Below are 57,671 nucleotides of genomic sequence, written 5' to 3'. Positions count from 1 at the left end.
ACACGAGCAGGGGGTCCGGTGCGCACAAGGCGGCAAAAGCGGGAACGTCGCCATATTTGACGGCCCCTGGCAACATCCGGGGATCCGCAACATCTGTGATTGTATGAAACGAGAACTGTTGCAAGTCCGCCGCTGTCCGGCCCACGGTTTCCCTCGCCATGGCCTTGGCCAGTAGGGCTACCAAACCGCAACTCTCCCACCCCACCAGATGGACCACGGTTCCTTTATGAAGTTGGTGGCACCAGGCTATGACCGTGAGAGCATCGTGCACCTGCTGAGCTAGGAAAGTGCGATTGTAGCCGTAGGTATAGCCGGCATAGTCCTTGTTGACCTGGAAGGGTTTGGGCAGAGCATTGTCTCCGCTTCCGAGGAGGTCAGGAGCCAGCACTGTGCAGTCAGCCGCTAGAAGTAGGCGGAGGGCGGGGTGCAATTGGCCATCCACTACCAGGCTCGCCTTACCTTGGGGGTGGAGCCACACAATGCAACGGTTCTCCCCTCCTTTAGACGGGCTACACAGAGCGACCGGCAAGGCGTCTCGCTCTTGATCCCGGCCGATTAGATGCAATTGCACCGCCTGGTCTACTATCGTGACTGTTCGGGGTAGCTCCAGCCCGGGGACGTTGCGCGGAACGACTTGCTGTGGCAGTTGGCTATGGATCATGACACGCAAGGCCGTCCCGACGATCCGACGAAACGTCCGCAAACGTTGGGAATCGCTGGGAAGCCACTGGGACCTGCGCTTTTCGCTCTGCTGCGTGAGGTACTCCCTCAAGCTTTTGGCATCCCGTTCGTCTTTAGGACGGGGATGATCGGCATCGAAAACAGACAGTTCCTTGGGAGGAACAGGTTCAAAAGGCGGTTCTTCGATGTGGGCGTCCCGGCCTTGCAGATGTTTAAGGAACCAGGCATACATCATCTGCCGGGCATGCACGTTGTACTGGTGGCCGTACTCCAGCCAAGCGCGTGCTTGGACCTTGTCTTCGGCAGCGTACAGAGCGTAGAGTTGTTGCAGTTGGGGATAACCCCGTTTGAGGAACTCGCGCGTCCAGTCGTTAGCCGCACTGAAGGCCATGGGCTTGGGCGCAAAAAGAGCAGCGATTTCGACATTTCCTGTGCCGACTCGCAGATGAGAGGCATTTTCACATACACATCCGCCTTGCATACTGGTAGAAACCATTACAGCGGGAAAGGCCGCACGTAGGCGGTCATCGATGGCGGCTAAGATGAAGGTTTGCGTGCCTCCGCCGGATGCCCCTGTCATTCCCAAACGTTGAGGGTCGACATCAGGAAGACTGGCGAGAAAATCTAACGCCCGAATGCTATTCCAGGTTTGCAACCCCATGAAGGATTGCAGGCGTAATTCTGCCTCGGCATCGCGGAAGCCTTGAGTGTGGGCAATCGCGGTGCTGTCCGCATAGCCGACCATGTCGTAATGGAAAACGACAAAACCGAGTCGAGCCAGTGTGGCCGGCAGTGCTTGCATGAAGAAGCGGCCACGTTCCAGGTCTGGCTCCCCGCCAGAGGCTACACTCGCGCGGCCTGCCTTCTCTCCAGCATCGTGAAAGCGGCCATTGGCCCAGTGCCCATGGGCAAAGAGCACGCCAGGGTACCGAACCTCTCCCTTGTTCCCTGCCACTCCTTCTCCCTTGGGCTGCGGGCGATACAAGTTCCCACAGACGTAATGGCCGGGCCAGGAAGCGAAATAAACCTTTTCGATGGTGTAACCTTTGCGGACAATCCGGCCGTGGATCACCGGATGCAGAGGCGGCTTTTCCGGCATCGGCCACAATCCCAGTGCCACGAGCAATTGCTCCCGGAGTTGACGCCGGCGGGTTTCCCAACTTTCACGATCCCGCGGGACGAAAAAGGGAAACTCATCGTTGAGCGTCTTGAGGGGGCCATGGCGATAATCCGGAGAGCGAATCATGCCCTGGAATAGCCGGAGGAGGTCTGCCGCTTGAGCATCTTTTGGTACCTGTTCCGATGCCGGCACTCGTGACGGAGGAAGCAGTACCGGTGTCACAACCGCTGCTAGCATTTGGCGTCGGGATAGAGATGCCGTCATGAGGAGCCTCCGATTGTTTGGTCCGGCGGGTGGAATCCTTGGAATACGCTAGCCGGTCTGTGTGTTACGGCAGTACCTGCTGGGCTGATGGCAGGGTATCAGGCACCCATATCTTCCGGCTAAACGGCGGTGTTAGCGAGCCTAAGGCAGAATCGCCATATTGTCAACAGTCTAGGCCAGCGATCCGGGCGAGTACGGGGGGCCGATGTCGATCCGGGGATCAGTTCAGGAAACGGCATCCTAGCGCGGCAAGCCTTAACACTTATCACCACCCGCCGGTGGACGGTAGGTGGCATAGGAGGATTCGGTCTCCCACAGTGTGACTTCGACGACGGGCAGTCCGAAAGCGCGGGCTTGTTCATAAATCAGGCGGGCGATGTTCTCCGCGGTGGGGTTGCATTCCAAAGTGATAAAAGGTTCCCCCAGCCGTCGCAATTCCGGAATGATCGGATCGTCCCGGTGCAGGAGCATCTTATGATCGAGGGTTTCGTCGATCCACCGTCCGAGCATCTGTTTGATGTCAGTGAAATCCACGACCATGCCCCGGGCATCGAGATCGCGGGTTTCCAAGGTAATAACCGCTTTGCCATTGTGGCCATGTAGATGGCGGCACTTGCCGGCATAATGGAGCAGCCGGTGGCCATAGCAAAAATGGATTTCACGGCTGACGCGAAACATGACCACACTCTCCATCCGGGGGCAAGAGAACCGGCTGGTCATAGTCTGTGGGATCCGGCAGCCTTGCGGCGCGGAAGGCAACAGCTCGTTCGTAGCACTTGCTACAGCGACCGCAGTGACGCCCATTCGCCACCGGCTGAATGCATGAAAAGGTCAGATGCAAGGGGAGTTCCTGTCCCAGGCGGATCACCTCGGGCTTGTGCCAATGGGCATAGGGCCGCACAATCGTGAAGCGGTCGCGGACGGCTTGACCCACCACAGCCGCCATGGCAGCAAAAAAGGCCGGGGTGGCGTCCGGGAAAGGATTGGCGGCCAGCGGAGCCAAAGCCAACAGGGACACGTGGTGCAGATGGCACCAAAGCAAGGCCTTGGATAGCAGTAACACATTGCGGCCCGGAAGGTACACGTCCTCATCGGGCGTCCCTGCCGCCGGGACTCCTTGACCGCTACGACTCCAATGATCGCCATAAAGATCGCCCACCGGCTGGTCCAGAATCACAAGCGGCTGAATAGTTTGCAGGGACTCTATGGCTTGCAAGTAGCGGCGGAGATGGGCCAATTCGGCCTCTTCCCAAATCAGTCCCGTGCGAATGTACAAAGGATAGACGCGCGGGAAGCGCCGGGCGGCATCCGCCAGCATGACCGCACTGTCGATCCCACCGCTGATCAGGAGGGCGATGGGCTGACGGCAGGCTTCCGGGGGCGGCCAATCGGCGGGACCAGCCGGGCCGGGCACAATTCGGATATCGCTCACAACCGCATTGTAGTCACCGCTTCGCAGAGAAGGCCAGAATGCCTCTCATCCACGGGCGTCGCCTAACAGGTTGTTATCCGCTGCTGTGGGCTGCCAGTCCGCAGGTGGCGGCGCCGTCGCCCGCCGGGACCGCCGGCTCCCCCCGGCGGAATACCCCCAGGAGGCATCCCTCCTCCCGGCATACCAGGCGGCATGAAGCCACCGCTCCCTTCCCCGGTGAATGTGCTCACAAGCGAACCGATGCCATTCTGCAAAAGTTTCACTTCCATCGCCGAGCGTACAATAAACACTCCGGAACTAGCCCGGAAGGAAAGATTATCTTTGAGCACATTCGGTGCTGTGTTGCCGCCCCCTGACTTGTTGGCCAAGGCCTTCCACCAGCGCGGCGGGCTTTGCTCATCGTCTCGCACCCAGCCTAGATTCCGCCATTTATCCCGTAATTGGACGGCCTTTTCGCTGTCGTTATACCAAACCAGCCATTCCCCCCGCACATCTCGCGAACCGACGCTGGCTTTGATCCCGTAACCTTTTGCTCCGCTGAGTATCTCAGCGATCTCCCGCTTGAGGTCGTCTTCGTCATTGGTTCCGCCGATGGCGGCGCCATCCCGTTTCGGCGGCGGTTGCATCCGGGCAATGACACCGCTGTCGTAGAGCACAAAGCGCCAGACTGTGCCTCTCACCGTTTGCTGAGCCAGTGGACCACCCCGTCTAAACGCTGTATTTGCCTCACTCCCTTTGTGTCCTTGGATCATGGCCCGAAAAACGTCTTCACCCATGTCGCCGCGGGTGAACACAACGAGCCGATTGGTCGGGGCAAACACTCGAATTCCCGGATAGCGCAGACCGGGATCTTGGATCGTGTAATAATCGACTCCTTCGGCAGTGTACTTCTGGGCTCCGGGCATCTTGGCCAGTAGTCCGACATCGAATTCCGCTTTCGTCCGGAGCACCGTCGCCTCCAATGTTCGGCCCCCTTGCTTGCCGTAGCCTTGGACCACATAGTCCACGACGTCGGTTGCCTTTTGTCCCGTCACCTTCGCAAAGGCCTCCATCGCCTTGCGGAAGCCGTAATTCGTCATAACCTGTTCGCAGGCCTCATAGAACTTGGGATAACGGCTCAGGTGCCCGACATTGATGCCGCTGATTTCATCGCAAGCCGCCGGAAGATAAGCGATCATTTCTTGGGCGACACTCTTGCGGCTGAAAAACCAGTAAAGCAAGCCGGCCAGGACGAGAACGAATACCAAACCGCCCCCGACTGCCCCCCAGAGCAAGGCAGGGTTGGTTTTACGCTTTTTCAGTTTGATCTTACGCGGCTTGTCCTTCTTTTTGGGTCGGGTTGCCGTAGCAGCGCCCGACGCTGCTCCATCGCGGGAGCTACGCCCACGGCCTGTTCCGTCCTCCTCCGCCGAACGAACCCTTCTTTCACCCGACCAAGTGAAACTCCCGCCACAACGTGGGCATCCAATTTCCATGCCCGCTTCCGGCGGCTCACTCAATCGCAATCGAGCCTGGCAATCGGGACAGACGACTTGTACTGCCATGTCTGGTAACCTCGATCAGTGCGGATTACAAGATGGATTCGGATAACCTGAAAGTAGTCTAATAGATGCTATCACTTCTCACAGCGTCAGCCGACTCAAAACTCAACTATCGCGCACAGCCGGCTTCTGGACGGACTGATCGTCTCGCAAAGGCATCAACTCCCCTCCTCCTTTGGGTAGGATCGGACTCAACCTGACGGTCCTGCCACGTCCCGACTTCCCCGCAGCGAGCCGGCAAATCCTAGTTTCCCTTGACACCCACAACGGCAACTGCCAATGTGAAAGCAAAGGGGATCGTCTGCCACGGGGTCTTTAATGGGATCCGCCCATCACTGGGATCTATATTCGGCGACCCCATCTATAAGCCGTAGTATCGGGAGTCCCACTTCAGACTCCATTATAACCGGAGACGACTATGCGCGGGATTGCCGTCATCTGTGGTGTTCTTAGCGGATTGACTTTTTTAGCTTTCCATCCCGATGGCCGGACGCAGCCCAAAACACCCCCCGCCTCTGCCCAAATGGTCCCATCTACTCTCCGAGCTTTCATCGTCCAAGACGGGCGATTCCCCCCGCAAACCGTAGACGGCAAAATGCAACGGGATCCGCGTGATCGATCGGGGAAAATTCATTGCTACGTTTGTGAATACGGCTTGTCTCCGGTATTCATCCTCTTCCTACGAGCGGATCCCAAACAGATCACCGCGGACACCCCGGTGGGCAAGCTGATCCGTGATCTCGATGCTGTCATGCCTAAGTACCGCGCTGATAAATTGAATGGTCTGATTCTCTTCCTGCGGACTGAAGCGGGGGAGAAAGCGGTCAAATTCACGGACGACAGTGGCACGGAAATCGCTGTGACGGCGGATAAGGAATACCCGGATGACGAAAACCGCGATCGCTACGTGCAAGAAATCAAGGATTGGATTCAGGCGATGAAAATCGCCAACATTCCCGTGGGTTTAGCTCCCCTCACTTCCAAAAACCTCACAGCTTGGGGCGTCCAGGACAAGGATGCCGCCACAGTGGTAGTTTATCGACGCTTGAAACACCTAGCCCCCCCGTGGCACTTCCCCACCTTGGGAGACCTCAACGAGGAACAGGCGAAATCTATCCTCCAAACTGTTCTATCTGCAACTCGATACTAACTTCTATCTGCAACCGGGTGTAACCAGATTTTCTGGGGGTGGGGGCTGAACCCGCGAGGTGTTTCCCCAGACTAGCAGAGCTGCCCGGCAGGGAACTCCCAGAGAATTTGGTTGCACCCTCTGCAATCCGATACAAATACGGCAGTCTCTATCTCTAAAAATTTTTTCTCCTTGCTCCAATCAGCGGCCTGCCCAGAGGTGAACTCTGCATTTCCACGGAATTCCCCGCGCTTCCTTCGGCGGAAGTCTGCACATTATCCAGGTCCAGAGTTTGGGTGGTTTTTTCCGTGTTCGTGACGATCGGCTAGACCGGCCAATACCAAAAACTACCACTCCTCCAGCCGTGATAAGGTCTATTCCACCACGACTGGAAGCCGAAAGCACCTTTTTCGCGGGAGTGTCAGTATCTCCCTGTGATGAAAGGGAATGTGGCGGAATCCGACCGAAGCCTTAGTCGTCATCACGGGGTTTCATGCGCAGGAAGATCATCACGCCGATGAGAACGACCAATGCGATAACCATACCGATCATGACTTCGGTTCGGCTGAGGAAGTCCATCATGGCGGAGGTTCCTTTCTGGAAAAAGGGTTAGATGGGGACAACACCATTGACTCTGCGAGTCGGCTGTTACCGGAACTGGCTTTGGGCTCTAGTGGGGATGGCGTACAGTGAAAAACTCCAGTGACGGCCTGCGTGAATCATCCCCCATATGTCACAGGAAGTCCTCACTTCCTGTTGTCGGAACATCCAGCCCCAGTTGCTAGTTACCGGTCACCGAGTGCTATTTGTTGTACCCGATGTCTCCGAAACATTCAAGATGGCAGTGAAATTTCTCATCCCTTTGCTCAGTAAGGGGTTGCTAGCTGGGGTGTGACTGAGGTAGGGTTCTGGTCAAGGTAGTGCGAGCATTGGAAGACTGATCACGTTCAGCGAGGCGGGAGTGTTTCCTTGGCTTGGCTCGGGTCAAATAGAGAGTCTTCCATTTTGCCTGGTTCTTCCCCCACGATGAGGTTTTTTGTTGATTACAGCCGCTAAAATCCTGAGCGGTTATGAGGGGCACTTCATCGGAAATACCCAAGTATTGATTGCCAGCCGAGTCGGGGCCGGAATACACTAGACTATTCGATGTGTTGGTGTTCCGTCCGGAGTTGCGAGACAGAACGTCGCGACGGCAGGGTTTTTCTGAGGAGGCGATCTCCGTGGATGCCTATGGTTGGCAGCGTGTACGTGAGGGCCATTTGCTGTACACCGATGAAGTGGGTCGGGATGCCTGCGGGATTGGCGGAGTGGCTGCCAAAGATGGTAAGCCGAGCCACGAGGTGGTCCGCAAGGCCCTGACGGCATTGGCCTGCATGGAGCACCGGGGCGGTGTCTGCGGAGACACGGGAGATGGAGCAGGTCTAACTGCTGTCATTCCGCAAGCGTTTTTCAAGGAGGAAGCCCGTCGGCTTCGCTTGGATGGCGCGCGTTATCTCAAGCCGGAAGATCTCTTAGCTGTCGGCGTGATCTTTCTGATGGAAAGCGACCCGGTTCGCCAGGATCGCGTCCGGCAGTTGATCCGCGAATGCATCCCGGCTGAGAGCTTTCCGCTTTTAGGCGTTCGGCCCGTTCCCACGTGTGACGATGTGCTCTCGGCACGTGCCCGCTCGACGCGGCCGGCGAGCATTGAGCAATGGCTGTATCGGGTCAACGTCCCCCACGAGGCCGAGGCTGAGCGCCGGCTCTATCGCGCCCGTTTGGCTTTGCGTGCCCGCTTGGCCGAGGAGGGGCTTCAGGTCTACATCCCTTCCTTTTCCACCCGCCTGATCAGTTACAAAGGACTACTTCGAAGCCCCCAATTGGCCGAGTACTACCCGGACCTAACCCAACCGAACTTTGAAACTGGTATTGCCATCTTCCACCGGCGTTACAGCACCAATACGTTCCCGAATTGGACGCTGGCTCAACCTTTTCGCATGACCTGTCACAACGGGGAAATCAACACAATCCGCACCAATCGCAATGCTGTTTCTGCCTTCGCCCGCAGTTTACAACCTCCCATTCCAGGGGGGGAGTTGCTCTCGCCGAAAATGAGCGACTCCGCCAGTCTCGACGAATGGCTGGAATACCTGGTATTGGAGCAAAACTGGAGCTTGCTACGGGCGCTCCGCGTGTCTATTCCGCCCGTTTGGGACACAGAGGCTGACGTTTGGGGACCAGATGCTTTTGATCTGTTCACCTACTATCGGCGAACCTTGGGTTCCCTGGCGGCTTGGGACGGACCCGCAGGAATCATCGGCACCGATGGCCGTATCCTGGTCGGCCTTGTGGATCGGATGGGACTGCGACCTGTCCGCTGGTGTTCCGATCGCCGCGGCTGGTTGTACATCGGGAGCGAATCGGGGGTGTTCGGCCTCGATCCCACCACCATCGTCGCCAGTGGCCAATTGCAGCCAGGACAGATGATTGCCCTGGATACTACCAGCGGAGAACGCCTAGATAGCCACCAAATCCTTGCGCGGGTCGTCGCCGAGGCGAAAGCCGAGTTGGGCGATCTGCACGAACTCAACCGCCGCCAGATTATCATTCCGGAAGGCTTTGACTACACCCGGCAAACGGAGGACCTGATTGAGGCCGCCTTGGCTGACCGCAACTGGACGTTAGATCATCTGCTGCAAGCGGCGGGTTGGGACTTCGATCGGGCCGTCTTCGTCAAAGAAATGGCCAAGCTCAAAAAGGAGCCGCTCAGCTCTATGGGCCATGACCGCGTGTTGACTATCTTCAGCCAGCACCATCCGACCTTGTTCAAGTATTTACAGCAAACTTTTGCGGAAGTGACCAATCCCCCGATCGACCCATATCGCGAAGGCGGAGCCATGTCGCTGACGACCTACATTGGACGTGCTCCCCGTTGCGGCGGTCAGGGGGCTAATGGCGACGAACTCCCTATCCGCCAGATGGAGTTGTCTTCGCCGGTGATCTCCGACGCCATCATCGAAGAAATCCGGCAGAACGAGGTGCTGGGGTTCAAGTTGTTGGATGCCACCTTCCCCTTGTCCGGCGGCGTCGAAGCCCTCCGCGCCAGTCTGATCGCGTTACAAAGCTCCGCTGAGAAGGCCATCCATGACGGCTACCACGTGCTTTGCATCTCCGACAAGGAAGCCTGCAAACGCGGCATCTACCCCATTCCTTCTTTGCTGGCCCTGGGAGCTGTCCATCAATACCTCTGCCGCCAAGGATTGCGGCAGCGCTGTAGCCTGATCGTCCAAGCAGGTGACATTCAGGAAGGGCATGACGTTTGCTGCTTGGTCGCTTTCGGAGCCGATGCGGTCCATCCATATCTCATGCTCCGGTTGGTCAAGGATGGCTTGATCTTTAAGGACCCCGATTCCAAGAACGAGCTGCGTCTTGAGCCGCGCGAGGCTTTGGAGAACCTCTTCATTGCTCTGGAAGACACCATCAAGAAGGTGATCTCGAAGATGGGGATCACCACCATCGAAGGGTATCGCGGGGCACAGCTATTTGAAGCAGTGGGCTTTGGTCCCGAACTGATGGAGTTCCTGGGGGATTTTCCCAGCCGATTGGGCGGAATCGGCTTGGCCGAACTGGTGGAAGATGCCCAATGGCGGGTGCAACAAGCCGAAAAGATGACGGTGCTTGGTCGCAACCGGGACTATCACGCCTTCAATGCCAAAGTGCGCATGGCTTTGCGCGACGCCGTCAAGGAAGCCCATCCGGAACCGGACGCTGGGGGTGGCGAAATGGCCTATACTGCCCCTCCGGCAGAGTGCGACCCCCAAGTTTTTCACCGGATCGAAAGCAAATATGCCAAGTTCACCGAGTTGATCAATACACGGGTTCCCACCGTCTTGCGCGACCTGTTCACGGTAGCTCAGGCGCCCCGCCCCCTGCCGCTGGAAGAGGTCCAGTCAGCACAGGATATCATCCGCCGCCATTTCCGCGGTGCTGCCATGAGCCACGGTGCCCTCACCGGTGCTTCCCACATGACGATTGCCGCTGCCCTCAACGAACTAGGCACCTTCAGCAATAGCGGCGAAGGGGGAGAGGCTCGCTGGCGCAATGATATTCCGGAGCGAGCATGGGGACCGTTCTGGGAGAAGGTCCGCGAACAACGCTTGGCGCATCCCGAAATCTACTGTCTCGGTGGCGATATTCGCAGGAGCCGCTTCCGTAGCCGAATCCGTCAGGTGGCGAGCGGCCGTTTCGGTGTCGATGCGGAATACCTCGTCAATGCCGAAGAAATTCAGATCAAAATGGCTCAGGGGGCCAAGCCGGGAGAAGGCGGGCAGTTGATGGGCAAGAAAGTGACCACGGAAATTGCCGAAATCCGCTTCGCCAAGCCCGGCACGGACCTGATCAGTCCGCCACCCCATCATGATATCTACTCCATCGAAGACTTGGCTCAGCTCATTTACGATTTGAAGGCCGTCAAGCCGGGAGTCTTAGTCTCGGTGAAGCTAGTGGCCGTGGAGAATATCGGCACCATCGCCGTGGGCGTGGCCAAGGCCGGTGCGGACATCATCGAAATTGACGGCATCGACGGCGGCACCGGAGCGGCGATGGTCTCCAGCAAGGAACACGCTGGGTTGCCCAGCGAAATGGGGCTGGCCGAGGCCCATCAGGCTCTGGTGGTCAATGGCTTGCGCCGTACGGTCCGCCTGCGAGTCGGTGGCGGTATCAAAAACGGCTACGACATCATCAAATACGCCCTCTTCGGCGCTGACGAGTTCAGCTTCGGCCAGGCTTTAATGGTCTCCGTAGGGTGCATCGTCTGTAAAAGTTGCCACATTCCGAATTGCCCCACCGGCATCACAGGCAGTCCGGAGATTTTCAAAGGTCATCCGGAACATACGAAAGCCTACCTGCTGGCCGTGGCCCAAGAAGTGCGCCAGATTCTCGCAGCGATGGGCTTCCGGCAACTGTCGGATATCACCGGCCGGTGCGAACTGCTTGTGCCCCGCACCGACCTGAAAACGCGCCATCCCCGTGCCGCCTTGCTCGATTTGTCCCGCTTCCTACAACCGGACATGGCTTTGTGCCGGTTAGAAGAGAAGTATCCCCAGAACCCGCCACCTGCCAGCGGAGTCAAGGAGATCGATCTGGGGTTGAATCGGAAGATTCTCGATGCCGCTTATGATGCCATCGATACGGCCCAGAACGCCGATCTGGTTTTCCGCATTCGCAATTCCGACCGCAGTGTGGGGGCAACAGTGGCAGGTCTAATCGCCCAGCTCTACGGGCGGGAAGGAATGCCGAATCATCGCAAAATCCGCGTGCGCTTTGAGGGGGAAGCCGGACAAAGTTTCGGCGCCTGGTGCGTCAATGGTCTGGATTTGGAGCTGCGAGGCTTTGCCCAGGATGGCGTGGCCAAGGGAATTTCCGGTGGGACGGTGGTAGTGACCCTAGATTATTCTGCCAGCGACTATGGGGGCGAAATCCAGAGCGTGGCCGGGAACAACGTCGGCTATGGTGCCACGGGCGGCACCATCTTCATCGGCGGCCGGGCGGGCCATCGCTTGGGTATCCGCAACAGCGGAGCGACCATCGTGGCCGAAGCCGCTGGCAAATATGCCTGCGAATACATGACCCGCGGGCGGGTTCTCATTCTCGGACCGGTCGAAAACGAGATCGGCTCCGGGATGACCGGCGGCGAACTGTTCATTTACGATCCCAAAAACGAGGTGCCGGCCAAGCTCCACGGCAAGAGCGTGACAGTCATCGATTGCTCCCACGTGGATTACGAATGGATGCACCCCTTGCTGCACCAATACTTTGCCCGCACAGGTAGCCGCCAGGCGGAGTACATCCTCAAGAACTGGGCGGAAATTCGCCGCGGACGCCGCATCCGTAAAGTCCTGCCCCTGGCCGTGGCCCGTGCTATGGAAGACCTCAAAACGGCGGGCACCAATGCCGGCTAATGAGGACGTCCGGCATCCCGCTGTGCTCATGCTCACCGGTCAGGTATTTGGCATGCCTGTTGTCGGTTCCCACCCCCCACTACGCCCCTAGCCCGCAACCACAGCAAGGGGCTATTCCAATCCCCGCTCACCTTCACCCTGCATCAACTGTCAGCGTTGACGCAAGCGTTGCAGCTCCAGGGAAGGCCGTGGGTCCATCGGGCGGAGTTGGGCCGCCGTCTGCAACTCCTTTTCCGCCTCTGCAAATTGCCCGCACCGGACAAGGGCCTGCCCCAAGGCCAAATGCAGCTCGAAGTTGTCCGGTTCGATGGCCAACCCTTGGCGTAAAGGTGCGATAGCCTCTTGGGCCTGTCCCAGTTGCAGGAGGGCCAAACCGCGGAACAGGCAGGCATGGCCGTGATCTGGTCTCAGCTCGATCGCCAGGCGTGCCGCTTCGGCGCAGCTTCCTGAAACCATTCGCGCAGTTGGGGATGGCCGGGGTTGTGGGATTGGACGATTTCCGCATGGGCATACAGAACCAACGCATAGGTGTATTGCACGCGGGCATCGCGGGCATCCAATTCCCGAGCTTCCTGGAGCAATTTCAGGGCTTCGCTATGCTGATGCAAGCGGGCCAGATTGACGGCGGCACCCAGGAGAGCATCCACCGTCTTCTGATCTTGCAAAGCTTTGAGGTACAATTGGGCGGCTTCAAAGAAACGTCCATCTCTTTCCAAAACCCCTGCACGCCGTTGCAGGCCGCGCCGCCCCACTTGTAGACTGACCACGTGATCCAGGTAAGGGTCAGGCCAGGGCGGGTCAGGGTCTGCTGTGGAAGCGATCGATTCATACTGGCGTGCGGCGGTCAGGTCGCCCTTCATCCGCGCGAGTGCCGCCAAATGGGTATGGGCCTGTTTGCGGCAGCAAGGGTATTCACGTATAGCTTGCAGATGGGACCATGCCTCCTCGGTGTGGCCCAAGGCTATAGCGGCCAGGGCCAGACCGAAGCGGGCGCGTGGTTCCCCCGGCGGGGGTGACAGATATTTGCGGAACAGCTCCGCTGCCTGTTCGGACTCGCCGCGCTCCAGAAGAGCCTCCGCCAGTGTCATCTCGCAAACCAGTTGGTATTGTGGCTGATTGCGGCTCGCCTCAACCGCTTGCCGAAGCAAATCCACTGCCTCCTGCGGCCGCCGCTTCAGGGCGATGAGTGCCCGCGCGTAACACCACCGGGGATCGTTCGGATCGAGGCGGCTTGCCACCGCAAAACATTCCTCCGCCTCCCGATCGAACAGATGGGCCAACAGGATCGTGCCATAGTCTCCCCAAGCCGAGGCTTGCCGGCGCTGCTGTAACAACTTCTGATGATACTCCTGAATCACCCGGCGGACTTCGCTTTCCTCACTATCGACCACAGGCGGTTCCGGCAGCGGTGGTGGCCAGAAGAACCAAACGGTCCAAATGATCCCGACTCCCAAGGCGATTGCACCACTGGCCAACAGCCAGTACAGGCTTCGCTTACGCTTACCGGTATTTCCGCTTGCAGAGGGAGTAGGGGCCGGCGGTGCTGGCAGGGCCGAGGGTGATTCTGGTGCCAGCGGCGCAGAAGCCTCGGAAAAGTGCCGCGCTTTCATGGCTGCTTCCCAGGACTCGGAGAAGGGCCGGGACTGGACGAGACCGCCATTCCTTCTCCCCGGCGTAAACAGACCCGACGATCCACACCTCCAATCGTGAATCGTTCCACTTCCCCCTGTCCATCCGGCCAGCGGACTTCGACGGCATCCACCGCGGTTACCGTTCCTAGCCCGATATGGAGATAAGGTGAACTGCTGCTCAAATAACTTTCTGCCGGCTGAACAGTACGAACCCATTCTCGCCCGCCCGCACGGACACGTACCTCAGCACCGTATGCTTCACGTTTGAGCTTGGGATCGACCACTTGCAGCGCCAGCCAATGTCCGCGCTGCGGGCACACATTACGGAAAATGCGGGCACGGCTACCGATGGCATTGACAATCAAATCGACGCCTCCATCCCCGTCCAAGTCGGCAGCGACCAGGCCGCGACCCACATTCCAATAGCCGCAAAATGCCGGGTTCTCCTCGGAAATGTCCCGAAACTTGCCCTTCCCGTCATTGGCGAACAACTGATTGCGTTCCGCGTAAGTTTCCCAGAAACCCAGGCGGGCATCCTGAGCCGGGCCGCCGCGATGAACCCGGCCGTTGACCTGGGCGATATCCGGGCTGCCATCGTTGTTGAAGTCCGCCATCAGGGTGCCAAATCCCGTGCCACGCCACTGACTTTGCATAAGACCCGCCGCGGCTGTTTGATCGCGGAACAATCCCCGTGGTCCCTGCCGCCAAAGCGTGTGGGTTTCGCTGCCCAAATGGGTCACATAAATGTCGAACAAACCATTGTTGTCCGTATCGCCAATGGCCACTCCCATGCCTGCATAGGCCTTTCCCATGACCGTCAGGGCTACACCCCGCGAGGCGGCTTCATCCCGGAAGGTGCCATCCCGCTGATTCATCCATAAGCGGTTTGGCGCGCCGTCATTGGCCACAAAAATATCCGGCCAGCCATCCCCATCGAAATCAGCCACCGTGACTCCCAAGCCGGGACCTGCGAGCCGCCCCAAACCCGACGTCAGGCTCACATCCTCATACCGCGGCACCCCTCCGGCCAGACCCCGATGACGGAAGAGCTTGCTACACACGGGTGGAAACGCATTGGGACCACAAAAATCCAGTTTTCCTTCGGGTGAGCGGCATTCCACCTTCGGATCGTAGTCTAGATAATTCACCACCACTATATCCAGCCAGCCGTCCCGATCGTAGTCGAGAAAAGCGCAAGAGGCCCCCCAAAGGGGGTTGAGCAGGCCACTGGCGGAGGTCACATCTTCAAATCGCCCCTGACCACGATTGAGAAACAAACGGACACTCCCATAGAAAGTCAGCAGCACATCCGGCAATCCATCGTTGTTGACATCTCCAATCGCTACCCCATGACAGTGACCGGCGACATCGAGGCCGGAACCCGCGGTGATATCCTCGAACTTTCCCGCTTGCACCTGGCGGTAAAGGCGATTGACGGATGAGGATTGCGGGCCGCCGAATTGCAGCCAGTACAAATCGAGCAGACCGTCCCCATCACAGTCGAGAACGGCTAGCCCCGATCCCATCGATTGTGGCATGAAATACGTGCCGGTCGGCCCGGCATCGTGGACAAAGTCCACGCCCCAGGATTCGGTGACATCCGCAAACCACTCCTCGGCTGCGGGCTGGGAATCCGCCGGCGTGGATTCCCCTCCTCCATTGCCGCTGCACCCCGTGCCGAGAAGCCATCCCCATCCCCCTACCAGGAGCAAGCCCAAAAGATAGCGCCGCTCAAGCGTGGGGCACTTCATCCTCTTGGCTCCTCATCTACGGGATGGTTTGCTTCCATCATATAGCCTCATGGGCGGGATATGCTAGCTTTGGGAGTCGATACTAGATAGAGGAACAGAAAAGCACCGAAGGGGTACCCTTCGGTGCCATTCGTATGAGTCCGTAGCAGCTTGGTCGCTCTCAGCCAACAGGTGGTTGATCAGGGAGAGACCTGAGATCAACGACCATCCGGCTTGGCACTGTTTTTTGTGGGTTTACCGTGATATGTCGCGTGAGGCAACTCTGCAACTTTCCTCTCCCAAATATCACTCGTTCAGAGTCGCTGGGTTGTTGCTGTTCCATTGCAAAGCAACTTGGAAGTTGACCGAGCCGCTGAATGCATAGTTCACCATGCGGACACTGCCATCCACCATGAGGAACGGGCAACCTCCGGCAAACGGCGAACCCCAGCGATTATCTTGAGTGATGCTAACATTGTCCTTGAGGATTTCCAGGCCACCACGTCCCGTTCCGCCATAGCCCCCGGAATAAATAACTTGTTCCCAGTTGCTACCATGGGTCCGGCGATATTCATTGGGGTTCAAGTACCCCTGACCAACATAGATGACGTTGCTAGTACCGCGAGCAGAGGTGATTTGGCTCATGGTAAGCCGGAAGGTAGCGGACGTCGAAGGATTGGTAGTGTCGGCGTTCGAGTATGGACCACCGAAAGAGTTCCAATTGATCTTGTAATCCGTGAATGGACCATTGAAGCCGGGGCTATTAGCACCTGTTGTGGAGAAGCCGCCGCGGCCACGGGCAGGGCAGAGGTAGGTCTTCACCGGGACACCTCCAGGAGGAGATAGAGGTGTGAGCCCCGCACCACCAGCCTGGTTGAACATGGCCTCCTGTTCCACAAAGGGGAGCAGGTGGTAGGCCCAGCACCAGTCCGCCGGCCGGGTGGTATTCATCCCATTGTGAGGAATGCGTCCGCGGGCATCGTGGTAGTTGTGCATGGCCAGGCCGATCTGCTTGAGGTTGTTCTGGGCGCTAGCGCGGGCCGCCGCTTCCCGCACCTTCTGAATAGCGGGTAAGAGCAGGCCCACGAGGATGGCAATGATGGCGATCACCACCAACAACTCGATGAGGGTGAACGCCTCCCGTACGGAAGTCCGTCGCTTCATGGTAACACCTCACTGGTTGGAACACGGAAAGTAGCAAGGCCAATAACCCTACGACATGATCTGGCCTCACTTGCTACTTCAGAGTATCCGACGATCATGAGAAGATCAAGCGAAAAAATCCCGAAAGGGGAAATTTTTGGGAACTTTGTGGGGAGCCAAATCCTTTCAAGGCAGGATATTGGGGGGCAACCGCGAGGCAAGCCCCGCCGGTTCTCCATGTCGGGTCGGATTATGCCAGACTTTCCCGGCTTCGTTTGGCAAGCACTTCGACCAAGCGTTCGACGGCCTCCAGACATTCGGGGTCGGTGATCTGCCGCAACGCCTGGACGATCCGGCGACGTTGTTCTAGCAAGGTGATGGCGGTATCTACATCGAGGCGTTCGAGATAGCCGCCGGGTTCCTGAGCGAGAAGTAATTCTTCGACTTCCGCCAGGGTGAAGGCTGCGGCGCGCTGGGGGTGCTCATCGATCCACTGAATCAGTTCGGGGAGTGTAGTGCGTTCGCGGAGCAAGCGGAGAGCTTCAGATGTGGGGGGAAGCTGGCCGTGCATGCGCGCAAGCAGGCACTCCAGGGGCAAGTCCCGCAGCTCACTGACGGTTAAGCCCAAAGCTTCCGCACACTGGCTAATGGTGGCGTTGCGGAGTTGACGCTTGAGTTGCCCGCGGAGAATATGGCGGACCGTGTGGCGGTTGAGCCGGGCAATGCGGGCAAAATCCTCCTGATTCCAACCTTTCTCTTCCACCAGGCGGGCAATTTTACGGGCCAATTCGGGTCCTTCCTGGGCAGCAGACATCCGTGGTACTCTCTGGGGACGATCAATTCATCGCAAGGCGGGACCACTGTCACCATAAGCCGGACTGACGGCGGGGAGAAGGGGATTTATCCAGGAAATGCCAGCGGCGCCGTTTCTCACTATTCAGGAAAAGGAAAAAGCTGCCCGTCCAGCCCAATCGAAAGAAAACCGACCGGCGAGTGCCGGTCGGAAAAGGGGCGGGAGGACGGGAGAGCATCTACTCAGGGCCAGCGATCAGTAGGGGGTACCGCCATTGGAAGAATTGATCGGAGGCGGGACGGGGATGGCAATGCCCGGCGGGTGGGAGTTGCTCGCTGGTGGTGCGGCGACTTTCTCTTTGGGTTTAGGCATTTCCTTCGGCGGGGTGGAACCGGAAGGCGGTTTTTGATCGCCCGCGGGGGCGCAACCGCTAGGGCAGGGCTGGCAGCAGTCTTTGTGCTTGCGGGCAGCCAGGCGAGCGCGAATGCGGTCCAGCAGGCTGACCCGTTGGGCACAGGGATCGCAGCAGGGGGTAGCAGCGGGGGCTGGCGCCGTTGGGGCCGGTTGAGCCTGAGGAGCGGGGGCCGAGGGGCAACAATCCTGCTGTCGGGCTGCCCATTTGGCACGCAGGCGGTCCAACAAGCTGGGGGCGGGCGTGTCACAACAACTGGGGGGCGGAGGAGCCGGTGCACCATGACAACCCGCGCCATCGCGGGGACCCAAACCCCACCCACCCGCGGGAACGACGTCGCCGCCCGCGCCCATCGCCGACGACAGTAACAAAATCGTGCTGTACAAGGGTGTTCCTCCTTCTATGGGACACATCGGATACCGAGGTCTGGCACGTGCGGCCCAGACGAACTTCTCCCCTTCCATCGGCGAAGATTCCCGCATCTCCGCAAAGGGACCTGGCCCAATCTGCGGCTCTCTCGCTGCTAGCGGTCCTATTCTGCTTGGGAAAAGGAAGGCATCGATCTGGCAAACTGGAAGCGAAACATGCCTGGAAGCGATCCGGCAAAAGAGTAAGGTGAGCAGGACGGCATCCCAGTCAATTGCACCCCTACCTCGACCGCATCGTTACAACCTCGGAGTTTGATGGGGACTTGTTCAGCCGGGACAGGGGTGGAAAGGAACGATTCTGACAGATGTGACGGTTGGCCAGCGTCCCAGCCTTACAGCGGAGATGGAACAGGAATGCTGCCGCATGTTAGGATCAAGAGGAGGAAGGAGGAAGTAGTTATGTCCCAGCGCCAACGTGTCTGGCATTTGCTACCGGCACCGGAACCGTTGGCAGTGCGGCGTTTAGCTCGTGAAGCCCAGATTTCCGAAGTGGTGGCTCAGCTCTTATGGCAGCGGGGAATACGCAGTGCTCCGGAAGCCAAACAATTTCTCTATGGCCGCCTGACCGACCTTTTACCACCGGATCGACTCTCTGGGGTCATGGAAGCGGCCCGGCGGATCGTCTCCGCTATCCAGGCCCGGCGGAAGATTTGCATCTACGGCGATTATGACGTGGATGGCGTGACCGGAACGGCGATCCTGCTCCGCCTATTGCAACATCTGCAAGCCTCCGTGGAGTACCATATTCCGATCCGCCTGGCGGAAGGATATGGTCTGAACGCTGAGCGCTTGCGCGAATTGCACCAACGGCAGGTGCAGGTCGTCATCACCGTTGATTGCGGCATAGCTAGTCTTGCGGAAGCAGAATTGGCCCAACAGTTGGGCATGGAACTCATCATTACGGACCATCACCAGTGGAAGGTGGATGGGAGCGGCAGTCCGCTTCTGCCGCCGGCGGCTGTCATTGTCCACCCGCGCTGGCCGGAAGGACACTATCCCAGCGGCGAGTTGTCGGGTGCTGGGGTGGCCTTCAAGCTGGCCTGGGCTATCGCTCAAGTCGCCAGTGGAACCAAGCAAGGATCGTTGCCCCACGACTTGCGGAACATCCTTCTGGAAGGGGTCGGTCTAGCAGCTCTGGGCATGGTCGCGGATGCCGTGCCGCTGCGGGGAGAGAACCGCCTCTTCGTCCGGCACGGCTTGCGGAGGATCGTGGAGCATCCCTCGCTGGGGTTGAGTGCTCTCATGGAAGCCGCCCAGTTGCAGATCGGAGATAGGCTCACGGCAGAGGATGTGGGTTATCGTCTGGCACCACGGCTCAATGCCGCCGGGCGGCTCGGATGCGCTCGTATGGTCGTCGAACTGCTCACCACGCAATCCTACACCACAGCCAAAACTCATGCCCAGTTCCTGGAGAAACAGAACGACCAGCGCCAGGCTCTGGAACGCCAGGCGACCCACCAGGCCAAGGAATTCGTGGACCAGCACTATAGCAACGATCCGGCTCTGGTCGTGGCGGACAAGCGCTGGCATCCGGGGGTGGTCGGGATCGTGGCTGCCCGACTCGTGGAACATTACGGTAAGCCGGCGATCGTGATCGCCATCCGGGAGGGAGAAAGCCTGGCCACGGGAAGCGGGCGGAGCGTGCCGGAGTTGCCGTTACATGAAGCCTTGCGGGCCTGTGATGGTCTCCTGGAATCCTATGGGGGACATGCCGCCGCAGCGGGGTTGAAGATTTTGCCCGAACGGATCGATGCTTTCCGCACAGCCTTTAACCAGTACGTGGCCCGCCACCTGCCTTCAGGGTCCCCTGCCCCCCGCTTACTGCTTGATGCGGAAATCCCCCTGAGCGCTATCACGCCGAACCTGTTGCAAGAGCTAGACCGTCTGGAACCCTACGGAGCCGACAATCCACCGCCCAAATTTCTCGCCAGCGATGTCACGGTGGAGCAAATCCGGCGGATAGGGCAAGGGGACTCGCCGCGACACCTGGAGCTGCGCGTCTCCCAAGGCGGTCAACGCTTCCGTTGCATCGGCTGGAACATGGCGGAACGTTACGAGGAACTGGAGAAAGCATCTAGAGTGTGCCTGGCCTTTACTCCGCAGCGAAATACCTACCAAGGTTACAGTCGTATCGAGCTGAGACTTCTGGACATCCAGTGTGGGTCCCAGCCCCAATTGGGGTAGGACAGGTTCAAGCTGGGTGAGTCAGGCTGGGAGATTGAACGGGGGGCACTAGCATCCGGTCCGGGACAGATGGGTGTTACTCCGGCGCAGCTCAGCGGATCAGCGACGCCAAGGCGGACGTGATGTAGTCACGGTTGAGCTGAGCGATATGCTCTACCGAGATTTCCTTGGGACAGGCTGCTTCACAGGCGGCGATATTGGTGCAGTGACCGAACCCCTCACGGTCGTGCTGAGCGATCATTTTGCGGACGCGCTCCTTCCTCTCCGGTTGGCCTTGGGGCAAGTGGGCCAGATGGCTTACTTTCGCCGCCACGAAGAGCATGGCTGAGGCGTTAGGACAGGCCGCCACACACGCACCGCAGCCAATGCACTGTGCTGCATCCATCGCCTTGTCCTGATCCGCTTTGGGAACCGGCAGGCAATTCCCGTCCGGAGCGCCGCCAGTACCGACGCTGATGTAACCGCCAGCCTGAATGATGCGATCCAGGGCCGAGCGATCGCAGACCAAGTCCTTGAGGATGGGGAAGGCCCGTGCCCGCCACGGCTCGACATAGATTTCCGCTCCATCCGGGAAGCTGCGCAAATGTAACTGGCAGGTGGTGGTGCCGCGCTCCGGACCGTGGGCCTGGCCGTTGATCATCATCGCACAACTGCCGCAGATTCCCTCCCGGCAGTCATGCTCAAACGCCACCGGTTCCTCCCCCCGCTGGATCAATTGCTCGTTGAGAATATCCAGCATTTCCAGAAATGACATATCTGGGCTAAGGTTATCCAACGGATAGGTCACAAACTGACCTCGGTCCCCAGGCGATTTCTGCCTCCAGATATGTAAAGTTACTCTCATCTCAGATTCCCTCATGAGCAAGTTCAAGGTGAGTGTGTGTCCAGAAGCTTCCAGGAGTTTGAAGAGGGCTGTTTTCCCCTGTTCTCTCGCAACACCTTTCACTTATAGCTCCGCTCGGCCAGTTTCACGGTTTCAAAGATGAGCGGTTCTTCGTGACGAATAGGTTCGCGATCCGGTCCGGTGTATTCCCAGGCAGCAACGTGGCAGAAACGCTCATCGTCTCGTTTCGCTTCGCCGTCCGCCGTTTGGTATTCGACTCGAAAATGCGCGCCGCAACTCTCTTCTCGCCGCAGGGCATCCAGGGCCATCAGTTCCGCGAACTCCAAGTAATCCGCTACGCGACTAGCGCGTTCCAGGGCCATGTTCAGGTCCGCATCACTTCCAGGCACTCGAACGTTCTCCCAGAACTCCTCACGCAAGCTGCGGATTTGTTCGATGGCCTGGAGCAAGCCTTCGCGGCAGCGGGCCATTCCCACATGGTCCCAGAGGATGTGACCCAACTGACGGTGGAACTCGACCGCGGTTTTCTGGCCACCGATGGACAAGAGGCGCTTGAGGCGCTGGTGCGCTTCAGCCTCGCAGCGGCGGAACTCCGGGTGATCGAGCGGAGGCAAACCCGGCTTGACCCCAGCCAGCCAGTGGGTCAGCGTATAGGGGAGAATGAAGTATCCGTCGGCCAAGCCTTGCATCAGGGCCGAGGCACCCAGGCGATTCGCCCCGTGATCCGAGAAATTGGCCTCACCAATCACGAACAAACCCGGCAGGTTAGACATCAGCTCGTAGTTGACCCATAATCCCCCCATGGTGTAATGCGGCGCAGGGTAGATACGCATCGGTTGAGTGTAGGCGTTTTCCCCCGTGATCCGTTCATACATATCGAAAAGGTTGCCGTATTTTTCCCGGATTCGTTCGATCCCTTGCCGGCGAATGGCGTCCGCGAAGTCCAGATACACACCGCGGCCTGACGGACCCACGCCGCGGCCTTCGTCGCAAACCTCTTTGGCGGCGCGACTAGCAATGTCTCGCGGCGCCAGATTACCATAACTGGGGTATTTCCGCTCGAGGAAATAATCTCGGTCCGACTCAGGGATGTCATTCGGATGCTTGCCAATATCTTCTCGGCGTTTGGGAACCCAGACCCGCCCGTCATTGCGCAGGCTTTCGCTCATCAGCGTCAGCTTGGACTGGTGCTCGCCGCTGACCGGAATGCAGGTCGGGTGAATCTGAGTGAAGCACGGGTTGGCGAAAAATGCGCCGCGTTTGTAGGCCCGGTAAGTGGCGGAAACGTTGCAACCGATCGCATTAGTGGACAGGTAAAACACATTGCTGTAGCCACCAGTGGCCAGCACGACGGCATCCGCCGCAAAGGACTCAATCTTGCCCGTAACCAGATGGCGAGTCACGATTCCGCGGGCGCGGCCATCGATTACAACCAGGTCTAGCATCTCGCAGCGGGGAAACATGTGGACTGTACCGTAGCTGATCTGACGGCACAGTGCCTGGTAAGCTCCCAGCAGCAATTGCTGACCTGTCTGGCCCCGGCAGTAAAAGGTGCGCTGCAACTGAGCGCCCCCGAAACTCCGCGTCTCCAGCAGACCGCCGTACTCACGAGCAAAGGGAACGCCTTGAGCGACACACTGGTCAATGATGTTACCGGACACCTCGGCGAGTCGATAGACGTTGGCTTCGCGGCTGCGGAAGTCTCCTCCCTTGATCGTGTCGTAAAAGAGCCGGAAAACGCTGTCTCCGTCGTTGCGGTAATTCTTGGCCGCGTTGATCCCACCCTGAGCGGCAATGGAATGGGCACGCCGCGGAGTATCGTGAAAGCAAAACACGAGTACCTTATAGCCCAGTTCGGCCATCGTGGCCGCCGCGCTGGCCCCAGCCAGTCCAGTCCCCACGACAATGACGGTGTATTTCGCCTTGTTCGCGGGACTGATCAAACGCTGCTCTCGCTTGAACCGAGTCCACTTTTCCGCAAGCGGCCCGGAAGGCACCTTCGCATCCAAACTCATCGCCCATTTCTCTCCTATGGGGAGTCCTAGGATTTGCTACTCCTACCGCCGTGTGGTATATCCCTGCTGGTATATCCCTGCAGATCGAATGACCACAGCGGGAGTGGCGAGCTACATCCTCAGTTATTGTGCCGCTTCGTCCAAGTGATACTACCCGCCCTTATCACTTTGTCATGATGCTGACACCCAGCCGCCCCATACCGCTATCACAATCCCGCAGTTCCCGATCAGAATGATTGCAGCGACTAGCATTCCCAGCCCCCGGATAGCGCTAAGGGTCCGGCGGCTCTGGAGTCCCAAGGTCTGAAAGGTGCTCGGAATGCCGTGGATCAAATGGACAAATAAAGCTACTTGCGCCAGTAGGTAAATAGCAGCGATCCAAGTGGTGCGGAACCCTGCCACCACCATCGCGTAGACATCATGCCGCCCTTGAGCATCCTTTAGGTCCAGGTAGTGAATCGATTGGCCGTTCTGCTCCGCAGCATGCACCCACCCCAAGGTGAAATGGGCCAAGTGCAAGAGGATAAACAAGCCGATCAGAACGCCGGTGAGAGCCATAGTACGGGCCGCCAGGCGATCCGGTGTCCGTGCCGGGTAGGCATACGGCTGGGGTCGCGCCGAAGCCGTCCGCCATTTCAACCGCAATGCAAACACAGCATGCAACAGGAAGATGGCCAGCAGCCCCGCCCGCGCCAGCCACAGCAGCGCCCCTAAATCATGTTTGAGAAAGTGAGCATACGCATTGAGAGCATCACGGCCTTGAAAAATCTTTAAGTTGCCCAACATGTGAAAAATGGCGAACAAAGCTAGCCCAATCCCGCCCAATGCCACCACGACTTTCGCCCCGACACTGGAATCCAGCACCGTGACCAGCCAAGCTCCAAGACGCCGTTCAGCACTGACCAGAGGTGGGCCTTTCGGGTGGCGTACCGTGCCTTGAGAACTCCCAGTCATATTTCCTCGCCTGTTTGGCCATCTAGCCGCGAGGATCGTGGGGGAGATGGCATCCCTTCGCCTCGGCGGCTTTGACGGCCTCACTCGATTCCCGTTTCTCCAGCTCTTCAGCTCTTCACTGTAAGTGTAGTTAGAGGGGACAGCGTGGCGACCAGTTCCCCTCGCCTTCTCCGCCCTGCATGCGAACGTAGGTTGTCACAAGCGTTACATCATCACCAGAGCATTACACCATCACCATCTAATCCAGCGGGAATTGCATCCAAGCGGGAATTGTGTCATGAAGCTAGCTTGAGTGTTGAAATGGTGCAACATCGTACCGTGCTTGGCTGCACGGGAGTGATCTGGAATCTGCGGGAAGCTTTTTCAGACATCCTTGCGACTGAAGCCGATCAACCCGCAAATCGTAGCTGCGAGAGCGATGGCGATCGCGGTGAGCGCTACCCGGCCATAATACGCCGCCGAGTAATATCCCTGGAGCACGTAACGCAACCGAGTCAATTCGCGTTCTGGTCCTGGCCAGGGTTCGGGGGCCAACATCAGCAGTAGTCCCCCGCCGTAGAGAAGCAGCCAATAGATGGTAATCCCAAGAACCGCACTGTTGGTCAATGCTCCGAGGACCACCCCGACCGCCGCTACCACGGCGAGAAGCAGGCTGAGCAGGCCAATCACGACTGCCGCTCCGTGGAGAGAAATATCAGCTTCGCCCCGGAAGAGCAAAGACCCGGCTGCGATGATCCCCGTGCTGATCAGCGCAAAGGCGATCCCAACCAGAATCACGCGGGCGTGCTGCCGGGCCAGGAAATACTGATGGCGGCTGATCCCCCTTGAGAGAACTGCATCCGCCACGGTTCCCCGTTCACTGCTGATGGCTGCCACACTAAGAATGACAACAACGGCGAGGCTTCCGAGAAATGCAGCCCGCAATGCCTCTGCACAGAGTACTGCTGCGGATTGCACCAATCCCGCTTCCTGTTGCACCCCGACCCGGTAAAGGAAAAAACCGCATACCCCAATGACTACCAGCGCTATCCACAGAACAAACAACCACCCTTGGGCTGTCTGGCGTAGGTCGGTTTGCAGCACGGCCCAATACGGCAGGAAACGATGGAAACGGACAGTTACCACGGCGGGTGGATCGGTCATCTCACCGGCACGCCGTCCCGAACCACTCCGGGACCATTCCCCACGCGCCGCTGCATTAGTGGACATGTCCTCTGGCCTCTCTGCAAGCGTCCGCAGACTGTATCAGGCGGCTTCCGAGGCAGGGTACAAACGCACAAAACCCCGGCTCTCCTCCCGTTCCACCAGGTCTAAATACGCCTGTTCCGTCTGCATTCCCACCGTTCGCACACTGATCACGGTAATCTTGTGATCATGCAATACCTGAAACAACTGGGCTAACAGGGCCGTATTCGGCGTTTCCTCCCCCAGTTTCACATCCAGGCGCCGATGGCGGAAGACGACCTGGATGAAATCCTTCAATCCTCGCAGCACGCCCACAGCTTTGCTGATGGCTTTGTGCTCTCCGTCCACGTCCAGTTCATAGTGATTGCGGCGAATCCGGCCTTTCAGGTCCTGCAAAGTCCCGTGGAATATCATTTGCCCCTTATTAAGCACGCAGGCATAATTGCAGACTTCATCCACGTCGCTGAGATTATGACTGCTCAAAATCAGGGTCTTTTCCGAGGCAAGCTGCTTGATCAACTCCAGCATGGAGCGGCGGGCTTCGATGTCTAGGCCGTGGGTTGGCTCATCCCAGATGAGCAGGTCCGGTTCATTGATCAAACTGGCAGCCACCGCCAAGCGGGCGGTCATTCCCGGCGTGAAATGGGCAATCGGTTCGCCGGAGTGCGGCAGCAGATCCACCGCTCGGATCAGCGTGGCCAGCTTTGGCTTACGCACATCCCGCGGCAGGCCGAAGAGGCGGCCAATGTAATCCAAATAACTGATTGGCGTCATCCCGCGGGGGAACTGCGGATTTGTCGGAATGTAGCCAATCCGACGGCGGATATCCGCGGCATTCGGCGTCATTAGGCGGCCAAACACCCGCACGGACCCCGCTGTCGGGCGGTGCAAACCCAGGATTAGACGCAACAACGTTGTCTTGCCCGCGCCGTTGGGGCCTAACAAGCCCAGCACGCATCCCGGCTCTAACGTCAATGTCACATCATTGAGAGCAATCTGCCGGTTGCGGTATATCTTCGTCAAATGCTGGGTTTCTACAATCCATCCGTGCCCGTCTTCCGCCACGATGGTCTCTCCTCGCGGCACCCGTTTTCCTGGCCCTCCCATACTCGATCCGTGGGCCAATGTCGAGTCGAGTTTCCACTACCCAATTCCTCCCGGATTTCCTCCCCCGCCCGCTTTTGCTTGCCAGGGTTGGACGGCCCCAACACCGCGCCGCCGCTTTCAGGGTGTAACTAGATTCTTTGGGGGTGGGGGCTGAACCCGCGAGGTGTTTCCCCAGACTAGCAGAGCTGCCCGGCAGGGACCCCCCAGAAAATCTGGTTGCACCCAAGCACCCCCGCATTCTGGCGAGCTTCAGGCCGCATTGACTTTTCCCCGCTTGCCGCTAGGATACTTACGACTCAGAGATGCTATGCAGAAGATCTGCTACTGAGACCCATTATTTGACGGGCTGTAGCTCAGCTTGGCTAGAGCGCTTGGTTCGGGACCAAGAGGTCGCTGGTTCAAATCCAGTCAGCCCGATTCTCCTCTCTCGGCCTCCGCATTATTCCAGATTCCAGAGCCGTTCATCATGGTTAGCACATTGACATAACATCCTCGGTTTCCACCCCTTCTGCAAGAAGGGAGCACCTGGGTGTAACTAGATTCTCTGGGGGTGGGGGCTGAACCCGCGAGGTGTTTCCCCAGACTAGCAGAGCTGCCCGGCAGGGAACCCCCAGAGAATTTGGTTGCACCCGCACCACCTTTGGTGACTAATCCTCTTGCCCTGAGGGCGAAAGAGGCCTATAGTGGTAGCGCAAGTGCTGGGGATTGGTGTAACGGTAGCACGACTGACTCTGGATCAGTTAGTCCAGGTTCGAATCCTGGATCCCCAATTCTGTCTTAGCATTTCAGCGATACCGATCTGAGCTCGCAAATCCACGGATACGTTCCATAGCATGGGATGGTTTCAATAAACTGAAAGTTGTTAGTTTTGCGCCCCTTCCAGTTTTCCGAATTCGGTAGCGCTCCTCCTTCGATTTGACAGGCACACATCCTAGCCAGCTTTTGTGCTGAATTCTAAGAGCACGTGCTAGCAGTGACGAATGCGGAGATTTCTCAAGGTTTACTCATGCCTACGAAACTTCCGTCATTGTCGCGGGCGAGGGTCCAGAGAAAGGCTCCCAATTCGGGGCTTTCAAAATAGAAGCCGACGGAATGAATGCGAACTCTAGACTGAGCGGCGTCCGGTCGATTCCATTGGTCGCGCAGGGTGGACAACAGATGGCGGCTGAGTTTGTCACTGCGTTCTAATTCCGATAACGGAGGCTGTCGGGAGATGTCGGCGGGTGAGAGGCCGGGACCGGAAGTCGGCAAGCCATCGGAAAACAGGTAGATGGTATCCAATCCTTTCGAGCGTAATGTGAAAGCCAATTCGAAGGCCGCATAGAGATTGGTATCGTCGTAGGGTTGGGTTTTCAGGAGAGCATCGATCACCTCTTTGACAGACTCTTCTCCACGGAAGGCTCGCCAGTTGCCCTCGTCGTGGAAAAGCCAGCGGGCCGAGCTGGAAAAAATGATGACCTGATACTCTTTCAGGCCGACGATGCTGCGCATCACTTTCCCCACCGTTTCCACGACGAGGGGCCATTTATTCGGGTCCACGGTGTTAGTGTCTTTTTTGGCCATGCTCCCGGAAATGTCCACGATGAAGACTACGCGTTGCCCCGTGGTGACGATACCGGCGAAGCGGTTCTCCATGCTCTTTTGCAATTGGTCGAAGCGGTCGGCGAGGCGGGCCTTCTGGCCTTGAAGGTCGATGATTGTGGTCTGTGCCGCTTCCAAGCGCTGAGTCAAATCGCGAATGCGAGTTTGTGCCGCTTGCAGTTCCATCTCCGCTTTTTTCACAGCTTGTTCGGTTGCGGTGCGGGCTGCGTCACGCTCTTGGCGCAAAGCAGTCTGCAGAACTTCTAAGTCATGCAATTGCTTTTTCATGTTGGCTAACTGGCGCGAGAGCATAGTCATTTCATCATCTTTGACGCGTAGCAGCCGCTGCAAATCATCCTGGGTCGTCTGCAAAGTTTGAATGCGCTGCTGGAGGTCGTCGGTCTCTTTCTGCTTTTTGCGGAGGAGTTCTTCGGATCGGAGAGATTGGGTTTGCAGGATAGTCAGTTGTTGCTGGGTTGTTCTCAGATTTTTTTCGGCATCGGCGAGAGCTAGGCGGTCGGCATCCCGCTGAGCCTGAAGAGATTGGACTTCTTTCTTCAACAGGGCAAGATGGCGGGAAAGATCTTCCTTGTCTTGTCTGAGGGAATCTAACTCTTGAAACAGGCGACGGCGATTCTCCTCCCAAGCGGCTTTTTCGCTTTCATAGTTGGTTACCAGTTCGGAGTAGCGCTGTTTGAGTTTTGCCAGTTCCGTCAATGCATTGCGGTTAGTGTCAGCCGCGTCGCTAGCCATGCGACTGTTGATCAGAAACAACAAGGTGACGCAACCCAAGGCACAGCAGAAGACGTCCAGCATCCACATGCTGACCAGCGTGGGAACTTTGTGTCGGATGCGCATGATGTAGTCCTCTGATAACTGCTCGAATCCATTTCTTGGCTGTTTGTATGAATCAAACACTGCCTACGGGTACCGCTAGGTTTCCTAAACCGAGGCGTTGGGATTTGTCAGGTGGCCGGAATGTTATGTCCAGCCACAGCGAGACGACCAGGGACCGACAATGAGATGGTACCATCGAGGTACATCGGTTGTTCTGTAGGTGGCCAATGAGCAGTGAGAGTAGCAGCAGCCTGGGCAATTGCCGAAGGGGAGAGGATTTCCAGACGGGTGCCGGGTGATTTGTTCCATTGCAGTTGACGATTTAGACCTGGCAAGCGTGAGGCGCGTGAGGTCATCCACAATGCTCGTAAAGGGCCTGAGTTAGTGGCATCTTGCGTTAGCTGGCGAATGACTTGCTCCGCCGTTTGGGCTAGGCTGGCACAGTATCCTTCCAGCTCTTCTGGGACCATGTGCAACTCCTGATACCATTCGTCGGTTCGCACCAGCCAGCGAATGGTCTGACCGGCGTAGCATTGCTCCAAGGCGTAAGGGAGTTGCTCGAAAAGCCCTTGTTCTGCTTCAGGCCAGTCCCGTGGGTCCCGGCGACATAAGCGAATACAGTGATCGGCTACAGCGTCGAGCACGCGGTTGTACCAGACCGACAAACCCAAGCGAGGCCAGGCGGAAAATGCCAGCAGACGGGCTGTATCCGGGGTAAGGCCTACCACGGCTGCCGAGAGAGCAAAGGCATCCACGTCAACAATCCCAACGGTGATCGGTGCCTGCCGCAGGTCTCGTGCGGGTTGGTTAGTTTGGACTAAGGTCTTGGACGTGTTTTGCGTTGGAGAGGGAAGGTGAGAATACAAAGCAGGGGCAAACGCAGCGGCTACACCGAGGGGAGCCAATAAGACAGCACGCAGTGTACAGTCCATCCGGCGGAACAATCGGGCCAATCCTTGGACTTGCCCGGCTGAAAGATAGGCAGGGACCGCCACAGCCAAGGGAGCCGCTTGAGCCTCCCAAACGGGCCGGAGGTGCAGCAGGATTGTTTCCAAGGCGCTTTCCGCTGTCAGGCAATGGCGCCCAAAACGCCACTGCTGGCTGTGGCCCAACGAGGGTAGAAAGTTGTCACAAATCGCATGGGGCATGGTACGGGCCACCGCTTGCGCCGCCTGACCATAAAGCAGATGACGTTGATGTAACGCCACGCACAATGGCATTTCCTCTGCCGGGGGTTGGAGCGGGATTTGCCGTAATCCTTCTGGACCCCAACACGCAGAGCGGATGATACTGGCATTGAGTTCCACACCGATTGTGCGGGTCGGGTCTATCTCTCGTGCGACTCGTCGTCCCCAGAACATAGTCCTTCTCCGACCATCGGCGGCGGGATACCTCAGGCACTTTTTGCCAAGGGCGACCGGTGTGTCAGCGGCGGAATGCCCCGCGGATTACTCCCTCAACTCCAAGTAGCGGGATGGCCAGCGGGATCGTACAGGCGGAGCAGCAGATGTTCCTGACAGTATTCCTGAGCATCGACCACCAACGTTTCTTCTGCACGTTGTACAAGGTGCAGCAAGAACATTAGACCCAGGCTAAGCACGAGAGCAATCAGCGTGCAGTCAAAAGCAATTTTCAATTGGTCCTTGGCCTGAGCTGTGAAGGCTTCCAGGGTGGGGGCCTCCGCGCCGAAGGCGCCGCCTAAGCCCCGCACAGTTCCCACAAAACCAATGGCGGGAATGGCCCAAGCGAGATAGTGCACAGTGGCCATCGTTGCCGATAGGCGGGACATCTCGACGTCTGCCTGGTTGCGCACCACCTCGGCCACATCGGGAGCTGACTGCGCCACAGCATATTTCCCCAAACCGAGACGGATCAGATTCGCCAAGATGTACGGCCGACGGCCTGTGAGTTGGTCCAATTTCCGCAACAGGGGCCTGGCGTCCTCCGGCAAGATCCGTGCCCCCGTTTCTGTGGGAAGCAAGTTCATCCGAAAAGCGGTACGCTGACGCAAGACCTCTCGATAGCGCATCAGCAGAATCAAGCCGGCCCAAACAAAACACACATAACAAACCACCTGCTCCGGTCCGAGCAGCAAATGGGTCAGACGCTGCGGCGTCCACTTCCGTGCCAACTCTTCGCGGCTCTCCAGTCCCCCGAAGATGTCCCACAGCGGGACCACAATACCGCCAACTACGACGATGGCCAGAAGTAGAAGTAACCATTCCCGAATCGGGCGATGGGACAATCCTGACTTCATGCAGAATCACCTCCTGTTGCATTCGCGTTGTGACGCTATTGTGGAATGAAACTTTCCTATTAGCAAGTCATGTTTCCCTGATAGGACTTTTTAAGCGAGATCCACCGATTGAAGTTTTTTAAGCAGAGGGACTGGGAAAACGCACCTCAGCGGTTATGCTAGTTGTCTAGTGAGCCATAGCCGGTTGGGCCGAGGCAGTTGGCTTCCATCCCTAACGCCTCGTGTCGATGGAGCACCAGTGTAGTGCCTCGCGGACGGAGAGTTCACCATGCGTATGCTCGTTATGTGCTGTTGTGGCGGATTGTTGTTGGGTTTGCAAAGTGGGGTGGATCTGCTGAGAGGCAAGGTTTGCTCTGCAGAGGGGTCTCAGGAATCGCCAGCCCGATTTCCCCGCTTCGAGATGGAAGAGTTCGACACGCGGCTGAAAATCGGTTACGCGGTATTGACGACGGACATCAACGGGGATGGTAAGACCGACATCGTCGTGGTGGACCAACACGAGGTGGTCTGGTACGAGAATCCCACGTGGAAGAAATGGATGATTCTCCGCGGCAAGACCCGGCCCGATAACGTTTGCATCACAGCGGTGGATATCGATGGCGATCGCCTGCCGGAGCTGGTCTTGGGAGCCGGCTGGCGGCCTACCGACACTGCGACGCCGGGGCAGTTGTTCTGGCTTCGCCGGGGTCCCTCACTGGCTGAGGAATGGCAGTTGTATGAGCTTCCTTGTGAAGAACCCACTGTGCACCGTGTACGGGCGTTTGACATCACGGGGGATGGCAAACCGGAGATTGTCCACGTTCCCCTGCATGGACGTGACAATACGGCCCAAAGAAACTGGACGAATGGCCGGCCCGTGCGCGTGGTCGCCTTGCACATTCCCCAACAGGAACCAACGAAAAAAGAGAACTGGAAAGTCGAAGTGCTCTCGGAAGAGCTCTATGTCACGCATAACTTTTGGCCGGCCTTCCGAGATCGGGACCAGTCCCCCTTCCGGTTTCCTGGCATCCTTGTCACCAGTTACGAAGGGGTCCATGTCATCGAGCGGGTGGGGAACCAATGGCGGACCCGGCGGATCGGTACGGGTTACCAGGAGCGTCCCCAAGCCAGCCGGGGAGCCAGCGAAGTGAAGAGCGGCTGGATCGGTATCCCCATCATTGCCACGATTGAACCCTGGCACGGCCATGAAGTGGTCGTCTATCTTCCACCCAAGGCCGATCAGCATCTTTGGCAACGCCATGTCATTGATCAGGAGCTGCGGTGGGGTCATGCAGTCTGGTTCGCCGACTTGGATCAGGACGGTCTGGAGGAACTGATCGTAGGGGTGCGTGATGATCCCAATCCCCAAGCGGGCGACCGGCACACCCTCCGGCGGGGAATACGGCTGTATCGCAGCACCGACAACAGTGGTATGAAATGGGAACGATATATGCTGGAAAATGGGGGTGTCGCCGTGGAAGACCTTTGCGCTGCGGATCTCAACCGCGATGGCCGTATCGACATCATCGCGGTGGGTCGGCAAACCGGTAACGCCCGCATCTACTGGAATCGCGGACGGTAAAGTTGAACAAGCCACTTCTTCGCTCTTGGATTCCAAGGCTACTCTCCTCTCCTTTGTGCCGTGACGGACCAACCGTCCCGGCTTTCGATTCGGCCTTGCGGTTCGATGATGCCCACCTCCTTTCTCGACGGAACTGTCACTGCAAGGTCATTGGGTAAGATCGTGAAGGAAAGGCACTGACCGCAGAGTTTGGGGGACCTTACCTACCAATGCGATGTGTTGGTCGGCGGATAACCTGCCGATAGTACCTCAAGGAATCGATCAACCTACACTGTCGCTAGAGCCGATACTACCGTCAAGACTGTTGCAGAGCATAACCTGGCTAAAGGTGGGTGGGGGAAATCGGCATGCGACGGATGCAGGGTGGATTGCCGGCCTGGCGTGCGATTGTCTTGGGGTTGAGTTGGCCAACGATTGTTGCTGCCCAGCAATGGACAGAACCAGCCGCGTTGCCGCTAGCGCCACTGCCACAGCCGTCCACTTCTACACCAACGCCAGTTCCAGTCAGTGAACCTTCAGTGCCCTGGCAGCCGCCTCGGCGAACAGTGCGCGATGTCGAGATATTACACGGGAATCAGCGGGTTTGGCCTCCTCCATCGCCGCGCCCATGGCCAGTTCTGATCATTCCTGTGGCGACTCCTGCTCCGTCCTCGGCTAGCGAGAAAGCCGCCTCTCGATCCGATAAGGACGAAACCAAACCCGCCGTTGTCGAATCCCGAACCATCATCCTGGCCTCGCACGCCGGTGTCTTGACTCCATCGGGAGAGACATTAGCTTCGGCAGCTCCGTGGTTGAATTCTTCAGTATCCCATTCCCCGCCGCCAGGTAGTGGAGGCTTTCCTGTCCCCTGGTACCCTTCCCCCATGGTAGCATCTGCCGCCCCACCTGCTGCTACTACTCCACCTCAGGTGATCGTGCTCCGGGATCGGGAGGGTGACTCTCATCCGTCACCGAACCCGTCTGTTTCATCCACAGAGCAGACTCGTGGCATTACACTTAGTCACGAATTCCTCCTGGGGCTTGGCGGAGGAGTGATTGGTTTGGGAATAGGGGCGTGGGGCTGGCGCCGACGCAAGATGTCTTCCCCGTATCGTGGGACGCATCCGTTACCGTATGTGCCCCTCGGCGGCGACGGCGTGTTGCTGATGGGGCGGTACAACGCTGGCCCTCGACCCACCACGGCTGAGAAGTTTGACATCGGCCCTAGTTACGCCGCCCTGCGGGAAGAAAGGAAGAAAATCGAAGCTCAGAATCAGCAAGCCTTGGTCGAGTTTATTCTGGGTCAGAACGTTGCCTTGCACCAAGAGTTGTATGGCTCGACAGCGGATTCCTTACCCATGGCAGAGGAATGCCACGAGGGGGAGACGGCCTTGATTCCCTCGGAAAAGGCGTAGGGTGCGTCTGCCTCGATCCCCAAGCAGTTGCCCTCCCGCGGCTAAGCTCCTTGCCTCCAATCGGTCGCCTCGCCGGATCGGGACATGGTTCAAGGCCCCACGGTTCGAGTAGGGATAGATCGGATCGTCATTGAAACCCACTGAACAGGAGGATCATAGCGATGCCGGAAAGTCATCCTCTTTATATCGGCATGGATTTAGGAACGTTCAAGACTTCAGTGGCCAGTTCGGCTGGTTATCGGGATGTCATCCCGACGGCAGTGGGATGGCCGAAAGATCACATCGCCCGCACGATGCTAGGCCGGGATGTGGTTTTCGGGCAGGACTTGACAGAGCACCGACTCGCCTTGGATATCATTCGGCCTTTCGAGAAAGGAATGCTGAAATATGGCGATCCTGCAACCTGTGGACTGAGTGAGAAGCAAATGGAGAAGTACGCCTTGGCGACTCGGCTCATCATCGAGTACGCCGTTCATCTCGTCCATCCTGAACCCCAAGATACTGCCCGACCGATTTATGGCGTCATCGGAGTTCCCGCACGGGCCAGCGTGAAAAACAAGCAGTTCATCCTGGAAGCGGCAGGTCATGTCTTCGATGCTGTGGCAGTGGTGTCGGAGCCGTTCTCGATCGCCTACGGGATGAACCGCCTCACCGATGCCCTTGTCGTGGACATCGGAGCTGGCACAATCGATATCTGCCCGATCTATGGCGTTTATCCAGCGGACGAGGAGCAAATCACCATCGGCTTGGGAGGAGATGCCGTTGATGAAGAGTTTGAAAAGCGCCTGAAGGCTAAGTATCCCCGTGTGCAGATTTCCCGGAATATGGTGCGGGAGATTAAGGAGAAATTTGGTTTCGTCAACGCAGTAGGCGAGCAAGCGCTCGTGAATCTCCCTGTCGATGGCAAACCCACACCTCACGACGTGACAGAACCTCTCAAGGCGGCTTGTCAGGTGCTGGTCGGTCCGATTGTGGAAGCCATACGCAAGCTGATCGCACGCTTCGATCCAGAGTTTCAAGAAAAGTTGCGACAAAACATTATTCTAGGCGGAGGCGGCAGCCAATTGAAGGGCTTGGATCGTGTTATCGAGCAGGCTCTGACAGAATATGGCGGGGCCAAAGTGACACGAGTGACCGATGCCACTTACGCTGGTGCCGTGGGAGCGTTGAAACTCGCTAAGGCGATGCCGCCGCAAGGCTGGACGGCCCTGAATACTCGCAAAGGCAAAAGCCGTAGCAACACAGGTGAGGCCAAACAGGCCGCCTGAGCATCAATACGCAGGCTTCTCTACGCTGTAGAAAACAGAGAAAGCATTCTTCTCTCCGGCGACCGTCCGCCGGGGGATTTTTCTTTTCTGAAACTGTACCTCCGGCGTTATCCCCTGGACCGTGGAAAAGTGTCTTTTTCTGCCGCTTCACGGTCTAACGGATATTTTGGTCTTCACCAAGAGGTAACTCCCGGCATCGTCTACCCAAGTTGCAGGCCGGAATCACCATCGTGTTGCTGGCTTGCAAGGATACATGTCTTTAGCATGCAAGGGCAGGTTGAGTCTCTACAATTCCCTGGGAGAGGCAAAGGCTGGCAGGAGTAGGAGCACACATGGAAACGTAGGGATGGATGATGAAGGAGTCAGAAGATGTTATTCATCTCCGTATCAGGGGTGAGGGGAATTGTCGGTGAAAGCCTAACCGCTGAAGTGGCGGCTCGTTATGCCGGTGCCTTTGCCAGCACGCTGAGGGCGGGTACTGTTATTGTGTCCAGAGACAGCCGGCCCAGTGGAGAAATGCTACGCCATGCTGTGATAGCAGGGCTGATGGAATCTGGTGTGACAGTTCTGGATGCCGGTATACTTCCTACTCCCAGTTGTGGCATCGCCGTTCGACACCATCGTGCAGGGGGAGGCATTCAGATCACGGCCAGTCACAATCCCGCCCCATGGAACGGATTGAAATTGTTCAATGCGGACGGGGCTGTGTTACCTTCTGAGTCAGGAGCTGCTGTCCGGGAATGTTTCCACCGCAACATGCTTCGCCGTGCTCCTTGGAATCAGATGGGTCAGGTCCAGGTTCCGCCCGACATCACCCCGGTGCATCTGGAGTGTGTTCTGGATAGGGTCAGTGTGGCGGCGATAGCAAGCCGGCGCTGGCGTGTCTTTCTCGATGCGAACGGCGGCGCTGGGGGAAACCTGGGGCGGCAACTGCTCGAAGAGTTGGGCTGTGAAGTGGTGCTTCATGGGGGCGAAGCTGACGGCCAGTTCCTTCACCCTCCTGAACCGACACCGGAACATCTGGCCGATGTTGCCCCCTGGGTAGTTCACAACGCAGCCATGATTGGTTTTGCCCTAGACCCGGACGCCGACCGCCTGGCTTTGATCGACGAACAAGGACGTTGTCTAAGCGAGGAGCTGACCCTGGCCTTGGCAGTCGAGTATCGCCTGCGCCGAGATAAGGGACCGGTGGTGATCAACATGTCTACCTCTCGCCTAACCGAGGACATCGCTCGGCGGCATCATTGCCCTTGCTATCGCGTGCCAGTTGGTGAGGCTCATGTCGTCGCGCGCATGCGGGAAGTGGAGGCTGTTATCGGCGGGGAAGGAAATGGCGGCGTTATCGATCCGCAAGTGGGATGGGTCAGGGATCCATTCGTCGGTATGGCTTACATCTTGGCTCTGCTCGCCGCAGAAAAGAAAACCCTTTCCGAGTGGGTAACTCAGTGGCCCCAATATGTTATGCATAAGACCCGCTTGCCCATCGCGCGTTCGTGCCTGGAGGAGGCCTATCCTCTCTTGACCAGGCACTTCCCCGATGCTCACGTTGATCGCGAGGACGGCTTGCGATTGGAGACTGAAGAGTGGTGGCTCCACCTGCGCCCCAGCAACACAGAGCCTCTCGTTCGGCTGATTGTGGAAAGTTCATCGGAAACACAGACCCAACAGGTGTGCCAGCAGGTGAAGGAGTTGCTTGCGCCGCTCATGCACCATCCCGCTGCCTTCCAGGAAGCCGGATTGCAGGATCACACCCTCCTATCGCGGGCGCAAGATAGAGAGAAGAACGGCCGCGAATCGGAACACACAAGATGAGCAGGGGAGGAGCGGCAGAGGGCATGGTAGTCATCCGGCTTGGCCGGCGAAACATTCGGGTTGGTTTCTCATGGATACAAGGGAGTCAGCATTATGAAGGTGCGTCTAGCAGTCAATGGAGCGGCGGGACGTATGGGCCAGAGGATTATTGCCTTGGCTCATCAGGAATCGGACATGCAAGTGGTAGCGGCTATTGATGCCCCCACCAGCCCCGCTCTCGGCCGTGATGCCGGAGAGATAGCAGGGATCGGGACAATTGGTGTGCCTATTACTTCGGAATTGCCTTTGTCTGTGCATCCCGATTGCGTCATCGACTTTTCGACACCCGCTGGAACCAAGTCCATTTTAGCGGTATGCGTGGCGCGCCAGATACCCTTGATCATCGCCACCACAGGCCATAGTGCGGAACAGAAAGCTGAGATTGAAGCCGCAGCGCACCAAACTGCTATTCTCTTCTCCCCCAATATGAGCTTGGTGGTCAACCTGCTCTTTAAGCTCACCCGCATCACGGCAGAAGTGCTCCGCGGTAAGGGGTTCGATGTCGAGATCGTCGAGCGGCACCATCGGTTCAAGAAGGATGCTCCTAGCGGCACAGCCTTGCGCTTCGCCGAGATTATCCGGGAAGTGCAGGGAGGGCGTTTCATCTATGGTCGGGAAGGACTAACCGGGGAGCGGTCGGCTGAGGAGATCGGCATCCATGCTATCCGGGGAGGAGATAACGTCGGAGAACACACGATTATCTTCACGACACTCGGAGAAACGCTGGAACTGGTGCACAAAGGACACAGCCGGGATAGCTATGCGCGCGGGGCTTTGCTTGCAGCGAAGTATCTCGCCAATCGCCCCGCCGGTCGCTACACGATGGACGATGTTTTAGGACTGTCATAATTGGGTTGTCTTCCTAAAGGCCATCGTACCGTGGGCTGATAGCTGTAGCGGCTGATTGCCCACAGGTCTTGGGGCACACAGGGATCAACCGGTGGTTTCCTCTCCCAAACCGCAAACCAGCACAGTGACTGGTTCCGAGAGAGGGGTCAGATGGACGATTCCAAGGGCTGCCGGTATCAGAAGGACATCGCCGGCCGTCAGGGATTCTGTCTGCCCCTCCCATTCCAGGAGGGTCGTTCCTTTCAAAGCAACAAGGATGTGGCAACTGCCTGGATTCCCCACCGCTGCGGGTCCGAATAGAGTCAGACGTTCCAAAGTGAAATAGCGGCAGTGAATCAAGCCTTCACGTCGCAGGGAGCCTTGCATGGCTACCGCGGGTTGAACTGGTTGGCATGGCCCGCGAGACCAGTCGATGCAAGCCAGGGCTTGCTCGACCTGCAAGGGTCGCGGCTGGCCGGTGACAGGATCGACACGGTCCCAATCGTAGAGGCGATAGGTCACATCGCTGGCCTGCTGGATTTCAAAGACCAGCAGTTCCGCCCCCAAGGCATGAACGGTTCCCGCGGGCAGAAAGAGGCAGTCTCCAACCTGGGGGACGAAGTCGTGGAGCGTTTCCGCGACGCGTCCCTCTTGCAAGGCGTGCCGGAAGGAGGCTTCCGTCACTCCGGCATGCAAGCCGGCATAAATCCGGCTCCGTTGCGGATGCCGGTCCAGGACCACCCAAGCTTCGGTCTTACCGCAAGGCCCGGCTCCCATTCGAGCGGCCTGCTCGTCATCGGGATGCACTTGGACCGACAATTCCCGCTGAGCATCGATGAACTTGAGCAACAAGGGGAACTGCCCGGCCTTCCTCCACTGCTGCTGTTGCTGGCCCAGGATGCGATCGGCTTCCCTCTGCAGCAACTCGCGCAGCGTTGCTCCCTTCCAATGGCCGTTGCTCACCACAGTGGCGTTGCCTGGGAGGTCGCTGATCAGCCAGGCTTCTCCAATTGATTGCCGGCCGGGCCAGCTTTGCCGCAACAACGCGGGCAATCGCTGTCCACCCCAGAGCATGCTTTTGAGAATCGGCTCAAATCGCAAGGGGTACAGTGATTGCATGGAAACCTTCCCTTGAAGCTATCTTTCCCAGAACGAAGGGTGCGGCTTAGCCGATCGAGCGCTCGCCGCGATGTTCATCACCCCGTGTGCCACCGTTGGGAAATCATCCGCCACACCGGAGACCGGAACGAATGGTACTTTCCGTCAGGTTATTGCCGGGGGAGACTCGTGAGGACTCTATCTTGCGCAAGTTCGGCAGGGGTGGCGCGTTTCTTGAGTGAAAGTGAATGAGACAGATGACAGGAAACAACCCCCTACACTGAGGAGCATCCCCATGATCCGCATGCCGCTCGTGCTCGCCACTGGTGTTATTCTGGCCTGGACTGCTGCAGAGGCATCCGCCCATCCGCCTGCTGTCATCATCCATCCCACTGTGCCGCCGTTCGGACCGCCGCGCGTACTACCTGTTGCTCCGGTGGTTCCTGGACCGATCGTGTATCCGCCGGTTGGTCCGCTCGTGCCGTCTCCTGTGCTGCCCCCCTTGGTACGGCCGGGCGTGGGGCGTGACTTCGTCGTTTACATTCGCCCCGCTCCCCTGACTCCGTGGACAGTTTACGGCCGTTATGATACCCGTTTGGAAGCTACACGGGTAGCTCGCTGGTTGGAAGCAAGCGGTTATCTGACCCGGATCGATAGCGTCCCTGGCTGGTGAGGAATTTCTGAGGCGCGTGTTTCCAGGATATGTTGGGGACTCTCCGGCACACCATCGCGGAGCATAACTCAGCCGACCCAAGATGGCCCCCAATACGTCAAGGCCCGCCCCGAACCCGGCGGGTCTTTCTGTTTCCCGTTGTTTCCCGCCCCAATACGTTATGAGACGGAAATACTTCGGGAACACCCGGCCGTCAGCCGACTCGCTCTAACATGACTCCACTGTTCCGATGGCATAAAGGAAGCGGGTGTCTAAGAATCATTTGGTCATTTTTTCAGTTTCACGGTAATGGCCAACGGTTCGCTCTGAAGCTGGACAATTCCAAACCCGTCCATTCCTTCTTGGCTTCCTAACGGAGCCGGTTTGATACCGGTGCTGAGTGTAGCCGTTAGCTTGTACGCGCCGCTATCTGTCCAATACGCGAAATGAGAGCGTCCGCGGAAACCACTCGTCAGCTCTGTTACGCGGAAGGCAATGGATTTGCCGGGTGCCAAGGTTTCGGCCCTCGGAATGCGGAATTCACGGGTGAAAGCCAAAGGCGGTGTCAGATTGAGTGCCCCCGTGCCCTCAAGCTTGAGTACGAGACGCACCGGGTCGCCGCTGGTCCAGATTTCCACAGGCTTGTCGCTGATGTTGGTGATTTCCACCGTCACCTCCACCGCCGGTGTCGGCAACGGACGTCCCGACTCGGCAGCCTTTTCCACCTTCTTCTTGTACTCGGCCGGGTTCAAACCGCCCGTATCCAAGATGTACTCGGTTTTGCCCGTGACGGTAATCCGCAGAGGAACGCTCCGCTTGTCCTTGGAGGTGGACTGGGACTGGACCTGGGCCGAACCAGGGGTGGGCTGGGGTTGCTGTTCTCCTCGTGCGGCGAGGGTCAGCCCCATGCTCGCCGCCCAGATCAGGACTGAAGCCTTGATCCAGCGGGCTTTCCTGTTCAGAAATGCCGCGGATTTTCGCGGCATACACACTGTAGTAGATGACATAGTTTAGCCTCCAGGGTCCCAGAAATACGTTGGACTGATACGCTCGATACAGTTGCGAGCCATTCTCCCGTTAGTTTCCAGGTAGCGGATGAGTGAGCTGTCACCTCTGTTTTCCGACGAAGCACCCGCCTGCCAGGATTGTCCGGCACGGAAGTTATAGCAGGTATAAGCAATACTCCCGGAACAAAGGGTGAAAAGATTAGGGTGGGATAGGCCGTTTGGGAATCAGGGGGAGCTTGGCGAGGGAAATCTCCGCTGTCGCAGCCGAACAGCGTCGATAGAATGAATATGGGGGAAACATTTTTCACCAGAATGTGGGCCGACGCGTGATGGACGAATTGCAGCATGAATGCGGCGTGGCGGCGCTGTATTATCTGCCGGGTCACGCCGAGCGGTCGTCGGTCTGGCATGGCGATCCGGAGCAACTGTCGCGGCAAATGCCTCGGATGCTCCTCGACTTACAAAATCGAGGGCAATTGGCGGCGGGAATGACCACCTACAATCCGCAGCGGGAACAGTTGCTCGATACTTACAAGGATGTGGGAACGGTTATCGAGGCGTTCCGGCTCAATCATCCGCATAAGTATGCCAGCATCATGGAGGAATACGCGGGTCGTGCGGCCATCGGCCATACCCGCTATGCCACCTGCGGAGCGACGGATCGCCGGTATGCCCAGCCCTTCGAGCGCCGCCACGGTTGTAAGTGGAAATGGTTTGCCTTCGCTTTCAACGGCCAATTGACCAACTTTGCGGAACTCCGCCGCCAACTCCTCGCCAATCACGATTACCACTTGACCCGCAACAATGATACCGAAGTGATTTTGCATTATCTGGCCCACGAGTTGCGAGGGGATAGCCGTCCGGACCTGGTCGAGGTTTTTGCCCGCCTGGCGGAAAAATTCGATGGCGCTTACAACATCGTCTTTCTTAATGCCCTAGGTGAGATGGTCGTCCTGCGGGACCCCTTGGGCATCCGCCCGATGTGTTATGCCATAGATGGACCGGTTTTCGGGGCCGCCAGCGAAAGTGTGGCTTTGCAAAATCTCGGCTTCCGCAACATTCGCTCCCTGCAACCCGGTGAGTTGATTCTGATCCGTGAAGGGCGGCTCTCTCTGCATCGTTATGTCCGGAAATCACGTCCGGCCCATTGCTTTTTTGAATGGGTCTATTTTGCCAATGTGGCGAGTACCTTGGATGAGCGCAGCGTGTATCTTGTACGGGCCCGCCTTGGAGAAGAACTGGCCCGCCAGGAAAAGGCTTTGGGGCGTGTGCCGCTCGATCCGGCAGATACCATCGTCGTGCCCGTACCGGATACCGGCAAAGCGGCGGCGGATGCCATGGCTTTCGCCTTGGGCTTGCGTTCCGTAGAAGGCCTGATCCGCAATCGTTATGTGGGCCGGACCTTCATCGAGGGAGACAATCGGGCGGACAAGGTCCGCCTGAAGTTTACCCCGTTACGGGAGGTCCTCGCCGGCAAACGGGTGTTGCTAGTCGAGGACTCCATCGTGCGGAGCACGACCTTGAAAAGCCTGCTGCATCACCTCCGGCAGCAAGGTGAAGCCAAAGAGGTCCATGTCCGCGTCGCCTGTCCGCCTATCATCGCCCCGTGCTTTTACGGAATCGATATGAGCACAGTCGGGGAACTGTTTGCCCCACGCTTTCTCAGCGGCAAGACCCCCACCCTCGCCGAGCAAGACGCTATGGCCCAGGAATTGGGAGCGGACAGCCTGTTTTACCTGCCCGTCGATGCGCTGGCGCGGTGCATCGATCTGCCGGCGGATCAGTTATGTCGAGCATGTGTCACCGCGCAATATCCTACCTCCGCCGGCCAGCAGTTGTATCAATTGGCCCTCTTGCGGCGCGATCAGCAACCGGTCAATGGCCGAACCTACGAACAGCCGGAACCGTTGACGTCCTTACCCTCGGTTAGTGCCCCGCCGCAGTAAGCGTTCCTCTCTTCTTGGAACACCCGGCAGCAAGGGATATTTCAACCCAGGTGCCGCACAAGCCAGCGAGTCAAGTCGGCTTGCTGAGCGGCTGCCCATTGCTCCGGGTTGCCGATGGGGATCCAGCCCTGGGCTTCCACGACATAGAAGGGGTATTGCTGGGCTAAAAGGGTGACGGCATCGGTGATTTCGTATTCGCCGCGAGGGGACAAAGGCAACTCTAAGTCGAAAACGCGGTGCGGGAAAAGGTAGGCCCCGATGTTGGCCCATTGAGGGGGCGATAGATCGGTGGGTTTTTCGACGATCCGGTCCAAGGTACCATTTGGGCGGCGGAAGACGATGCCGAACAGATGGGGTGTCGTGACAGGGTGGACGAGCAAGCCTTGCGGCACGGCGGCCAAACGTGTCAGATCGGCAGCACGGATCAGATCGTCTCCGTTGACTACCAGGCAGCGCTCGCTCGCCACATGGGGACGGCAGGACATCAAGGCATGCCCCGTCCCCCGCGGTTGTTCCTGATAGACGCTCACCCAGTAGCGAATATGTCGTTGCTTGCGAAGATAATCCTCGATCTGTTCCGCCAGGTGATGGACGACGACGATCAAGCGTTCTACCGGCGGCAAAGCGGCCAGAATCCAATCCAGAATCGGCCGTCCCTGGACGGGGAGCAAAGGTTTCGGAGTCGTGGCAGTGTAAGGCCGCAATCGCGTTCCCTGACCGGCAGCCAGTACGATCGCTTCCATGCCGAACCTCCCGTTTGCTCCGCTGAACTTGGATCTTTGGGGAATACAACTCACCGGTACCCCAGTTCCCTAGCCGGTTGTTCGCCTTTTCTTGGACAACGTTCCGGTCACCATGTTTTGCCCCTGGGGGGGTTCTCCTGGCAAACTGGAGTTGTCCTAGATAAAAGGGAGGGCAAATGCCAGAACGGGCAAAAAGGGTGAAGTCCCCCAACACGCTGGGCCGATGGTAAAACTGTCGGGTTGGGAAAGCAGGAGTTGACCCGGCTCGATGAGTGGGTAGTTCGCAGCGGAAGCGGGCTATCGCAGCGTTTTATCTTTCCCCGGTGTCGCTGGTGCTGAACCGTTCCGGAGCTGCGTCAGCGATGCTGTGTGAACCCCACGGCAATCCCACGGATGGGTCAGTCCATGAAACGATATTATCTCCTGGTTGCAAGCGTTTGTCTCGGCGGCGTACTGGCCGCCGGTTGTCAGCATATTGGCGGGAAACATGATTGCGGCTACCACCCTAGCGACTATGTGCTTCCTGCGCCGAGCCTGCCGTATCCGTCTGCTCCTGCACCGGGAACCCAGCCGCCCAAGGCGAAGGCCGAAGGATCGGTGATGTCTCCCGCTCCTTTGTCGCCGACCTCGGATGCCGGTTATTGAGGTTCTCGTACGTGGAGTGGCCGCGCCGCCCTTCGGGATTCCCGGAGCGGCGGCGCGTTACTTTTTCCCAATCTCTATTGTTGTCATGCTTTTTTGCCAGGAGGATAACAGGAGGGAACCGTTGCGGCCCCGATTGCTCTAATACGCCCGAGCGAAGACGACCGGTCGGGCTGAGGGCTTACCCGTGAAGATGCATCGACCGGGTTCCTGAGGACCATCGAAGGGCAGGCAGCGGATCGTCGCCTTGAATTCCTTCTGCACCCACTCTTCCGTTTCCCGCGTGCCGTCCCAATGGGCATATACGAACTTGAGGGCGTTCCACGGTAGCTCTTCGCTGTCGCCGCTGCGCAGGGGGAATAGATCGCGGAACTCATCAAGACTGCGAGCTGTCACTGTGCGGGCATCCCGATATTGCTTGGCTCGCTCATACAATGACTTCTGGATGTCACGCAAGAGGTGGTCGATCTGGTCGGCAGCACCCTCCAGAGGAACACCCATCTGCTTCCCCTCCTTGCCAGGCCGATCCCGCCGAGCTAGGACGCAGGCCCCTTTCTCGATATCCTTGGGACCAATTTCCACACGGACGGGGACCCCACGCACTTCGTATTCGGCGGCCCGGTACCCGATTTGTTTGTCGTACATGGTATCGATGTGAACCGCGAGCGGTTCATAGCCGTAAAATTCGTCGCGCGGCCGGTCCCGCAAGGCACGCGCCAAGCGCTCTGCTGCTTCCCGGCAGGGCCGACGCTCCTCCTCATTCCGTCCCAACGGGCAGATCACCACATGGATCGGTGCCAACCGGGGAGGAACCACCAGACCTTGGTCATCCGAGTGGGTCATGATCAAACCCCCGATCAGACGCGTGCTCACACCCCAACTGGTCGCCCACGCATACTCCTGCTGGTTCTGCTCGTTGGTGAAGGTAACATCAAACGCCTTGGCAAAGTTCTGGCCCAGGAAATGACTGGTACCGGCCTGTAACGCCTTGCCATCCTGCATCATCGCTTCGATACACAGAGTGTACACCGCGCCGGGAAACTTCTGCCCTTCCGTCTTCGGCCCCACCAGCACGGGCATGGCCATATACTCCTCCGCAAACTTCTGGTAAACTCGCACCATGCGGTGGGCTTCCTCCTCGGCCTCCTTTTGGGTAGCGTGGGCCGTATGGCCTTCTTGCCACAAAAACTCCGCCGTGCGCAGAAACAGGCGTGTTCGCATTTCCCAGCGGACCACATTAGCCCATTGATTGATCAGCAAAGGCAAATCCCGATAGCTCTGAATCCACTTCTTGTAGGTGTGCCAGATGATGGTTTCCGAAGTCGGGCGAACAACCAGCGGTTCTTCCAACCGCGCCTCGGGATCCACCTCCAGCCGTCCGCCTTTCTCCGCCTTCAATCGATAGTGCGTGACGACAGCGCACTCCTTGGCAAACCCCTCGGCCATTTCCTCTTCTCGTGCCAAATAACTCAGAGGGATAAAAAGCGGGAAATAGGCATTGACATGCCCGGTCTCTTTAAACAGGCGATCTAGACCCCGCTGCATCTTCTCCCAAATGGCGTACCCATTCGGTTTGATAACCATGCACCCGCGAACGTCGGAGTTGTCCGCCAGTCCCGCCTGCTTGACCACATCCAGATACCACTGCGGATAATCCTGAGCGCGGGGGGTAATGACTTCGGCCATGCTTTCATCTCCTCGTATCCGATGACCCCACCAACAAGCAAGCCCGGAGAGCAAACCCTAAACATTCAGGCGCCAGGCATTCTCCCCTAGCCACTGTTACCACTATGCTGCCCGGCCCGTGTGCAGAATAAGGTAGTGACCAGCATGTTCCCAGAGGATGTGTCTCTCTGGGGACCGGTCCTGACTAGAAGTTATCTCATAAATACATGAGACTGGTGTATACTATGATCACTACGATGATGAAGGTGAGCGATGGATCTGACAGACGAACAGTGGGCGGTGTTAGAGCCACTCTTGCCCCAAAAGGAGCGTCTCCCGATGGGCAGGCGGGGCCGTACCGGGAGGAATCCCCCGGAGGTGCTGAACGGCATCTTGGGGATGCTGCGCACCGCTGCGCCGTGGAAAAGACTTGCCGAAGCGATATCCCCTACACCAGACCTGCCATCGCCGCTTCCGGCGTTGGATGAGGATAGGGGTCATGGAGGCGATCCTGCACGCCCTGACGGAAGACCGGAAGGCGCGGGGAGGCCTCGATCTCCAGGAGGGCTTCATCGATGGCACCTTCGGGGTCGCGAAAAAGGGGGCGATGGAGTGGGAAAGACCCAGCGGGGCAAAGGGACGAAGCTCATGGCAGTGGCAGACGGCACTGGTTTTCCGATCGCCGTAGGCGTCACGAGTGCTCGCCCGCACGAAGTGACGCTCGTTGAGCACACGCTGGCGGCCTGCTTCGCCCCCGAATAGCCCAGGAAACGGATCGGCGATCGGGCTTATGACAGCGACCCGCTGGACACCCGCTTGGCTGAACGTGGGATCGAGATGATTGCGCCCCACCGGGGCAACCGACGCCAGCGACGCACCCAGGATGGCCGTAAGCTGCGCCGTTACAAGCGGCGTTGGAAGATCGAGCGCTTGTTCGCCTGGTTGAGCAACTTTCGACGGCTGGTGGTTCGTTACGAGCGCCATCGGGTCAACTACCTCGGCTTCGTGCAGCTTGCCTGCATCCTCCTCTTGCTGCGAAACTAGTTATGAGATGACTTCTAGCCAGTTCGAGTTTTGGGACAGTGTGGGGTGTGAGCCGCAGTTGGACCAACGAGGGGGCGTATAGTCAGGGTCAAAATGTGGGTCGGGGCTGGATCATTGCCGAGACGCCGTCACTGATTCGGGAGGTGGATCCTCTCACGGGGAGTGAGGTGCTCACGGTGGTGCGGGGTGGGGCACTCCAGTGGGTTTATGACCGCCGGGAAGATGGTGCGTATGTGGGCCGCGGGGGCGTGCTGGAGAGTCTGGTGTATGATGCGGTCACGGGACGGTATGAGTGGATCACACCAGATGGCCGTCGGGTGTGGTTTTGGGATTTTGATGCGAGTCGTCCGGTGCAGCAGCGGGGTCAGTTTGTTCGCTTTGAGGACAGTCGGGGGAATGTCACGGAGGTGACCTCGGTGCGGGAGGATGGGCGGATTGAGGAGGTGCAGCGTTGGGGTCAGGTGGACGGAGTAACGGTGACCGAGTCGTATCTGTTCAGCTACATTCCGGCGGGGGTGAATGCGGGGCGGATTGCCTCGATCACGCAGCGTCGCCGGGAGGGTGAGGGAGCGTGGAGCGTCATCCGGCAGGCGGAGTACATCTACTACGACGGCGTCGAGCCGCACGGCAGCGCCGGGGATTTGAAGAAAGTCGTGCTCCGGGATGCGGCAGGGGCAATTCTGGGCACAAGCTATTATCGCTATTACGTGGCTGGGGAGAGCAACGGCTACGAAGGGGGGTTGAAGTTCGTCTTCCGGCCTGCGTCGTATGCCCGGCTACTGATCAATCCTTTACTTGGTAGTAGCTTATCAAAAAGTAGGTCATCAAGGGTTTCGCACAGTTCGCAAAACCGGGGTGTAACTAGATTCTCTGGGGGTGGGGGCTGAACCCGCGAGGTGTTTCCCCAGACTAGCAGAGCTGCCCGGCAGAGAACCCCCAGAAAATCTGGTTGCACCCTCCGCCTCGGGTGTAACTAGATTCTCTGGGGGTGGGGGCTGAACCCGCGAGGTGTTTCCCCAGACTAGCAGAGCTGCCCGGCAGAGAACCCCCAGAAAATCTGGCTACACCCTAACAGTGGGGAGAAAAGCAATGACTTCACATGAGATTGAAAAATTGATATACGACACGCTGTACTATCGTCGCATAGATCCCAATAGGCAATGTTTGCAAGTTAATCTTGCAAGACTAGAGCTTGAAAGACAATCCGCTGAGGTCTTGCCGCAAATTGAATATGTGCTGAGGACTGTGGTTGCTAAGGCCCCGCCGCCAGCACGGCGGAGGATTGTATTTGCAAGCGGTGATGAGGATTGGTTCGAGGAAACTCCTTTTCCCGGACTCAGCGATCTGCTGGGAGCGTACATGCGGATCGGCTCGAAGCATGACGTTGCCAGGGTCGTTGGTTTCCTGCGTAGAGATCATTTCAAAACTGGGTATTGGCTGGGAGCGGTGATGTTGTTCTAATGATCGGTGAAAGGAGCCGATCATGTCACGGAGGACCAAACGCGTGTTGACCGATGAGCAATGGCAACGCATCGCCCCCTTGCTGCCGCAGCATCCCCCCCTCCCCCAAAGGCGGTCGGCCACGAGCCGACGACCGGGAGTGCTTGGAGGGGCTACTCTGGCTGCTCCGCACGGGAGCACGCTGGCAGGACATCCCTCCCGACCTGCCCTCGGGCAGCACCTGCTGGCGACGCCTGCGGGAGTGGGCCCGCGAAGGAATCCTGGAAGACATCCAGGCCGTGCTGGTCGAGCAACTCGCCGAACTGGGTCGGGTGGACCTCAGCGAACTGTTCGCCGACGCGACGTTCATCCGCGCCAAAAAAGGGGCGACGACGTCGGTAAAACCAAGATTGGCAAAGGGATGAAGCTGGAGGTCGTCATCGACGCCACGGGCCTGCCCCTGGGTCTGGCGGCCGCTGGCGCCGCGGTGTCTGAGCCGAAGCTGCTGTTGCCGGCCCTGAAAGATGTCCCGCTGGAGGTGCCCGCCGGCACGCCCGTGATCGCCGACAAGGGCCACGACGCGGACGCGTTGCGGGACGAGATCGAGGCCGCGGGGCTGGTCCCGGTGATTCCGCACCGTCGGAACCGGTCGCGGCCGTCGCGGAACGATGGCCGTCGGCTGCGGCGATACCGGCGGAGGTGGTTGATCGAGCGGACCCATGCTTGGCTTCACGGTGACCGCGGCCTTGCGGTTCGTTGGTGCTATGACTCGTTCATGTACGTGGGTCTGGTCTACTTGAGCTTCATTCATCTGGCCTTACGGCGGTTTTGAAACAGTCTCTAGGATGTTTTGCACGCGATCACGAGCACACTGTTGTATCCAGCGAAGCGATGGCCTCCCTGCACTAGTCTCCTGCACATGTTGAGGCGGATAACCGCATGACTTTTGAAACACCGTCTAATCAAACAAGCCAAGGAGGCGATCGTCCTCGTCCCTTGTCGAGGTCCCTACACTGGCACAACTGCTAGCGGCAGGGGAACTGCAACTTTTTGCCCCAAACGGTGGATTGAGTCTAACCTCTGGGGGTAATATGACGTACCTTTTGAAGCATCGGGGTATATGGCACTCTAGACGGACAGAGAATTGCTATGCACTCCTGTTGCCAAGCCGTTACTCTGAACGCAGTACACTTTGATCTGGAACTGGAGTAAATGATGGCTACTTGCCTCATTTTATTTGCGCATGATAAGTGGCAGGGTATGATAAAAACAGACGAATTGAATTTATTGCCATGCAACCCATCTCTGGGGTGGCTCTGAAGCAGTTTAGGCTTTTGCTCGAAAAGGAATCTGTTGATAACACACGCTTTCACTTGTGTTGAGATCGACCATGGCGCCTCTTGAGAGCCTGCAACCTCACGTTGTGGTACGGGGAATTCTGCCCCACACATTGATTACAGTGATCAACGTTCAGTGGTATGGGAGCCAGGCTGTGGAGCTTACCTACAAGGACCCCACTGGCCGGGTCGACAACATTCTCCTCTATCGGAGCGACGAATCCCGGCTGGAGGTCGTGGAGGCCGGCCGCCCCTGGAGTTTCGATGGAGACGGGGCCCTCTTCCGTCTGGTCTCCGAGGCGCACCGCATTCGCCTAGCGCATCTGTTCGATCCCCTGCTCGCCGTGCATACCTCGGTCATCGACCCGTTGCCGCACCAAATCACCGCCGTATACGAGGCGATGCTCCCGCGGCAGCCGTTGCGGTTCCTCCTCGCTGACGACCCGGGAGCCGGGAAGACCGTCATGGCGGGTCTCCTCATCAAGGAGCTCATGGTGCGGGGGGACCTCCAGCGCTGCCTCATCGTGTGTCCCGGGAATCTCGTCGAGCAGTGGCAGGACGAGCTGTACCGCCGGTTCCAGCTCCCCTTCGAGATCGCCACCAACGACAAGCTTGAGGCCGCCCGCACCGGCAACTGGTTCCTGGAGAACGACCTCGTGATCGTGCGGCTGGACAAGTCCGCCCGCGACGAGTCGGTCCAGGCGAAACTCGCCGCGCCGGAGTGCCGGTGGGACCTCGTGGTGGTGGACGAGGCCCACAAGATGTCCGCAACGTTCTTCGGCGGCGAGGTCAGGTACACCAAGCGGTACAAGCTTGGCCAGCTCCTGTCCGGCCTCACCCGGCACTTCCTCCTGCTGACAGCTACACCCCACAACGGCAAGGAAGAGGACTTCCAGCTCTTCCTGGCTCTTTTGGACGGCGACCGGTTCGAGGGCCGCTTTCGGGACGGCGTGCATCAGGTCGATGTCTCCGACCTCATGCGGCGGATGCTCAAGGAAGAGTTGGTGAAGTTCGACGGGACGCCGCTGTTCCCCGAGCGGTTCGCGCACACGGTGCCGTTCCGGCTCTCGGAGCTCGAAACGTGGCTGTACAAGGAGGTCACGGACTACGTCCGGGAGGAGTTTAACCGGGCGGACGCCCTGGACGACGAACGTCGGGCGGGCACCGTCGGGTTCGCCCTCACGATCCTGCAGCGCAGGCTGGCTTCCTCTCCCGAAGCCATCTATCAGTCCCTCCGACGGCGCCGGGAGCGGCTTGAAAAGCGCCTCCGAGAGCTGGAACTGCTGCAGCGGGGCACCGCAGTAGTAGCACCGACCCTGGACCCGGGGGAGATCGAAGACCTGGAGGACGCCCCGGAAGAGGACCTGGAGCAGGCCGAGGAGGAGGTCCTCGACCAGGCCACCGCCGCCCGGACCACCCAGGAGCTGCGGGCTGAGATCGCCACCCTCCGCTGCCTGGAATCGCTCGCAGAACAGGTCCGGCGCAGCGGCGAAGACCGCAAGTGGCGGGAGCTGGCCGACCTCCTGGACACTGTCTTCACCCCTGCGGCCCTCGCGGGGCAAGTGCGGGAGGGGTCCGCGCCTTACCGCGAGGCTCCCCGGCCAGCACCCTCGCCCCACCAGAAGCTCGTCATCTTCACCGAACACCGCGACACCCTGAACTACCTGGTGGAGCGGGTCCGGACCCTGATGGGCCAGGCGGAGGCCGTGGTGTACATGCACGGGGGTATGGGGCGGGAGGAGCGGCGCAAAGCCCAGGAGGCGTTCCTCTATGACCCCACCGTCCGGGTACTCGTGGCCACCGACGCTGCGGGCGAGGGCATCAACCTCCAGCGCGCTCACCTCATGGTCAATTATGACCTCCCGTGGAACCCGAACCGCATTGAGCAGCGCTTCGGTCGCATCCACCGCATCGGTCAGAACGAGGTCTGCCACCTGTGGAACCTCGTGGCCATGGAGACCCGGGAGGGCGACGTCTACCTGACCCTGCTCAGGAAGCTTGAGGAGGCGCGGAAGGCCCTGGGTGGACGGGTGTTCGACGTGCTCGGAAAACTACGGTTCGAGGGTCGTCCCCTTAAGGACTTCCTCATCGAGGCCATCCGGTGCGGCGAGCGGCCCGAGGTCCGGGATCGGCTCACGCGGGCCGTGGAAGGGGCTCTGGACGTGCGGCGGCTGCAGGAACTCGTGGAGGAGCGTGCCCTTGCCCACGAGGTGATGGACGAACCCCGGCTGCGCCGGATCCAGGAGGACATGCAGCGGGCCGAGGCGCGGCGGCTCCAGCCCCACTACATCGAGTCGTTCTTCCTGGAAGCGTTCCGGCGCCTGGCCGGCACCGTCTGCCTGCGGGAGCCGAGGCGCTACGAGGTGACCCACGTGCCCGCGGTGGTCCGCCAGCGCGACCGGGAGATCGGAGGTCGCGAACCGGTCCTGTCCCGCTACGAGCGGATCACCTTCGAGAAGGACCTCATCGCTCCCCCGGCCCAACCTATGGCCGCCTTCATCTGCCCCGGCCATCCGCTTCTGGACGCGGTAATCGACCTCACCCTGGAGCGCCACCGGGACCTCCTCCGTCGCGGGACGATGCTCGTGGACGACCGTGACCCGTCGGACAGCCCGCGGCTCGTGTTCTACCTGGAGCACGCCGTCCAGGACGCGAGCCTCACGCCCTCCGGGGAGCGACGGGTGGTCTCACGCCGGATGCTGTACGTGGATGTGGACCGGCACGGGAACGTCCGGAACCTGGGTTACGCGCCCTACCTGGACTACCGGCCCCTGCGGGAGGACGAGCCGAGGCCGGAGGCCGTCCTGGTGCGACCGGAGTGCGCGTGGATCGGGGAAGGACTGGAAGCCCTCGCCCTAGAGTACGCGGTCGCCCGCCTCGTGCCCGAGCACTTGGAGGAGGTCCGAGCGCGTCGGCTGGAGTGGATCGAGAAAACCCGGGCCGCGGTGAAGGACCGCCTGACCAAGGAGATTGCCTACTGGGACCACCGGGCCGAGGAGCTGCGCTTGCAGGAGGAAGCCGGAAAGCCCAATGCCCGCCTGAACTGGCAGGAGGCGCGCCGTCGGGCTAACGAACTCGATGCCCGCCTGCAGCGGCGCATGGAGCAGCTGGACCGCGAGGCGCAGATCTCGGCCGCCCCTCCGGTGGTGGTGGGCGGCTTTGTGGTGGTCCCGGCCGGGCTGCTGGCGCAGATGACCGGCCGTGCGGCTCCTGCGGCCGGAGACACGGCCGACCGACTGGCGGTGGCCGCCCGCGCTCGAGCTATCGTCATGGAGGTGGAGCGGCGCCTGGGCTATGAGCCTGTGGACCGGGAGGCGGACCAGGTGGGCTACGACATTGAGAGCCGCGACCCGCGAACCGGCCGGCTCCGGTTCATCGAGGTCAAGGGCCGGGAGAGCGGAGCCGAGGTCATCTCGGTGACCCGCAACGAGGTCCTCACGGCCTTGAACAAGCCCGACGACTACATCCTGGCCATCGTGGAGTTCCTGGATGGGGGGGGCCACCGGGTCCACTACGTCCGCCGCCCCTTCCAGCGAGAGCCGGACTTCGGCGTCACGAGCGTGAACTACGATTTCGCGAGCCTCCTGCAGCGGGGGGAGATGCCGTCATGACCCAGCCGCCGCCCTACTTCGAGCGGGTCCGTCGCAAGGCCACAGAGCGCTGGGACCAACTGGAGCGGGACTCGGAATTAGCTGCTCCATGGCACCAGCTCTTCCGGCAGGTGCAAAGCCCGCGCCATGTCCTGTCGGAGCTCATCCAGAACGCCGACGACGCGGGTGCGACCGAGGCGAGCGTCCGGATCGAGGAGGGTGCCTTCGTTTTCGAACACAACGGCAAGGATTTCACCGAGGAACAGTTCGAATCGCTGTGCCGGTTCGGGTTTTCGAACAAGCGGCACCTACACACCATCGGGTTCCGGGGCATCGGGTTCCGTAGCGTCTTCAGCCTGGGCGACGCCGTCGAGGTATATTCTCCGACCCTGGCCGTTCGCTTCCATCGGTCGCGGTTCACCGAGCCGCAGTGGCTGGAGGACGGAATCAGCGGCGATGGAAGGACGCTCATCCGCGTCCCCTTGCGGGACGAGTTGGTACGGGAAGAGCTCGAAGAGAGAATCCGGACCTGGATCGACGCGCCGCTCTCGCTGCTCTTCCTCCGCAACGTGCGGCGCCTTCGCATCGAGGGAAGCGATCTTCGCTGGAGCAGCGACGGCCCAGGCCCGACGGCCAACAGCGAGTGGCTGACGCTGCCTGGGACCCGGACGCGCGTCCTGCTGATCCGCTCGGAGGAGGAGCCGTTCCCGCAGGAAGCGCTCGCCGAGCTTCAGGAGGAACGCCTGCTCCGGGAGGCTGAGGAGCTCGCGCCGTTCCCGCCGTGCCGGGTGGAGATCGCCCTCGGCGCCGACGGGGGATTGTTCGCCGTCCTCCCCACCGGGGTCGAGCCCCCGCTCCCGTTCGCCTGCAACGGGCCCTTCGTCCAAGACCCTGGGCGGACCGGAATCAAGGATCCGGAGGTTTCTCCCACCAACCGGTGGCTGCTCCGCCGGATCGGGCGGCTCGCCGCCGAGACGATGCTGGCATGGCTGCAGCGCGCGGAGCTTCCCGAGGAGGAGCGAGCGCGGGCGTACTCCCTCCTGCCGAGTACCGCGCAAACCCGCAGCGGAACGCTGGCGGGGAGCTGCGCCGCGGCAGTCCGCGCCGCCTTCGACGAGCGAATCAGGGGCGAGCCGTACGTGCTCACCACGGAAGGCGAGCTCGCCCGAGCAGGGGAGGCGATCGCCGTCCCCGCGCCGCTGCTCGACGTCTGGTCCGGGCCTCAGGTGGCGGCGGTGTTCGCCAGGGCGGGGACGCCGGTCGCATCGAAGCACATCGGGGAGGAGGCGGCGGCGGAGCTCGCGCAGCGGCGGGCCGTACGAACCTACAGCGTTGACGACTTCGTCGAGCGAGTCCGCTACACCAGCCCGCCTCGCCCGGACTCCCTCGCCCAGGTGGTGCAGCTCTGGGCGTTCCTCTGGGAGCCGATTCGGCGCTGGTGGTTGCCGCAGCCGAAGGAGCTTCGGATCGTGCCGGTCGAGGGCCGCGAGGCCCTCCTGGCGGCAGAGCAGGTATTGCGGCTCGATCGCAGCGGCAGCCTCGGCTCGTCGGACGAGCACGCCTTCTTGTCGAAGCTGGTGAACATCATGGACCGGGAGCTGGGGCAGTACCTCGGAAGGGACGCTCCAGCGGGAGACGCCCAGGCCGACATCGACGAGGACACGCGCCGGAGGGCCCGAGACGTCCTGGAGCACCTCGGGCTCGACGAGCCCACGGACCGCGCCAAGGCCATCGACCTGGCAGCACAGACGCTCTTTGCAGGCTCGGTCGTCGACCATACCTCAGCGGTCGCCCTCGCGCAGCTCGCGGCGAAGTGGGGCGTAAGGGTCGGAAAATCGTTTCGCTACATCACCCGGTCGGGAGCCGTCCGCAATCCGGAAGAGGTCCTGTACGACCCGGACGGTACGGTCGAGGATCTCCTGCCTCCCGCCGCGCGGGAGGTGCTGCTTTCGGACGACTACAGCGCCGAACTCTTCTGCTCGGCACCGGAGTGGCGGGAGTGGCTGCGGAGCGGCAAGGCGGGCGTGCGGAGGTTTCCGCTTCCATCAAATGAAAAGAGGTGGGTGTACGGGAGGCAATTCATCGAGGAGGAGCTCGCTCGACGGGGCATCTCTGGAAATTTGGAGTACCGGTATGTTACCCACGATTTTGTAATCGAAGATTATGATTGGCGAGAAGAGTACTGGCGCTACTGGGAGGAGCGCGAGGGCGAACAGCCGGCAATCTGGGCGGCGATCCTGGACCTCGTGGCGGAGGAGATCGCCGCCGGCGACGCCGTCCTCTCCGCCCGCGCCTTCCAGGTGAGCACCTCTCGGAGGGAGCGCCCGGTCGTCAGCGAACGCATCCCCGCACGCTGGATCCTCCGCCTCCGCGAGAAGCCGTGCCTGCGCGATACCGAAGGGTTCTGCCGGCTGCCCGCCGCGCTCCTCCGCCGCACGCCGCAGACCGAACCCTTCATCGGCATCGAGCCGTTCGTCGAACGGACGATGGACAGCGAGAAGACCGCCGACCTCCTCGACCTCCTCGGAGTGAGCACGCAGCCGCCCAGCCCGGAATGGCTGATCGTCCGCCTGGAAGCCCTGGCCAAGGCGCAGCGCCCTCCGGCTGCAGAGCTCGAAAAGCTGTACCGACGGCTGGACGACCTCGTGGCAACGTGCTCCCGGGAGGACCTCGAACGCGTCCGGGAGCGGTTCAGGACCGGGAAGCTCATCTACAGCACGAGCGGGACCTGGGAAACTGCCCGCGGGGTCTTCCTCGAACTCGGCGAGGGCGACCCCCCTGAGGTGCCTCTCGTCTGGGAGCGCGTGCGCGGCCTCACCCTGTGGACGAAGGTCGGGGTGGAGACGCGGCCGACCGTGGAACACATCGTGGCCTGGGTCCGCAGCCTCCCCGTCGGCGGACGCCTCCCCGATCCGGACGAGAAGCGCCTCCGGGCGACGCTCCGCCGCTTCCCTGCCGCCGTCTGGGAGCAGGTCGGCTGCTGGCTCAGCCTCTCCGGCGAGTGGGTGCCGCTCGAACAGCTCCGCTACGCAGCGACCGATTCCGCCGCCTTCCCGTACGACCGGCTGTTCGAGCCGGTTCGGCGGCAGGTCGCCGATCTCCGCATGCTGGGGAGCGCGGTCTCCGCTTCGCCGCCCTTCAGCGAGGTTCCCCGCCTCACCGATGCCCTCGAAGAGCGGCTCGCCGATCAGCCCGGCGTGCGCGAGGAAGCCGCTCGGACGCCCGCATGGCTCACCGCCTTCGGGGAAACCCTCGCCCGCGTCCGGTTCGCCGAGGAAGTGGAAACGGCGCGCGTGCGCGGTCTGGCACGCGAGCTCGCCGGAACGCGTGTCCGCATCGTGAGCGGGCTCAGGGTCATCCCCTATCTCGACGGAAACCCCGCCGGCGACCCTCGCGAGGCCGACACCTTCTGGGACGGCCGCACCCTCTCCGTGCAGGACCTCCCCAGAGCGAAAATGGCGCGCTGCGTGCCGGCGGCGCTGGCCCAGCGATTCGGTCGCCCCGACATCCGCGAGGCGCTCTTCTACAGCTACGAGCGCGATCCCGCGCTCGTCCGCACCTACCTGGAGGAGAACTTCGACCTCGAGCCCCTTGACGACCGGTCCCTCCCTGGCGGCCGCGAGCCGGAAGAAGGACGCGAGGGAGCCCTTCCCGTCCCGGTCCAGGTGGCTGCGCCGTCGCGTAGTCGGGCAGACGCCTTGACGACAGCGATTCCGGCGTCAGAATTCGACCAAGGAGACGAGGCTTCTGAGGACGGAGAGCCCGTGTCCCGGCGACGCCAGCGCAGGCTGCCGCGCGCGGCCGGCGACGCCAAGACGCTCCTCATCGAGCGGTATGCCAACGCGCTGGGCTTCCTCTCCGACGGGTCCGGCGGTTTCGTCCGCCCCGACGGCGCGACGCTGCACCGCACCAACGGCGAGCGCTTTCCGTGGGTGCTCCGCCCGGGCGACGGCGGCCCGGCCCGCTACCTGTGGCCGGAAGCGGCCTGTCTCGAACGAGAGCCACTCGAGCTTGAGTACGACGTCTGGCTTCTCCTCCGCGAGCGGCCTGGCGATTACTCCCTTGTCGTCGAAGGCGCCGACGGCGAACCGCTCGAGCTGACCGGGCAGAAGCTCGCCGACATGATCAACAAGGAGGGAACATTCCAGGTCTTCCCAGCATCCGTTCGTTTGGTGCGAAGCGATGACTCCCACAGGTAAACCAAAGAAACTGATCGAAGTCGCCCTCCCCTTGGCCGAGATCAACGACGCCTCGGCCTACGACAAGATGTCCGGCATCGGGCCGCATCCCAAGGGCATCCACCATTGGTAGGCACGCCTACCCCTGCCGGTTGCCCGTGCCGTCTTGTTTGTCTCGGTCGTGGATGACCCCTCCAGCCACCCGGACCGCTTCCCCACC

The 57,671-nt window shown here is 59.5% G+C and carries 40 protein-coding genes, 2 tRNA genes and 2 pseudogenes (1 of these 44 running past the window's edge); 22 read left to right on the top strand and 22 right to left on the bottom strand.

All coding sequences use genetic code 11. The annotated features are described in order from the left end of the window. From H0921_RS12890 to H0921_RS12875, 4 genes are all read right to left on the bottom strand, one after another. Positions 1-2,065, bottom strand: partial view of an alpha/beta hydrolase family protein gene (locus H0921_RS12890; protein ID WP_228499621.1) — the 5' portion only. It extends 137 nt beyond the left edge of the window; only the first 2,065 of its 2,202 coding nucleotides appear in the window; the start codon lies at positions 2,063-2,065; the stop codon falls past the left edge of the window. Positions 2,066-2,320: 255 nt separating this feature from the next. Then, the gene (locus H0921_RS12885; RefSeq protein WP_194538790.1) at positions 2,321-2,743 is read right to left on the bottom strand and encodes a 6-pyruvoyl trahydropterin synthase family protein; all 423 of its coding nucleotides are present in this window, start codon (positions 2,741-2,743) and stop codon (positions 2,321-2,323) included. Next, positions 2,724-3,497 carry a 7-cyano-7-deazaguanine synthase gene (locus tag H0921_RS12880; RefSeq protein WP_315851894.1) on the bottom strand — a complete coding sequence of 258 codons (774 nt, stop codon included), beginning with the start codon at positions 3,495-3,497 and terminating at the stop codon, positions 2,724-2,726. Before H0921_RS12880 ends, H0921_RS12885 begins: the two co-directional genes overlap by 20 nt. A gap of 62 nt (positions 3,498-3,559) precedes the next feature. Continuing rightward, positions 3,560-5,041 (bottom strand): zinc ribbon domain-containing protein, encoded by a 1,482-nt coding sequence (locus tag H0921_RS12875; protein ID WP_194538788.1) that lies wholly within the window; start codon positions 5,039-5,041, stop codon positions 3,560-3,562. Between the two features lie 415 nt (positions 5,042-5,456). On the opposite strand from H0921_RS12875, the gene H0921_RS12870 reads away from it, so the two are divergent. From H0921_RS12870 to H0921_RS12860, 3 genes are all read left to right on the top strand, one after another. Beyond that, positions 5,457-6,188, top strand: coding sequence for a hypothetical protein (locus H0921_RS12870; RefSeq protein WP_194538786.1), 732 nt, complete (start codon positions 5,457-5,459; stop codon positions 6,186-6,188). A 426-nt stretch (positions 6,189-6,614) separates the two neighbouring features. Then, positions 6,615-6,860, top strand: a complete 246-nt coding sequence (locus H0921_RS12865; protein WP_194538785.1) for a hypothetical protein — start codon at positions 6,615-6,617, stop codon at positions 6,858-6,860. Between the two features lie 527 nt (positions 6,861-7,387). Continuing rightward, a complete protein-coding gene (locus H0921_RS12860) occupies positions 7,388-12,106 on the top strand; it encodes a glutamate synthase-related protein (RefSeq protein WP_194538783.1) in 4,719 nt (1,572 codons plus the stop codon). Positions 12,107-12,256: 150 nt separating this feature from the next. Here the strand turns inward: H0921_RS12860 and H0921_RS12855 are convergent, their stop codons facing one another. The 6 genes from H0921_RS12855 to H0921_RS12830 form a co-directional block, all read right to left on the bottom strand. Beyond that, on the bottom strand, positions 12,257-12,562 hold the full coding sequence (locus tag H0921_RS12855) for a tetratricopeptide repeat protein (RefSeq protein WP_194538781.1): 306 nt from the start codon (positions 12,560-12,562) through the stop codon (positions 12,257-12,259). Next, positions 12,514-13,716: a tetratricopeptide repeat protein gene (locus H0921_RS12850; RefSeq protein ID WP_194538779.1), complete on the bottom strand. Its 1,203-nt coding sequence runs from the start codon at positions 13,714-13,716 to the stop codon at positions 12,514-12,516. The genes H0921_RS12855 and H0921_RS12850 overlap by 49 nt, the downstream gene beginning before the upstream one ends. After that, positions 13,713-15,488 carry a CRTAC1 family protein gene (locus H0921_RS12845; RefSeq protein ID WP_194538777.1) on the bottom strand — a complete coding sequence of 592 codons (1,776 nt, stop codon included), beginning with the start codon at positions 15,486-15,488 and terminating at the stop codon, positions 13,713-13,715. Before H0921_RS12845 ends, H0921_RS12850 begins: the two co-directional genes overlap by 4 nt. 285 nt (positions 15,489-15,773) lie before the next feature. Beyond that, positions 15,774-16,631, bottom strand: coding sequence for a DUF1559 family PulG-like putative transporter (locus H0921_RS12840; protein WP_194538775.1), 858 nt, complete (start codon positions 16,629-16,631; stop codon positions 15,774-15,776). Positions 16,632-16,860: 229 nt separating this feature from the next. Then, entirely contained in the window at positions 16,861-17,424 is a 564-nt protein-coding gene (locus tag H0921_RS12835) for a helix-turn-helix transcriptional regulator (protein WP_194538773.1), read from the bottom strand. Positions 17,425-17,658: 234 nt separating this feature from the next. After that, positions 17,659-18,201, bottom strand: a complete 543-nt coding sequence (locus H0921_RS12830; protein ID WP_194538771.1) for a hypothetical protein — start codon at positions 18,199-18,201, stop codon at positions 17,659-17,661. Positions 18,202-18,642: 441 nt separating this feature from the next. Here H0921_RS12830 and recJ point away from each other — a divergent pair, with 441 nt between their 5' ends. Continuing rightward, positions 18,643-20,427: a single-stranded-DNA-specific exonuclease RecJ gene (recJ, locus tag H0921_RS12825; RefSeq protein WP_194538768.1), complete on the top strand. Its 1,785-nt coding sequence runs from the start codon at positions 18,643-18,645 to the stop codon at positions 20,425-20,427. A gap of 91 nt (positions 20,428-20,518) precedes the next feature. Here recJ and H0921_RS12820 read toward each other — a convergent pair whose 3' ends face one another. The 5 genes from H0921_RS12820 to H0921_RS12800 form a co-directional block, all read right to left on the bottom strand. Continuing rightward, positions 20,519-21,271, bottom strand: coding sequence for a succinate dehydrogenase/fumarate reductase iron-sulfur subunit (locus H0921_RS12820; protein WP_194538767.1), 753 nt, complete (start codon positions 21,269-21,271; stop codon positions 20,519-20,521). Positions 21,272-21,369: 98 nt separating this feature from the next. Continuing rightward, positions 21,370-23,286 (bottom strand): fumarate reductase/succinate dehydrogenase flavoprotein subunit, encoded by a 1,917-nt coding sequence (locus tag H0921_RS12815; protein WP_194538765.1) that lies wholly within the window; start codon positions 23,284-23,286, stop codon positions 21,370-21,372. Positions 23,287-23,457: 171 nt separating this feature from the next. Further along, positions 23,458-24,240: a succinate dehydrogenase cytochrome b subunit gene (locus H0921_RS12810; protein WP_194538763.1), complete on the bottom strand. Its 783-nt coding sequence runs from the start codon at positions 24,238-24,240 to the stop codon at positions 23,458-23,460. 363 nt (positions 24,241-24,603) lie between these two features. Beyond that, positions 24,604-25,449: an ABC transporter permease gene (locus H0921_RS12805; protein WP_194538761.1), complete on the bottom strand. Its 846-nt coding sequence runs from the start codon at positions 25,447-25,449 to the stop codon at positions 24,604-24,606. A gap of 36 nt (positions 25,450-25,485) precedes the next feature. Continuing rightward, a complete protein-coding gene (locus H0921_RS12800) occupies positions 25,486-26,490 on the bottom strand; it encodes an ABC transporter ATP-binding protein (protein WP_194538759.1) in 1,005 nt (334 codons plus the stop codon). A gap of 384 nt (positions 26,491-26,874) precedes the next feature. Between H0921_RS12800 and H0921_RS12795 the strand changes: the two genes are divergently transcribed. Together H0921_RS12795 and H0921_RS12790 are read left to right on the top strand one after the other, a co-directional pair. Next, positions 26,875-26,949 (top strand) — tRNA-Pro (locus H0921_RS12795). A gap of 282 nt (positions 26,950-27,231) precedes the next feature. Continuing rightward, positions 27,232-27,302 (top strand) — tRNA-Gln (locus H0921_RS12790). A 223-nt stretch (positions 27,303-27,525) separates the two neighbouring features. On the opposite strand, the gene H0921_RS12785 is transcribed toward H0921_RS12790, so the two are convergent. The 3 genes from H0921_RS12785 to H0921_RS12775 form a co-directional block, all read right to left on the bottom strand. Then, positions 27,526-28,971, bottom strand: a complete 1,446-nt coding sequence (locus H0921_RS12785; protein ID WP_194538757.1) for a vWA domain-containing protein — start codon at positions 28,969-28,971, stop codon at positions 27,526-27,528. 107 nt (positions 28,972-29,078) lie between these two features. Continuing rightward, positions 29,079-30,311, bottom strand: coding sequence for a hypothetical protein (locus H0921_RS12780; protein WP_194538755.1), 1,233 nt, complete (start codon positions 30,309-30,311; stop codon positions 29,079-29,081). 95 nt (positions 30,312-30,406) lie between these two features. Beyond that, on the bottom strand, positions 30,407-31,207 hold the full coding sequence (locus H0921_RS12775) for a MotA/TolQ/ExbB proton channel family protein (protein WP_194538753.1): 801 nt from the start codon (positions 31,205-31,207) through the stop codon (positions 30,407-30,409). A gap of 268 nt (positions 31,208-31,475) precedes the next feature. On the opposite strand from H0921_RS12775, the gene H0921_RS12770 reads away from it, so the two are divergent. The 5 genes from H0921_RS12770 to dapB all read left to right on the top strand — a co-directional run bounded on the left by H0921_RS12770 (position 31,476) and on the right by dapB (position 38,130). Then, entirely contained in the window at positions 31,476-32,768 is a 1,293-nt protein-coding gene (locus H0921_RS12770; RefSeq protein WP_228499614.1) for an FG-GAP repeat domain-containing protein, read from the top strand. Positions 32,769-33,808: 1,040 nt separating this feature from the next. Beyond that, on the top strand, positions 33,809-34,162 hold the full coding sequence (locus H0921_RS12765; protein ID WP_194538751.1) for a hypothetical protein: 354 nt from the start codon (positions 33,809-33,811) through the stop codon (positions 34,160-34,162). A gap of 161 nt (positions 34,163-34,323) precedes the next feature. Then, positions 34,324-35,430 carry a rod shape-determining protein gene (locus H0921_RS12760; protein WP_194538749.1) on the top strand — a complete coding sequence of 369 codons (1,107 nt, stop codon included), beginning with the start codon at positions 34,324-34,326 and terminating at the stop codon, positions 35,428-35,430. Between the two features lie 369 nt (positions 35,431-35,799). Next, a complete protein-coding gene (gene glmM / locus H0921_RS12755) occupies positions 35,800-37,242 on the top strand; it encodes a phosphoglucosamine mutase (RefSeq protein ID WP_194538745.1) in 1,443 nt (480 codons plus the stop codon). Between the two features lie 93 nt (positions 37,243-37,335). Next, entirely contained in the window at positions 37,336-38,130 is a 795-nt protein-coding gene (gene dapB / locus H0921_RS12750) for a 4-hydroxy-tetrahydrodipicolinate reductase (protein WP_194538743.1), read from the top strand. Positions 38,131-38,214: 84 nt separating this feature from the next. On the opposite strand, the gene H0921_RS12745 is transcribed toward dapB, so the two are convergent. Continuing rightward, a complete protein-coding gene (locus tag H0921_RS12745; protein WP_194538742.1) occupies positions 38,215-39,228 on the bottom strand; it encodes a type I phosphomannose isomerase catalytic subunit in 1,014 nt (337 codons plus the stop codon). A 274-nt stretch (positions 39,229-39,502) separates the two neighbouring features. Here H0921_RS12745 and H0921_RS12740 point away from each other — a divergent pair, with 274 nt between their 5' ends. Then, positions 39,503-39,880: a hypothetical protein gene (locus tag H0921_RS12740; protein ID WP_194538740.1), complete on the top strand. Its 378-nt coding sequence runs from the start codon at positions 39,503-39,505 to the stop codon at positions 39,878-39,880. Positions 39,881-40,146: 266 nt separating this feature from the next. On the opposite strand, the gene H0921_RS12735 is transcribed toward H0921_RS12740, so the two are convergent. After that, on the bottom strand, positions 40,147-40,866 hold the full coding sequence (locus H0921_RS12735) for a hypothetical protein (RefSeq protein WP_194538738.1): 720 nt from the start codon (positions 40,864-40,866) through the stop codon (positions 40,147-40,149). A gap of 329 nt (positions 40,867-41,195) precedes the next feature. Here H0921_RS12735 and H0921_RS12730 point away from each other — a divergent pair, with 329 nt between their 5' ends. Continuing rightward, positions 41,196-42,812 (top strand): amidophosphoribosyltransferase, encoded by a 1,617-nt coding sequence (locus H0921_RS12730; protein ID WP_194538913.1) that lies wholly within the window; start codon positions 41,196-41,198, stop codon positions 42,810-42,812. Positions 42,813-42,853: 41 nt separating this feature from the next. On the opposite strand, the gene H0921_RS12725 is transcribed toward H0921_RS12730, so the two are convergent. Continuing rightward, the gene (locus H0921_RS12725) at positions 42,854-43,555 is read right to left on the bottom strand and encodes a nucleotidyltransferase family protein (protein ID WP_194538736.1); all 702 of its coding nucleotides are present in this window, start codon (positions 43,553-43,555) and stop codon (positions 42,854-42,856) included. Positions 43,556-43,960: 405 nt separating this feature from the next. Here H0921_RS12725 and H0921_RS12720 point away from each other — a divergent pair, with 405 nt between their 5' ends. Then, positions 43,961-44,200: a hypothetical protein gene (locus tag H0921_RS12720; protein ID WP_194538735.1), complete on the top strand. Its 240-nt coding sequence runs from the start codon at positions 43,961-43,963 to the stop codon at positions 44,198-44,200. 138 nt (positions 44,201-44,338) lie between these two features. Here H0921_RS12720 and proS read toward each other — a convergent pair whose 3' ends face one another. After that, positions 44,339-45,883, bottom strand: a complete 1,545-nt coding sequence (proS, locus tag H0921_RS12715; protein WP_194538734.1) for a proline--tRNA ligase — start codon at positions 45,881-45,883, stop codon at positions 44,339-44,341. A gap of 252 nt (positions 45,884-46,135) precedes the next feature. Between proS and H0921_RS12710 the strand changes: the two are divergent. The 8 genes and pseudogenes from H0921_RS12710 to H0921_RS18545 all read left to right on the top strand — a co-directional run. Continuing rightward, a pseudogene (locus H0921_RS12710) lies at positions 46,136-46,906 on the top strand (IS5 family transposase). 47 nt (positions 46,907-46,953) lie between these two features. Then, positions 46,954-47,793: a hypothetical protein gene (locus H0921_RS12705; RefSeq protein WP_194538733.1), complete on the top strand. Its 840-nt coding sequence runs from the start codon at positions 46,954-46,956 to the stop codon at positions 47,791-47,793. Positions 47,794-47,995: 202 nt separating this feature from the next. Further along, the gene (locus H0921_RS12700; protein ID WP_194538732.1) at positions 47,996-48,367 is read left to right on the top strand and encodes a hypothetical protein; all 372 of its coding nucleotides are present in this window, start codon (positions 47,996-47,998) and stop codon (positions 48,365-48,367) included. Between the two features lie 53 nt (positions 48,368-48,420). Beyond that, entirely contained in the window at positions 48,421-48,771 is a 351-nt protein-coding gene (locus tag H0921_RS12695; protein ID WP_194538731.1) for a transposase, read from the top strand. Next, positions 48,768-49,178, top strand: coding sequence for a transposase (locus H0921_RS12690; protein ID WP_194538729.1), 411 nt, complete (start codon positions 48,768-48,770; stop codon positions 49,176-49,178). The genes H0921_RS12695 and H0921_RS12690 overlap by 4 nt, the downstream gene beginning before the upstream one ends. Before the next feature lie 558 nt (positions 49,179-49,736). Continuing rightward, positions 49,737-53,294 carry a helicase-related protein gene (locus H0921_RS12685; protein ID WP_194538720.1) on the top strand — a complete coding sequence of 1,186 codons (3,558 nt, stop codon included), beginning with the start codon at positions 49,737-49,739 and terminating at the stop codon, positions 53,292-53,294. Then, positions 53,291-57,472: a sacsin N-terminal ATP-binding-like domain-containing protein gene (locus tag H0921_RS12680; protein WP_194538718.1), complete on the top strand. Its 4,182-nt coding sequence runs from the start codon at positions 53,291-53,293 to the stop codon at positions 57,470-57,472. The genes H0921_RS12685 and H0921_RS12680 overlap by 4 nt, the downstream gene beginning before the upstream one ends. Then, positions 57,456-57,671: pseudogene (locus H0921_RS18545) on the top strand (DUF1156 domain-containing protein); the annotation flags it as partial. The gene H0921_RS12680 and the pseudogene H0921_RS18545, both read left to right, overlap by 17 nt.

It is taken from the genome of Thermogemmata fonticola (genome assembly GCF_013694095.1).
Taxonomy (GTDB): Bacteria; Planctomycetota; Planctomycetia; order Gemmatales; family Gemmataceae; genus Thermogemmata; species Thermogemmata fonticola.
The sequence above is the reverse complement of the archived record's forward strand: the minus strand, read 5'-3'. Positions and strand labels throughout refer to the sequence as shown.

What these genes read in the sequence shown, in the direction of transcription:
- H0921_RS12885 (WP_194538790.1), bottom strand. Translation starts at nt 2,743, where the DNA reads ATGTTTCGCGTCAGCCGTGAAATCCATTTTTGCTATGGCCACCGGCTG.
- H0921_RS12875 (WP_194538788.1), bottom strand. Translation starts at nt 5,041, where the DNA reads ATGGCAGTACAAGTCGTCTGTCCCGATTGCCAGGCTCGATTGCGATTG.
- H0921_RS12745 (WP_194538742.1), bottom strand. Translation starts at nt 39,228, where the DNA reads ATGCAATCACTGTACCCCTTGCGATTTGAGCCGATTCTCAAAAGCATG.
- H0921_RS12805 (WP_194538761.1), bottom strand. Translation starts at nt 25,449, where the DNA reads ATGTCCACTAATGCAGCGGCGCGTGGGGAATGGTCCCGGAGTGGTTCG.
- H0921_RS12730 (WP_194538913.1), top strand. Translation starts at nt 41,196, where the DNA reads ATGGACGAATTGCAGCATGAATGCGGCGTGGCGGCGCTGTATTATCTG.
- H0921_RS12685 (WP_194538720.1), top strand. Translation starts at nt 49,737, where the DNA reads ATGGCGCCTCTTGAGAGCCTGCAACCTCACGTTGTGGTACGGGGAATT.
- H0921_RS12855 (WP_194538781.1), bottom strand. Translation starts at nt 12,562, where the DNA reads ATGGTTTCAGGAAGCTGCGCCGAAGCGGCACGCCTGGCGATCGAGCTG.
- H0921_RS12845 (WP_194538777.1), bottom strand. Translation starts at nt 15,488, where the DNA reads ATGAAGTGCCCCACGCTTGAGCGGCGCTATCTTTTGGGCTTGCTCCTG.
- H0921_RS12690 (WP_194538729.1), top strand. Translation starts at nt 48,768, where the DNA reads ATGAAGCTGGAGGTCGTCATCGACGCCACGGGCCTGCCCCTGGGTCTG.
- H0921_RS12770 (WP_228499614.1), top strand. Translation starts at nt 31,476, where the DNA reads ATGCGTATGCTCGTTATGTGCTGTTGTGGCGGATTGTTGTTGGGTTTG.
- proS (WP_194538734.1), bottom strand. Translation starts at nt 45,883, where the DNA reads ATGGCCGAAGTCATTACCCCCCGCGCTCAGGATTATCCGCAGTGGTAT.
- H0921_RS12700 (WP_194538732.1), top strand. Translation starts at nt 47,996, where the DNA reads ATGACTTCACATGAGATTGAAAAATTGATATACGACACGCTGTACTAT.
- H0921_RS12725 (WP_194538736.1), bottom strand. Translation starts at nt 43,555, where the DNA reads ATGGAAGCGATCGTACTGGCTGCCGGTCAGGGAACGCGATTGCGGCCT.
- glmM (WP_194538745.1), top strand. Translation starts at nt 35,800, where the DNA reads ATGTTATTCATCTCCGTATCAGGGGTGAGGGGAATTGTCGGTGAAAGC.
- H0921_RS12865 (WP_194538785.1), top strand. Translation starts at nt 6,615, where the DNA reads ATGTGGCGGAATCCGACCGAAGCCTTAGTCGTCATCACGGGGTTTCAT.
- H0921_RS12850 (WP_194538779.1), bottom strand. Translation starts at nt 13,716, where the DNA reads ATGAAAGCGCGGCACTTTTCCGAGGCTTCTGCGCCGCTGGCACCAGAA.
- H0921_RS12695 (WP_194538731.1), top strand. Translation starts at nt 48,421, where the DNA reads ATGAGCAATGGCAACGCATCGCCCCCTTGCTGCCGCAGCATCCCCCCC.
- H0921_RS12680 (WP_194538718.1), top strand. Translation starts at nt 53,291, where the DNA reads ATGACCCAGCCGCCGCCCTACTTCGAGCGGGTCCGTCGCAAGGCCACA.
- H0921_RS12780 (WP_194538755.1), bottom strand. Translation starts at nt 30,311, where the DNA reads ATGTTCTGGGGACGACGAGTCGCACGAGAGATAGACCCGACCCGCACA.
- H0921_RS12735 (WP_194538738.1), bottom strand. Translation starts at nt 40,866, where the DNA reads ATGTCATCTACTACAGTGTGTATGCCGCGAAAATCCGCGGCATTTCTG.
- H0921_RS12720 (WP_194538735.1), top strand. Translation starts at nt 43,961, where the DNA reads ATGAAACGATATTATCTCCTGGTTGCAAGCGTTTGTCTCGGCGGCGTA.
- H0921_RS12835 (WP_194538773.1), bottom strand. Translation starts at nt 17,424, where the DNA reads ATGTCTGCTGCCCAGGAAGGACCCGAATTGGCCCGTAAAATTGCCCGC.
- H0921_RS12870 (WP_194538786.1), top strand. Translation starts at nt 5,457, where the DNA reads ATGCGCGGGATTGCCGTCATCTGTGGTGTTCTTAGCGGATTGACTTTT.
- H0921_RS12740 (WP_194538740.1), top strand. Translation starts at nt 39,503, where the DNA reads ATGATCCGCATGCCGCTCGTGCTCGCCACTGGTGTTATTCTGGCCTGG.
- H0921_RS12840 (WP_194538775.1), bottom strand. Translation starts at nt 16,631, where the DNA reads ATGAAGCGACGGACTTCCGTACGGGAGGCGTTCACCCTCATCGAGTTG.
- H0921_RS12775 (WP_194538753.1), bottom strand. Translation starts at nt 31,207, where the DNA reads ATGAAGTCAGGATTGTCCCATCGCCCGATTCGGGAATGGTTACTTCTA.
- H0921_RS12810 (WP_194538763.1), bottom strand. Translation starts at nt 24,240, where the DNA reads ATGACTGGGAGTTCTCAAGGCACGGTACGCCACCCGAAAGGCCCACCT.
- H0921_RS12815 (WP_194538765.1), bottom strand. Translation starts at nt 23,286, where the DNA reads ATGAGTTTGGATGCGAAGGTGCCTTCCGGGCCGCTTGCGGAAAAGTGG.
- H0921_RS12785 (WP_194538757.1), bottom strand. Translation starts at nt 28,971, where the DNA reads ATGCGCATCCGACACAAAGTTCCCACGCTGGTCAGCATGTGGATGCTG.
- H0921_RS12760 (WP_194538749.1), top strand. Translation starts at nt 34,324, where the DNA reads ATGCCGGAAAGTCATCCTCTTTATATCGGCATGGATTTAGGAACGTTC.
- H0921_RS12820 (WP_194538767.1), bottom strand. Translation starts at nt 21,271, where the DNA reads ATGAGAGTAACTTTACATATCTGGAGGCAGAAATCGCCTGGGGACCGA.
- recJ (WP_194538768.1), top strand. Translation starts at nt 18,643, where the DNA reads ATGTCCCAGCGCCAACGTGTCTGGCATTTGCTACCGGCACCGGAACCG.
- dapB (WP_194538743.1), top strand. Translation starts at nt 37,336, where the DNA reads ATGAAGGTGCGTCTAGCAGTCAATGGAGCGGCGGGACGTATGGGCCAG.